Genomic DNA, 57,671 nt, shown 5'->3' with positions numbered 1-57,671 from the left:
AGATACACGAGAGCCTGACATATTTATATGTACAGGCTCTTACATTTACATATGCATACCCAAAAGAAAAAATAAGCATAGCAAACCGAGATTGGGGTACAGCATAAAGTTTGTTATAAAAGGAATATCAACAATTAGGTAGGACAACACCTCAGACTTCTTGGGAAAATTGGATAATGTAGCATGCGAGATAAAATAATCATTCGAAGTTTTGCGGGGGAAGAAATCATGTTATCAATAGAGAAATTATATCAAATTCTATATCAAAATATGGGCCCTCAATATTGGTGGCCAGCAGAAACACCAATAGAAATGATGCTTGGGGCAATTCTAGTCCAAAATACTAATTGGAATAATGCAGATATAGCGTTATCAAGATTAAAGGAAGAAACTTCTTTTAATGCACAGACAATATTGAAAATGCCTTTAGAATCGTTGCAGCAAGTGATACGTTCGAGTGGTTTCTATAAAAATAAAGCTAAGGCTATACAAGCATTGTTACTATGGTTAAATGAACATCACTTTGATTATAGTAGTATAGCTAAGTTATACAGTGATAACTTAAGAAAAGAGTTACTCACCATCCGTGGCATAGGTGAAGAGACCGCTGACGTCTTAATAGTATATATTTTTAAAGGTAAAGAATTTATACCTGATAGTTATACTAGACGTATTTTTAGAAAATTGGGATATCAACATACAGAAAGTTATCATCAATTGAAGCAGGAATTAACACTTCCTGAATCATTTTCAAATCAAGATGCAAATGAGTTTCACGCTTTATTAGATAATTTTGGAAAAAATTATTTTAATGGTAAAGGGAAACAACGCTATACCTTTTTAGATACCTATTTTAAAAAATAAGTATTGACCTTAACGTAACGTCATACCTCATACTTTAATTCAGGAGGTGAAATGATGAAAGAACGCTTCAGTCCCAAAATGCTTTCTGACATTACCGGAGTTAGTATACGTACGCTTCATTATTATCATGAAAAGGGGTTACTCGTACCACAACAAATGAGTGCTAATGGGTACCGATATTATAATGTTCAAGATATTTCAAAGTTACAATATATTCTCTTTTTAAAGGAATTAGATTTAACACTAAAACAAATACAGATATATTTTGAAGGTGATAGTGATTTTAGAACTAAAATATTACATGATAATTTTTATCACATTGTTAAAAAAAGAGATCGCTTAAATGATATTATCTGTACGTTAGAACATCATTTTCACCAAGATAATGAAGAGATTGAGGTAACTACAATGCAAAATTTCAATTTAAATGAACAGTATGAAAAAGAAGCAGCAAGTAAGTATGGAGATACCCATTATTATCAAGCATATAAAGATAAACAAAAAAGTAAGGATGAATCAGAACAGCAAAATCATTTTGAGGAAATTAATAAGCAATTAAATATGTTTTTTGACGATATGAATCAGCTATATTTAAACAAAGTTTCTATACTTGAAGCAAGTGGAAAAATTAAGAAATTACTATGTATTTTGAAAGAACAAGTTCCTAATTGTGACAATCAATTTTTAGAATATATAGCTCAGATTTATATTGAAGACGAGCGATTTGTAAAGTTTATTAACAAGCAACGTGAACGTGGTTTGAATTTATACATTTCTGATGCGATAAAAACGTTTATTAAATTATAAAATATGATGTGTCTGGGACATCGTTGATTGTCTCAGACATTTTTAGCATTTTACCGATTGATACTTACATTGTAAAACTGATACCAATACAGAGAAATTCAACGAGAAATTCTACAGACAAAGCAAGTTGGGGTTGGGGCCCCAACATAAGGAAATTCAACGAGAATTTCTACAGACAAAGCAAGTTGGGGTTAAATATATTAATTGATTTAATTCAAAGTTGTCTTTTTCTCATATTTTGTGAAAATCAAATAAAATTGTATCTACAAATATTGGTATATTTTGATATGATGAATAGGAACATTAAAAATAATTTGTGAAAGGGTGATGCTCCAAATGAAAAGTAAACTATGGATAGTTATATGCGCATTGATTGTAGTACTGGCTGCATGTAGTCAAGATGCCAACCACTCATCTAATAATAAAGACACTGAAAAAAGCGATAAAAAATATCATAGAATTGTTTCGCTCATTCCTAGTAACACAGAAATTTTATATCGCTTAGGAATCGGAGAAGATATAGTAGGTGTATCCACTGTGGATGATTATCCTAAAGATGTAAAAAAAGGTAAAAAACAATTCGATGCGATGAATTTAAATAAAGAAGAATTAATAAAAGCTAAACCGGATTTGATTTTAGCGCATGAGTCACAGAAAAATTCTGCAGGTAAAGTGCTAAAGTCACTTAAAGATAAGGGAGTAAAAGTCGTTTATGTGAAAGATGCACAATCGATTGATGAAACTTATGATACCTTTAAATCAATTGGAAAATTAACGGATCGTGAAAAACAAGCTAAAGAACTTGTTGATGAAACAAAACATAATGTAGATAAAATCATTAACTCCATTCCTAAACATCATAAGAAACAAGAAGTGTTTATGGAAGTATCATCTAAACCAGACATTTACACTGCCGGAAAAGATACATTCTTTAACGATATGTTAGAGAAACTAGATGCTAAAAATAGTTTTGATGATGTTAAAGGTTGGAAATCAGTAAGTAAAGAAAGCATTATTAAACGTAATCCTGATATTCTGATTTCCACAGAAGGTAAATCAAAATCAGACTACATAGAAATGATAAAAAAACGTGGTGGTTTTGATAAAATTAATGCTGTAAAAAATACACGTATTGAAACAGTAGATGGGGATGAAGTTTCTCGACCAGGTCCTCGTATTGATGAAGGGCTAAAGGATTTAAAAGACGAAATATATAAAAAATAATTATTTGAATACGATGTATTGTATTTTGCTTAGATAATTATTTTTCTTAATAAGCTGACAAAGATGTATTTCAAACGCCTGGGACAGTAGTTATTGTCTCAGGTATTTTTAATATTTATGATAAACGGGGATTGAATTAAACTGATGCAAATGCCCTTTGATTCAACCTCATTACTCGATGACTAAATCGTCCAACGAATGGAAGACAGTCGTTTTACACTTTTTATGTATTGTTTTGTTAATATAGTGATTAAGAAAGTATTGAAAGAGAGAGTTATGAATAAATATAGAAGTGTTATTATATGGTTATTTATTTTAATATTAAGCATGAGCTTAAGTTTATGCTGGGATGTAGGAAAACTTGATGATGTTTTTAATCAAACCATATTATTCCAGGTTCGTTTACCTAGATTGCTTGAAGCCATGCTCACTGGTGCAGTACTTACATTAGCTGGCCAAGTGTATCAAATCGTGTTAAATAATCCACTTGCAGATAGTTTTACATTGGGATTAGCTAGTGGTGCATCATTAGGATCTGGAATTGCTTTATTTTTGGGACTTAGTTTTTTATGGTTCCCTATATTCTCCATTATTTTTAGTTTAATCACACTGTTACTTGTTTTAAGTGTTTCAGCGATGCTAGCCAAAGGATATCCTGTTCAAATGCTTATATTAACGGGATTACTACTTGGTGCACTATTGAATGCATTATTGTATTTGCTTGTTTTGATTAATCCTAAGAAGATGAATCCAATTGCTAATTATCTGTTCGGTGGGTTTTCATCAGCTGAATATCAGGACGTTATGATTATTAGCATGATAGCATCTGTCGCAATCATAGTATTATTTTTAATGCAAAAAGGAATTAAATTATTGCAAGTTGGTGAATTGAAAAGTCAGTCTTTAGGATTAAATGTACAACAAGTAACGTATATTGTTCTTATAGTAGCTTCCATCATGACAGCAGTTGTGGTCGCATACGTTGGAGTTATTGGTTTTATAGGCATGATTATTCCACAACTGATTAGAAAATTTTATTGGCGTTATCAAATAGGATTACAAATGTTATTGAATATAATCATAGGTGCTGTAGTCATGATAATGGCAGATTTTATAGGAAGTACAATGATACAACCTATTCAAATTCCTGTAGGCATCGTGATGGCATTGCTCGGCGTACCAGTCCTATTTTATATTTTAGTTAAACAGACTAACATATGACGTTCACACTACTCTTTTGCTACAATAGTATTATTAAAAAGTTAAGAGGTCATTGAAAATGAATTTAAACTGTATTAAGGCTATCGTCTTTGATTTAGAAGGCACGCTATTAGATAGAGTTAAATCGCGTGAAAAGTTTATAGAAGAGCAATATGAACGGTTTCATGATTATTTTATTCATGTGCAACTAGCAGATTATAAGAATAAATTTATTGAATTAGACGATGATGAAGACAACGATAAACCTGATCTATATAAGGAAATCATTAAACAATTTCATATCGACCGTCTTAAATGGAGAGATTTATTTAATGACTTTGAAATGCATTTCTATCGTTACGTTTTCCCTTACTATGATACTTTGTATACATTAGAAAAGTTATCGAAACATCATTACATGATTGGTGTGATTGCAAATGGAAAATCCAAAATTAAACAATTTAGATTGCATTCATTGGGTATTATGCACGTTATTAATTATTTAACTACTTCTGAAACTGTAGGTTATCGTAAGCCGCATCCTAAAATCTTTGAAGATATGATTGATCAATTGGGGGTTAAACCATCTGAAATAATGTATGTCGGAGATGATGCATTAAACGATGTTGCTCCTGCACGTGCAATGGGGATGGTAAGTGTGTGGTATAAACAAGAAGATGCAGAATTGGAGCCATTAACAGAAGAAGTAGATTATACGATTACTACCATAGAGGAATTGCTTAAAATTTTACCAGATAATTTTGAAACAGAAGGAGAAGAACAACATGGCAATGGATTTAATTACTAAACAAGACGGTACAACATTACACTATAGTACTATGGGGCAAGGTTATCCTGTCGTACTCGTGCATACCGCTTTTGATAATTATGCTGTTTTTAATGATTTAGCTAAGGTATTAGCAAAGTCTTTTCAGGTTGTGCTCATCGATCTGAGAGGACATGGTTATTCTGATAAGCCTAGAAATATAGAGTTTTATGACTTTGCTGACGATATAAAATTTTTATTAGATGCTATATATATTGATGAAGCAGCATTTATTGGCCATGAGATGGGGGCACTTATTGCTGCTGATATGTCTGTTAGAAATCCAGGCTATGTATCCTCAATCATATTAGTTAATCCTACTTCAATAGAAGGTGAATTGCCTGAAGAACGCTTGTTCAGAAAATATGCACATAAAATACGTAACTGGGAAGATGATAAGCAAGAAAAATTTTTGGATAAACGTAGATATTATAAAGCACGTAAGATGAATAAATTTTTAAAGCATGTCGTTGATACAAATAGTATTTCTACTAAAGAAGAAATTCAAGCTGTTAAAGATGTTTTCAAATCCGAAGGTATTGCAGATGTTTTCAAGCATGTTCAAGTTCCTACGCTTATTGTTGCTGGAGAACACGGAGAACGTACAACTACACTAGAAGCTAAAGAAGTCGCAGATTTGATTCAACACAGTGAATTTAACGTCTATCAACATTCAAGTGTATATCCTTTTGTTGAAGAACAGGCTCAATTTACTCAAGAGTCAACAAACTTCATTCACCAATATGCACCTAAATAAAAGAGTTCATACTGAAATTTTGTAAGGTAATAATCAATGAATTAAGCAAGATATGTTTTACTATAAGCGCTGAAACAGTTGTTAAAAGAAAGTTATCTACACAATTTACGTAATCATTTTGTAATATTATTGTTATTTTAGTAATATTTATAGTACAATTAACATGAGCACAGAAGACATAAAGAATCAAAGGAGTGAGTGCTTATGAAAAAACTAATAACATCATTACTTGTTTTAGGATTAGTTTTAACAGGAGTAAGCGTTGGAAACAACGTTGAAGCGGCAACTGGTAATTCAATGAAAACAGTACAACAATTAAACAAAGGTGATAAATCATTAGAAAACGTTAAGATAGGCGAATCAATGAAGAGTGTATTAAAAAAGTATAGTCATCCTATCTATTCTTATAACCCAAATAGTAATGAAAAGTATTACGAATTTAGAACTGATAAAGGTGTTTTGTTAGTAACAGCTAACGGTAAAAAAGAAAGAGGAAATGTTACACGCGTATCAATGACGTATAATAATGCAAACGGCCCTTCATACAAAGCCGTAAAACAACAACTTGGTCATAAAGCTATAAGTCGTGTACATTATAATAATGTTACAGGTAACTTTGGCTATATTCAAAAAGGCCAAGCAAGTTATCAATTCAGTTCAAATTCACCAAAAGATAAAAATGTGAAGTTATATCGTATAGACTTAAATAAATAAGAAGAATTGGATATACGTTTTATAAGATAAAATAGTTTGAAATTTGAAGAGTTTAAAGATGAAATCATAATTTGTAAAATGGATTTCACTTTAGCTCTTCTTTTTATTTTAGTTGCTAATGATGATATGATTAATCATTATGTTCAAGTAAAATTGTAAGATGTATGATAAAATTTTAATTTGAAAATAATTAACTTATGAAATCTACAATTTACATCAAGATTTAAATGAAAAGGAGTAAATCATGCGTACGAATGATAAAGTATTACTCGAAAATATTAATGATTATTTTAGTCACAAAGGAATGTCACCACACTTAATTGATGATATAAAAGAAAAATATCGACAAGATATTAAAAAGTCTGAAGAAAAAGATCAAGATTACATTGAATATAGAGGTAAATCACCTGCGCAATTAATATTAACAATTCAGCGTAATTTGTTTGCATTACAACTCAATCCAATGATTTTCTTTATCATTAACTTTATTCTTATTTCATATTTGTACGATAAACAATATGTACCTTTTCAAGCAATTACCGGTATAAGCTTATTTTATTGCTTAGTCATATTTCCAATAACACTCATATTATATGTGCGTATTGCCAAAAAAAACTATTTATACAGTAATAAGTATGAAATGAGAACTGGAATAATCATTGGTATTATTGCTTTAATTCTAGTAATTATGCAAGGATTTCACTTTAATTGGGCTATTATTCCTATTTCTATCTACGGTCATCAGTTTGTATTTTTCGCTGGAATCATTCTAAGTCTTGTTGGTATATTCTTTAAACGTATAGAATTTGTTGGAGTTGGCTTACTATTTTGTCAAAAAACAATAGATGCAATGGTAACTAATCCGGAAATTGCACAGTTTTTCTCTTTAGCAATATGGATTATACTTGTTGTGCTAATCATTTTTTATACGATACGTTTATCTGCACGTACTAAATCATCATAATACAAAGATTTTAACTCAGAAAATATGCTAGACATATCTTTCTGAGTTTTTTAATTTATTAAAATATATCATTTGTTTACCATAAAGCTTGTTTTAGAAAATGAATCACCATTTTAATCTAAAAATAATTTAATTAAACTGAAAATAACCTGAAAGCGTAACACTATTTTAATATGGGTATATAAATGACTAAAGGGAGGTGCCAAGATGAATAAAATTCAAATTTGTAATCAGATTGAACTTAACTATATTGATGAAGGCGAAGGCATCCCCATCATTTTAATTCATGGATTAGATGGAAATTTGGCAGGATTTAAGGATTTAAAAAATGAACTCAAGAAGCAGTATAGAGTAATTACTTATGATGTCAGAGGTCATGGGAAATCTTCACGAACAGAATCATATGAATTAAAAGATCATGTTGAAGATTTAAATGATTTAATGAGAGCATTAAACATCGATTCTGCACATATTTTAGGACATGATATGGGGGGCATCATTGCAAGTGAATTTACTGAAAAATATCAATATAAAGTGATTACATTGACAATTGTTTCGGCTAAAAGTGAGGACATTGCAAATGGTTTCAACAAATTAATGGTTGATTACCAAGAAGAATTAGCAGGGTTTAATAAATCTGAGGCAATGATTATTTTATTTTCTAAATTATTTAAAGAGAAAGATAAAGCAATGAAATGGTATCAAAGCCAAAAATTATACAATAGACCAACTCCGGAAGAAAGTGCAATTGCAGTACGTGCATTGCTTAATATTAAAGATTTAACTCGTGTTCATCATAATGTGTCTATACCTACTTTAATTGTGAATGGTAAGTACGACCCACTCATACAAAATAAAAGTCATTATGATATGGATCAATATTATGATCAAGTTACAAAAATTGTATTTGATAATTCAGGACATGCACCACATATCGAGGAACCAGAAAAATTCCTGAAACTCTATTTAGATTTTGTTAGTTAAAAAATAAGAACATAAATAAAAACCCTTAAATGATTATTGTCGGAAAATCATTTGAGGGTTTTGTAGTAGCAGTAAAGTTTGGACTCAGATCACTATCGTATTAACTTAATAAAAGAGTAAAACAGTCTTATCTTTCATAAGTGAAAGAAATATCTGTTTTACTCCCTAGCCATTATACTTCATTTTCATTATTTGCTTCTTTGATACGGTTGTTTACTCGTTTAAGTAAATCATCGATTTTTTTACGCTGCTTAGAATCTACTAAGATTAAAACAGTTCTCTCATCGTGTTCATTACGTTTTTTATTAAAGTAATTTTCTTGAGATAAATTTTTAACAGCTTTAACAACTTGAGGTTGTTTATAATTTAAGTGATTGATAATATCTTTAAGATAATATTCATCTTCTTTATTCTCACTAATATAAGTTAATACTGCAAATTCTTCAAAGCTGATTGAGAATTCTTTTTTAATTATACCTTTTAATCTGTCAGCATAAGTGACCATAGCTAATAATTCAAAGCAGTCATTGATTTTTGAAATAGCCATTAATGAAACCTCCCTATTTATATCATATCCATAAATCTTAAAACCCATCCTTTTAAATTTAAAGATAGTTAATTATATTATTGAATTAAGATTACTTGGATACTATACCCTAATTTATTAATTTATATCTATTTTTCTTATGAAAATACGAAAGTGTCTGTCATAATATAGTATTAATTTAAATTTAAAGAATATATTTAATGCTATATTATTTAGTTAATTATAACTAAATAAAAATAAGAAGTAAACAAATAAGTGTTTATAAAACAAATTATCTTTTAAAGATTATACTTGAATTAGCAATGTAGCATTTGCTATATTCAAAAAAAATAAGATTGTTTCTAATTTCCCTTAATTTAATAAAAATTATACTAAAAAGAATACTTTTTGGAAAGAATTTTACTAACATTTTTATATATAAATGTTTATTAATTTAGAAGTAGGATTTTTAACAACTTTTTCATCTATCAATAAGCCTTTAGTTATATTGATATACCCACTTTTTAAACTCTTTTTGTATGTTACTTCTCTTTTTTTAATTTTCCCGTTTTTTAGAATTAAAACATAGCGTTTTTGAATAATAGCTGTCGTAGGTAACTCTATGTCATTTGAGGCTAATTTGATTTTAAAGTGTGTTCCAATTCGATAATTGGGTTGTGTAGAAAGTGAAATATCGTAATATGAGACGCCATTTTTTATTTTTGATGGTATATTCGAAATTTCTTTAATTTTACTTGTGAATTGAGTGTGGTCACTAGATGTTACAGAAATATTTTGATTAATTTTTAATAAATTTAGCTCAGATTCTGATATATTAGCACGAATAATACGTTCGTCGCTATTAATTTGCAGTATCTTTTCGTTTGGTTTTGAAGGGATAGAATTAATATATGAAATATTTCCGTTAATTGGTGAAAATAAAGTGGACTTAATTGAGGATTTAGTTTGAATCATTTGTAATTTAAGTTGATTATTGAATGAATAATAATGTAAATCATTTTTAGAATTGAAAGTTTTGTTGTTACGTTCATTACTAAGTGTATTTTGGAGTTGCTTATATAAATGATCTTTCTCATAATTGTAATATTCTAACACTGGAGCGTTTTTTGATACTTTGCTATGATTTTTTACTAAAAGCTTTTGGAGTTGTCCTAAAGTGGGAGTGTAGTAGAAAGTGTAGCTGTTAAGAGGGGTTTGTATACCAGTTGTTGAAAGGAGTATTTTGGGCTTTGCTTTTATAGTTTTTATATTTTTAATATCTTCTGTTTCAGAAGTCAATTTAGAGAAGGTAATGTAACCAAAACTACAAGTTGTGACAATAAAAATGAATAGTAATGAAGAAATAACGATGCGTTGCTTGGTCATGGATGTTCACCTCTTGATATTATTGTAATGCTATTATACACGATTGTTTTAAATAAAAATATATTAATTTTAAAATATGCATTAGTTTATGTTTATATATTGTTTTATTTCGAAAAATAAAGTGAATAAATTTAATAAAATGAAAAATAGAAGGCCATCTTTAATTTTAAAATATAAGGTTCTACATAAATGTTACTATAAGAAGAATCACTCATAAAAACTGCCAACAAAGACAAAACCTTTGCTGGCAGTTTGAAATAGAAATCTATTTGTGTGATGAATATACATTAATATAAGCGGAAAATTTTTATTCAGAATAAGAGGATTAAAATAATCGTAATAAAATAATACCTATAGCTATACATAATAATCCGCCTAACTTACGTGATGTTATTTTGTTTTTAGGTGAACCCAACAAACCGAAATGATCGATAATAATCCCCATAATCATTTGGCCCATCATAGCAATTATAGTAGTTAAAGCTGCTCCTAAGAAAGGCATTAAAATAATATTAGATGTTACAAATGCCATTCCTAGTATCCCTCCAATAAAATAAATAGGCTTAATCTTACCTAGTGTTTTATGAGTAGATGATATTTTCAGACTACGATTAAATACTAATGTTAATATAAATAACGCTATTGTACCCACGCTAAATGATATGAGCGAAGCAAATATGGATGAGTGTGTGTGTTGAGCTAGTGTGCTGTTAATTGTTGTTTGGATTGGTGGAGCGAAACCAAATACGAATCCAATAAGCAACCAGAATACTATTGGTGTATTCTTATGTCTATTAACAGGATGTCTACGAACATAATTCATAAATATAATTCCAGTAATTAAAAATATAATTCCAACACCTTTAAATATTGTAAAAGATTGTTGATGGGCGCCCAATAATCCAAATGTATCAATGATTACACCCATAATAATTTGCCCTGTAACCGTAATAACAACAGTAAGTGCTGCGCCTAATCTTGGTAATAATAATAAGTTTCCAGTTAAATAGATAACACCTAATAGTCCTCCTAGGACCCAAGTATAGTTAAGTGTTTGTTTAGAAAAGAATTCTGGTGTTAATACTTGTGGATGAACAATAAGATTAAGCACAAGTAAGCATATTGTTCCGACAGCAAAAGATATGGTTGAAGCATAAAAAGATGAACGGGTAAATTGGCTTAGCCTTGAGTTGATTGAAGTTTGAATAGGAAGTAACATACCAACAAAAATTCCTAAAAGATATAGAAAAAACAATGATAAAAACCAACTTTCTCAATTTAATATGATTATCATACCATTCATAATCATGTTTCTAAAATGATTGAGCCATAAGCAAAGTATAGAAATAAGTTGTGAATGTTCCAAGGTGTCATACAGCCGATACTATTTTGATGAATCATTATAATAAAATACACATTAAACAAGTTTTAGAACTAAAAAAGCGAGACATCATTTTGAATTTGATATCTCGCTTCATATTAATAAAAGAATATTGTAAATTAAGTTCTTTTTTTCTATATTTTTAGACTTGGACAATTTTAAAAAATTTGTTCTTTCATAAAGTCTTATTTATGATTTTAGTACTTTTAATAAAATGTCAAAAATAGTGTTTTATGAATTAATTTTTATCTTCAAATATAACAGTTGTACTTTTATCAATAAGTTGTGCAGCATAAATTTTGACAGGCTTTCCCAAACTAAATCTTAAAATGTCTAATTCTAAAAGTTGGTTCATACTTTCTTTAATTAATTGTTCTGTAGTAATAGCATTAAAATCGGGTAATAGTAGTTTGACGGGTTTATTAAGATTTGATTTGAATATGAGTTCCAAAGTTTTTGACATACTGATGTATCCTCCTTAAATTAAAGATTCTGTTTTAACGATCTCGACTTTGTCATACTCTTCGCCACTAATACGTTCAATGATGGAACGAAAAGATTTGATTTGATCATTAGAAACAAGCGGATTAATGTTAGAAAAACGACGCTTATGTTCGACTACTTTACCCTCAGAATTATGTTTGATTTGAGTAAAGATAATCGTCACTTGATTGACTTCATTCATAATAAAACCTCCTTTCACTATATATATCGAAATAGATTGAAAAAAAGGTCACTTTTTTTGAAAAATTTAGGCAAATGCCTTTGATGTGATACATGCGTCATTTATCATTAATTATGAAACCCGTTTTTGAAGGTATATGAGTTAAGTAGAATTGTTAAATAGTAAAAGAGAAAAGTGGAAATTGATATTTAAAATAACCAACTTAAAAGATTGATCAGTGTCTAAACTTGCTATTTATATAGTATTAAAATATTAAGAACTCTTAATATGAGAATGAATTAGTTCAAGTTTATAGATGAATGAAAAATGATAGCCTCATGGATTCTTTCTTATATAAATAAAAGTTTTATTACCTTTTGGATATAAATAAGAATAGGTTACCTTTTGTGATATGACCATATAGGGAGAACGCGTTAGTGCTTGAATCAATGTATGCTCAATAAACGCATTCAAATCAACTATCAATATCAAATCATAAATCATGTTGCACTATAATAAGGATTAAAACTTGCTGATTTAACTAATTTAATAAAAAATATTTGATTATCATTTCTTTCAATCGGGAATATCAATTTCTATCATTTAACTATATTTTGGATATCAGATAACTTTAGAAATATTGAGGTTTATTGAAATACGATGTGTTTCAAATCGTCACCCAATGATTACACTTAATATAAATGAAAAAAGAAAAGGAGGGGTTAAATGAGTTTAGTCTATCTTATGGCGACTAATTTATTAGTCATGTTCATAGTTTTATTCACTCTGAGTCATCGTCAACTTAGAAAGATTGCGGGCTATGTTGCATTAATAGCTCCTATTGTGACATCTACATATTTTATTATGAAAATACCAGATGTGATTCGAAATAAATTTATTGCTGTTCAATTACCATGGATGCCTTCAATTGATATTAATTTAGATTTAAGATTAGATGGTTTAAGTTTAATGTTCGGTTTAATTATTTCACTAATAGGTGTGGGTGTATTTTTCTATGCCACGCAATATTTATCTCACAGTACGGACAATCTTCCTAGATTTTTCATCTATTTACTATTATTTATGTTCAGTATGATTGGCATTGTAATAGCTAATAATACCATTTTAATGTATGTATTTTGGGAACTCACAAGTATTTCCTCATTCTTGCTTATATCCTATTGGTACAATAATGGTGAAAGTCAATTAGGCGCCATTCAATCATTCATGATTACAGTGTTTGGTGGGCTAGCGTTATTAACAGGATTTATCATTTTATATATCATTACGGGAACAAACACAATTACTGATATTCTTAATCAACGCAATGCAATTTCACGACATCCATTATTTATACCAATGATTTTGATGCTTTTATTAGGTGCTTTTACTAAATCTGCACAATTTCCGTTTCATATTTGGTTACCAAAGGCCATGGCAGCACCTACACCAGTAAGTGCTTATCTTCATTCAGCAACAATGGTAAAGGCTGGTATCTTTTTACTATTTAGATTTACACCTTTATTGGGACTTAGTAATGTTTATATTTATACAGTGACATTTATTGGTCTAATAACTATGTTATTTGGATCTTTAACTGCTTTACGTCAATACGACTTAAAAGGGATACTCGCTTATTCTACAATAAGTCAATTAGGTATGATTATGACAATGGTAGGTCTAGGTGGAGGTTATGCTCAGCACACATCAGATGAATTGTCTAAGTTTTATATTTTAGTGTTATTTGCTGGCTTATTCCATTTAATGAATCATGCGGTTTTTAAATGTGCATTATTTATGGGCGTTGGTATCATTGATCACGAGTCCGGAACACGTGATATTCGTTTGCTAAATGGTATGCGTAAAGTCTTCCCTAAAATGCATATTGTCATGTTGCTCGCTGCATTATCTATGGCAGGTGTGCCTTTTTTAAACGGATTCTTAAGTAAGGAAATGTTTTTAGATTCGTTAACTAAAGCAAATGAACTTGATCAATATGGCTTCGTATTAACATTTGTGATTGTTTCAATAGGTGTCATCGCGAGTATCTTGACCTTTACTTATGCACTTTACATGATAAAAGAAACATTCTGGGGAAAATACAATATAGAAAAGTTTAAACGTAAACAAATACATGAACCATGGCTATTTAGTTTACCAGCTGTGATTTTAATGTTACTTATTCCAGTTATCTTCTTTGTTCCAAACGTTTTTGGCAACTTTATTATTTTGCCCGCAACCAGATCTGTATCTGGGATAGGAGCGGAAGTTGATGCATTTGTACCACATATTTCTCAGTGGCATGGTGTGAATCTTCCATTAATTTTAAGTATAGTTGTTATTATTATTGGACTTATTTTAGCTCTAGTTGTGAATTGGAAAGAGGTTACGCATCAAATAATCAAAAGAGCTTCGATTACAGATGGCTATCGGAAAATTTATAGAGAATTTGAATTATACTCAGCTCGTGGTATACGTGCATTGATGAATAATAAATTGAATTATTACATCATGATTACATTATTTATTTTTGTAGCTATTGTAGTTTATGGATATTTGACTGTGGGTTTTCCACATGTACATCAGCTTCATGTTAGTTCTTTCGGACCGTTGGAAGTTATCCTATCAGTTGTAACATTGATTATCGGCATTTCATTAATCTTTATTCGTCAACGACTAACGATGGTGGTATTGAATGGAATGATTGGATTCGCAGTTACATTATATTTTATTACAATGAAAGCTCCGGATTTAGCTTTAACACAGTTAGTTGTTGAAACGATTACGACAATCTTATTTATTGTTAGTTTTTCGAGACTACCTAACATCCCTCGAGCTAAGGCAAATTTAAAAAAAGAGACCTTCAAAATCATTGTGTCACTTGTTATGGCATTGACGGTGGTATCACTTATTTTTGTTGCTCAACAAGCAGATGGTATGCCTTCAATTGCTAAATTTTATGAAGATGCATATGAACTTACAGGTGGAAAAAATATTGTCAATGCGATACTTGGTGACTTCAGAGCTTTAGATACTATGTTTGAAGGACTAGTGTTAATCATAGCTGGATTAGGTATTTATACGTTACTTAATTACAAAGATAGGAGGGGACAAGATGAAAGAGAATGATGTAGTACTTAAATCAGTTACAAAAATTGTAGTGTTTATTTTGTTAACATTTGGATTTTATGTATTTTTTGCTGGCCATAATAATCCAGGTGGTGGCTTTATTGGTGGCTTGATTTTTAGCTCGGCATTTATCTTAATGTTCCTTGCCTTTGATGTAAATGAAGTGTTGAAAAGCTTGCCAATTGATTTTAAAAAATTAATGATTATAGGTTCACTCATATCTGTTGCAACTGCATCAGTGCCTATGTTTTTTGGAAAGCCATTTTTATATCAGACTGAAGCAAATGTAGCGTTTCCATTACTAGGACATGTTCATGTAACTACTGTGACTTTATTTGAGCTTGGCATCTTATTAACAGTAGTGGGTGTGATTGTTACAGTTATGCTATCTATAAGTGGGGGTAGATCATGAATTTAATATTACTCCTTGTGATAGGATTTTTAGTATTTATTGGAACTTATATGATTTTATCTATTAATTTAATTCGTATTGTTATTGGTATTTCTATTTATACACACGCCGGTAATTTAATTATTATGAGTATGGGGAAATATGGACCTCATATGTCTGAACCGCTTATTCAAGGTCATGCTCAAAACTTTGTTGATCCTTTATTACAAGCCATCGTTTTAACAGCCATTGTGATTGGATTTGGCATGACTGCGTTTTTATTGGTGTTAATATATAGAACTTACAGAGTAACTAAAGAAGATGAAATAAGTGCATTGAAAGGTGATGAAGATGATGAGTAATTTAATAATATTGCCTATGTTGTTGCCTTTTGTATGTGCTTTAATTTTAGTCTTCACTAAAAATAAAAATCAAATTTCAAAAATCCTATCCATTACAACTATGATTGTTAATACAATTATTTCAATTGCTTTACTTATTTATGTTGTTAATCATAAACCGATAACACTTGATTTTGGGGGATGGAAAGCACCTTTCGGCATTCAATTTCTAGGTGATTCATTGAGTTTGCTTATGGTGTCAGTATCATCTTTTGTTGTTACGCTAATAATGGCATACGGCTTTGGTAGAGGAGAGAAGCGAGTCAATCGATTTCACCTTCCTACATTTATCCTTTTATTAACAGTGGGTGTTATTGGTTCGTTTTTAACTTCTGATTTATTTAACCTATACGTGATGTTTGAAATTATGCTTCTTGCTTCGTTTGTACTTGTTACATTAGGACAATCTGTTGAGCAATTACGTGCAGCGATAGTATATGTTGTTCTGAATATTTTAGGTTCGTGGTTGCTTTTATTAGGAATTGGCATGTTATATAAGACAGTCGGAACACTTAATTTCTCACATTTAGCGATGCGATTGAATCATATGGAAAATAATCAAACAATAACGATAATATCTTTAGTATTTTTAGTTGCTTTTAGTTCAAAGGCAGCACTAGTAATTTTCATGTGGTTACCTAAAGCATATGCAGTGCTTAATACGGAACTTGCGGCGTTATTTGCAGCATTGATGACAAAAGTTGGGGCTTATGCACTTATTCGTTTTTTTACCTTACTATTCGATCATCATCCAAGCGTTACGCATACATTGCTCGTGTTTATGGCTTGTATCACAATGATTATCGGTGCGTTTGGTGTCATCGCTTACAAAGATATTAAGAAAATTGCGGCTTATCAAGTTATTTTGTCTATCGGATTCATTATTTTAGGTTTAGGTTCTCATACTATACCAGGTGTAAATGGTGCTATCTTCTACTTAGCCAATGATATTATCGTTAAGACATTATTGTTTTTTGTAATTGGTAGTCTTGTTTATATGTCGGGCTATCGAAATTATCAGTATTTAAGTGGACTGGCAAAAAGAGAACCATTCTTTGGTGTTGCATTTGTCGTGGTAATTTTTGCTATAGGTGGCGTGCCTCCATTTAGTGGTTTTCCGGGTAAAGTCTTAATATTCCAAGGGGCTATTACAAATGGTAATTATATTGGTTTAGCACTTATGATTGTGACAAGTTTAATAGCTATGTATAGTCTTTTTAGAGTGATGTTTATAATGTATTTTGGTGATGCTGATGGAGAACAGGTACAATTTAGACCACTACCTATTTATCGTAAAGGTTTACTTAGTGTTTTAGTTGTTGTGATATTAGCGATGGGTATTGCAGCCCCTGTTGTTCTAAAAGTAACAGAGGATGCAACAAATCTTAATATGAAAGAAGATGTCTTTCAAAAGAATGTAAATACACATTTGAAGGAGGTTAATCGTAAGTGAAGCAAGTTGTTTTAAATATTGTTATCGCGTTCCTTTGGGTACTCTTTCAAGATGAAGATGAATTTAAATTTACAACCTTCTTTGCTGGATTTTTAATTGGTTTAATTGTGATTTATATTCTACATCGCTTTTTTGGTGAAGAATTTTATTTGAAAAAGATATGGGTGGCTATTAAATTTTTAGCTGTATACCTATACCAGCTTATTACTTCTAGTATAAGTACCATAAATTACATCTTATTTAAGACGAATGAAGTTAATCCAGGTTTGCTCACATATGAAACTTCATTAAAAAGTAATTGGGCTATTACTTTTTTAACGATTTTAATTATTATTACTCCAGGATCGACAGTTATTCGAATTTCTAAAAATACTAATAAATTTTTTATTCACAGTATTGATGTGTCAGAAAAGGATAAAGAACATCTTCTAAAAAGTATTAAGCAGTATGAGGATTTAATTTTGGAGGTGACACGATGATTGAAATGTTCACTCAAATATTTATTATAAGTGCATTGGTGATTTTTGGTATGGCACTACTTGTTTGTCTAGTCAGATTAATTAAAGGTCCCACTACTGCTGATAGAGTTGTATCATTTGATGCCTCAAGTGCTGTTGTTATGTCTATTGTTGGCGTGATGAGCGTTATTTTTAATTCGGTATCTTATTTAGACTCAATCATGTTAATTGCAATTATTTCGTTTGTCAGTTCGGTCTCAATTTCAAGATTCATCGGGGAAGGACGTGTCTTCAATGGAAATCATAAAAGACATCGTTAGTCTCATTGCTGCGATATTTATTTTCTTAGGAAGTATTATTGCATTAATTAGTGCAATAGGGATTGTAAAATTTCAAGATGTCTTTCTAAGAAGTCACGCCTCAACGAAAAGTTCTACATTGTCAGTATTACTAACTGTAGTTGGTGTACTAATCTATTTTATTGTGAATTCAGGTTTTTTCAGTGTCAGATTATTATTATCACTAGTCTTTATCAATCTTACCTCTCCGGTTGGAATGCATTTGATATGTAGAGCAGCCTACCGTAATGGTGCATATATGTACAGGAAAGACGATGCACCTAGACAATCAACTATCTTGTTAAGTCAAAAAGAGTTTAATACGCCAGAAGAATTAAAAAAACGTGCAAAACTACGAGAAGAAAGACGAGAAAAATTATACTATAAAGAAAAAGAATATATTAATAAAATAGACGATTGATTGTTTAAGCTTTTAAACTACTAGCATATAAAAGATATATCTTATATACTAGTAGTTTTTGTATATCTGAGGTGAAGATATTAATGATATAAAAGCTATTTATTTAAGAATCTGGTTAATAAATGATAAAATTATAATCAAGAATAATTGTGAATGACAGTTGTCACTAATTTTTCAATGAAATTACACATAAGCATTTTCTCGTTCGAAGAAGCGAGCTTTATAATTTAAATGTTCATGTTTGATTTCACTGATAAAGAAAATGATTGAGTTTTGAATAGTATGTTTGTGGCATGATTGAGTGTTAATAGTTATGTCCTTATAGGAATGACTTTATTGTTATTATTTCACTTCTTCAGTGTTGCAGTAGATAACCTCGCAACTTTTTATTGTTTTGATGACTAAGTTTGCAATTAAAAATTAATAAAGAGGTGAAAGTGTGGAGATATTTGAAACTCTACTCATATTTGTCGCACTAGTTATTGTGAGCTCCTTTGTACATACTTTCATACCTAAAGTACCTCTTGCATTTATCCAAATTTTTCTTGGGATGATTTTATACCTCACTCCCATTCCAGTTGAATTCAATTTTGATTCTGAATTATTTATGGTTACATTGATCGCACCATTACTATTCGTTGAGGGTGTTAATGTTTCAAGAGTACATTTAAGGAAGTATATCAAACCTGTTATGATGATGGCTCTAGGTCTTGTTATAACTACTGTTATAGGCGTAGGACTGTTTATTCATTGGATTTGGCCTGAATTACCTATAGGTGCTGCTTTCGCAATTGCAGCTATCCTTTGTCCTACAGACGCTGTTGCTGTACAAGCAATCACGAATGGTAAGGTTTTACCAAAAGGTTCAATGACCATTCTTGAAGGTGAATCTTTACTTAATGATGCTGCAGGTATCATTTCATTTAAAATTGCCGTTGGTGTATTGATTACTGGAACTTTTTCCATTTTTGATGCGATTCAACAATTTTTGATTGCCTCTATCGGAGGTGCTATTGTCGGCCTACTTATAGGTATGGCTTTAGTTAGATTTCGTTTAACATTAATGAGACGTGGCATTGAGAACATTAACATGTTTACATTTATACAATTGCTGACGCCGTTTGTCACTTATTTGATTGCTGAATTATTCCATGCATCAGGGATTATTGCAGCAGTAGTTGCGGGACTCGTGCATGGATTTGAACGTGACCGTATAGCTCAAACGAGAACACAACTACAGATGAGCTATAATCACACATGGAGTATTTTAGGCTACGTTTTAAATGGTTTTGTGTTTTCAATTTTAGGTTTTTTAGTACCAGAGGTAATAGTGAAAATTATTAAAACTGAACCGCATAATTTATTATTCTTAATCGTCATCACATTGCTAGTCGCTCTTGCGGTGTATCTCTTTAGATTTGTGTGGGTATATGTACTTTATCCTTATTTCTATTTATCTGTCAGTCCATTCCAAAAAATGATTTCTAAAAATGATGAAGATAAAGTTACTGAGAGTAAACCTAAGCGTAGCTTATATGCACTAATCATGACTCTATGTGGTGTGCATGGAACAATTTCACTCGCAATCGCCTTAACCTTGCCATATTTATTAGCAAATCATGAAACATTTGCTTATCGAAATGATTTATTATTTATTGCTTCCGGAATGGTAATATTAAGTTTAATTATTGCACAAGTCATTCTTCCTTTAGTAACGCCTGATAGCCCTAAAGTGAAGATAGGTAATATGTCATTTAAAGAGGCGAGAATCTACATTTTAGAACATGTTATCGATTATCTAAATCAAAAATCGACGTTTGAAACGAGTTACCGTTATGGAAACGTCATTAAAGATTACCACGATAAACTCACATTTTTAAAAACGGTTGAAAAGGAAGATGAAAACTCCAAAGAACTAGAACGACTTCAAAAGATTGCATTTAACGTAGAAACAAAAACGCTAGAGAAATTGGTTGATGATGGCGAAATTACTGAGAGTGTTCTTGAAAACTATATGCGTTATGCTGAACGAACAGAAGTGTATAAACAAGCTTCGTTATTAAGACGTATTATTGTTGGTTTAAGAGGAATGCTATTGAAACGTCGTGTAAAAACAAAAATTAATTCAGCATCATCTCTTAGTGTTACTGATAACTTATTAGAATTGGGTAAAATCAATAAGCTTGTTCATTATAACGTCGTAAGTCGTTTAGCCCAAGAAGCTACTACTGATAATAAACTAGAAGTAGGTATGATTTGCGATGGATATCTGATGAGAATAGATAACTTAACACCGAACAACTTCTTTAATTCCAGACATGAAGATACACTTACCAAAATTAAATTAAATGCTTTAAGAGAACAACGTCGTATTCTAAGAGAACTAATTGAAAATGATGAGATAACAGAAGGTACTGCATTAAAATTAAGAGAATCCATTAATTATGATGAAATGGTTATTGTAGATAGTATGACATAATGAATAAAAAATAATATATAAGCAAAGCTTCCAAATGACTTCTTAAACTAAAGTTGATTTGGAAGCTTTTATCATTTTAAATGATATGGTTGCTTAGAATATATTGTTCGGTTAAACATATTTGTATAGATCGCATTCATGTAGTTTGAAATTTTATTTAAAATGAAAAAGTTGCACTAATATCAATTGATTAGTGCAACTAACGTCTCCATGGGGAGGATAATGGATACCACGGAGATAACTGAGTGATTATTTGTGGCTTTAGTAACTATTCAAAAATTGAATAGAACTTATAAATATTAATTACAATTAATGACACAAGTAATTAGATATTCATTGTATATACATTATTCATACTTATCGCTCAAAAATATGAAGTAATGTATTGGTACATCATCATTATTTAAAGCACCATTTACGGAGAGGGTGGGGCTTCAGTTTATTTATGATAATGTACAGCTAACTAATACCACCATATCGTGTGTAAAAGATGTTGTTTATATTATAGGAGGGTAATATAAAACCACACGATATGGGACTACTAGTTATATAGTATGATGAGTATAAAGAAGTAATCCTCTGCTCAAAATGTTTAAATATAATGGCAGACGATGACTGAGTTGAAAGTTGGCTTGAAATAAGTTGTTTCAACTATAGTCTTCGTTGCCATTAGCGACTGAATTCAAAACGAATCCGGTCTTATTAACATATCATTTAGGGCTATTTTTACCATGTTATTTCATACTACCATGTATTGTATCAATATTAGATTTCATCATTTTATAGTATGAATCCCCTTTAGTACCTTTCTTACCTATAGAGTCGGTAAATACTTCACCATAAATATCTTTCTTAGTTTCTTCTGATAAACTTTGCATAGCTTTTTTATCTACGCTCGTTTCAACTAATAAATGTTTTAAATGATGATCTTTAACAAATTTAATAGCTTGTTTCATTTGACCAGGTGTACCTTGTTTTTCTGTGTTTATCTCCCAAATATAACCTGGTTTAACATCGAATTGTTGAGCAAAATATTTAAATGCACCTTCACTTGTCATCATGGCACGTTGATTTTGGGGTATGTCATCAAATTTATTTTTACTATCTTTATTAAGTTCTTCTAATTTTGATATATATGCATTCCCTTGCTTTTCATATGTAGACTTATCTTTTTTATCATGATGTTCTAGTGATTTTTGTATTGTTTTTACGTATTTAATTCCATTATCTAAACTTAACCATGCATGAGGATCTTGTTTGTTTTTGTTACCTTCCTCACCATTTAAGTATATTGGTTTAACATTATTTGATGCTGCTATCACACTTTTATCTTTTGTTGATTTTCCTGCTTGGTCAAGTGCTTTTTCAAACCAACCATTTCCAGTTTCTAGGTTTAAACCATTATAAAATACAACGTCAGCATCTGTTAATGCTTTAATATCTTTAGGCTTAACCTCATATTCATGTGGGTCTTGTCCTACTGGAACGATGCTATGAACATCGACCTTATTTCCACCGACACGTTTAACCATGTCATAGAGAATAGAGTTTGTAGTTACAACTTTTAATTTTCCTTCATGTGAGTGATGTTCATGGTTACTTTGATTCCCACACGCGGCAAGGATAATTAAAAATGCTATTACTAAAGCGAGAATTTTTTTCACGTTAAAGCGCTCCTTTTTTGTTTATTTTTAATTCTAGTGATTGATAGCGTTACAATATAAATCATAAAGGTACAGATTACAATAGTTGCTCCACTTGGAATATTATATATATAACTAAAATATAGACCGATAATCGAACTTATCACGCTGATTATGCTTGCAATTACCATCATGGTATAAAGTTGTTTACTGATTAAAAAAGCTGTAGATGCTGGAGTAATTAGTAAAGCAACTACAAGGATGATTCCAACTGTTTGTATGCTCGCAACAGTCACAAGTGCGAGTAATAACATGACAAAGTAGTGAATTATTGTTGTGTTCAGACCGCTCATACGACTAAAAGTTGAATCAAATGTTGAAATCATTAAAGGTCTATAAAAGATAATAATAAGTAAAATAACTAATACAGTAATGACAATTGTTGTCCAAAATGATTGATGCGTAATTGCTAATAAATTACCAAATAAAATGTGATATAAATCTGTTGTACTATTGATTAAACTAATAATTATGACGCCAGATGCTAGGAATGCAGTGAAACTAATTCCTATTGCAGCATCTGGTTTTGTTTTACTGTTTGAAGTAATAAAACCAATAAACAAACTTGCAAGCATTCCTGTTACAAGTGCCCCGATAAACATTGGAATATTAAATAAGAAAGATAAAGCAACACCTGGTAAAACAGCATGACTCATGGCATCACCCATTAAAGAAAGACCGCGTAAAACAATAATGCTACCCATCGTCCCACATACAATCCCAACTAAAATAGATGTGATTAATGCACGGTTTAAAAATTGATAACTAAGTAAATGGTTAAAGAAATCTAACATCTAATTCGTACTCCCTTGTGAGGATAGTGTTAAAAGCGAATCATCTTTGTAATTAATGAAAGTTGCATTTAATCGTTTAGATGATAGGGCTTCTTTTGTTGGCCCCAAAAATTGCAACGATTGATTTAATAATAAAATGCGATCAAAATATTGATCTGCTTTTGATAAATCATGATGAACAATTAAAATCAATTTACCCATATGTCTTAAATGTTTAATTTTCTTCATAATCAGTTGTTCGCTGTAAATGTCGATGCCAACAAAAGGTTCGTCTAAACAATAAATATCACTATTACTCATAAGTGCTCTTGCAACAAGAACACGTTGTAATTGTCCACCACTTAATTCTGCAATTTGCCGATGGCGTATATGGTCGAGTTCTAAATCATTCAGTAATTGGTTAAGTTTCGTTTTTTCAACTACACTTGCTTTTTTAAACCATCCAATGTCTTCATAACATCCTGATAGTATCACTTGATCCACTTTTATAGGAAAATCTAAATCAATATGTGCTTTTTGTGGGATATATGTAATATATCTAAGCTGTGTATGTATAGGGTGATCATATAATGTATGTTTACCAGTCGCTTTAAATTCTCCAATAAATGCTTTGAGAAGAGATGATTTACCGGCACCATTAGGTCCTACAATACCAATGATTTCACCATTTATAGGTAATGAGAATGTAATATCTTTAAGAATGTGCTTTTTTCCCAAAAATAAATTCAAATGATTCACTTCGAGCAATAATTAAAACCTCCTAATAAAAAGTTTAGGTTAACCTAATTTATTTTATAATATACCCTGAAGTTTTAACATGTCAAGTTAATTCATGGTACAATAAAGTGAATGTGTGAGGTGAAACGATGTTAACTGAAGAAAAAGAGGATTATTTGAAAGCAATTTTGACTAATGATGGCGACGTGTCCTTTGTATCAAATAAAAAACTATCGCAATTTTTAAATATCAAACCACCATCAGTAAGTGAAATGGTGGGTCGTTTAGAAAAGGAAGGCTATGTTGAAACAAAACACTATAAAGGTGCCCGTTTAACTGAAGAAGGATTAAAGCAAACGTTAGACATCATTAAGCGACATCGATTACTAGAATTATTTTTAATAGAAATTTTACAATATAATTGGGAAGAAGTTCATCAAGAAGCTGAAATACTTGAACATCGGATATCAGATTTATTTGTAGAACGTTTAGATAAGATTTTAAACTTTCCGAAAACATGCCCTCATGGAGGCGTCATTCCTAGAGGTGATCAATATAAAGAAATTTTTACTACGTCAATTCTCAATTTTGAACCTGGAGAATGTGTTACTGTACGACGAGTTCGTGATAAGACAGAGTTGTTAGTTTACTTATCAAGTAAGGATATTTATATTGGAAATACAGTTGAAGTTGTATCCAAAGATGATACCAATAAGGTTATTATTCTTAAGAGGAATGATATTGTAACAATTTTAAGCTATGAAAATGCGATGAATATTTTTGCAGAAAAATAAACGATAAAAAGAGCCTAGGATTAATTTCCTAGGCATTTTTAAGGTATTGGAATTTCGTGAAAAAATTTAAATGTGTTTGTAATAAGCGTTTTAAGTCATTGCCTCGTTGTTAGAATGTGATTACCAATTCAATGTATAGAATGATGAAATTTATGTATCGTATTTATAGTATTGTGTATTTGATTAATAAATACACAGTATAGAAATTGAATAATATCCATACCAAACTAAAGATAAAGGTGGGTACTCGAGTAATCTCCGTTAAAGCACTGCCATCCCAAGAAGGTTTAGGTCGTTGAAAGGTAAGACGAAAAATCGTCCATGATGATTGTAATATTTCACCTAAAAGTACGCCTAAAATAAAATGGTAACTTAATGTGACGATGTCATAAATGAACCATTGATGGTCTTGCCTAAATACTAAATAGAGTAAACTTGAGATGAGTATAATGACAATCAAAGGTGATAGTTTACGGGAAGTAATAAAGAAATAATATATAAAAATAAGTAAATATATAGTGATAAATATACTTGGATATTGATAGTGAATAGATACCAATCCAGTTAAAAACATCAATGGTGGCATAAGATAACCGCCTATAGTTGTAATGAACTGACCTAAGTATCCTTTAGATTGTGTAATGGCATAGCCTTGTTGTGAAGTGACGTTTCTTTCTCGAGGGCTTGTCACAATGACAAGATCTTTGGCCTTCCCACCAACGAGTTTGTTAAATAAGACGTGTCCAAATTCGTGTGTAAGTACCGGTATATAATTTAAATAAATATCTAAGAAAGCGTTAAAGCCTTTATATCTATAATAGTGTATGATTAAGTAAAGCAGTCCAATAACTAAAATAAGATAGATATTTAATTGGATAGTTGTAGTAATAAAATTTTGTATATGAATCATAAGTGGACCTCGTATTTTTAAAAGTTAAAATCATCTTTATTTAATTATATATGAAAAGACTATGGATATCCTTTAGACTTTAGATGTAAATGATTAGAAAATATTTTTTGTTTAAATTTTCATGTGTTAAAATATTCATGCATTTTAAACGTGTTGTAAAGTGGGGATTGGATATGTATCAAAACCAAAGAATAAAAAATAAAATTAACATATTAGGTGTAAATTTTGATAATACTACAATGTTGGAAATGGTAGAAAATATTAAACAGTTCATATCTAGTAATACAGATGATAATTTATTTATAGTGACTGCTAATCCTGAAATCGTGGATTATGCAACTGAACATGAGCAATATAGGAATTTAATTAATCAAGCTGATTATGTAGTTCCAGATGGTACAGGAATAGTAAAAGCTTCAAAGCGATTAAAACAGCCATTAAAACGGCGTGTGCCAGGAATAGAACTTCTTGAAGAATGTTTGAAAATAGCACATGTCAGCCATCAGCGTGTATATCTGCTTGGATCTAAAAATGAAATTATTGAGACAGCAGAGAAAAAGCTTCAATCTCAATATCCTAATATTCACTTTGCACATCATCATGGCTATATTCATCTAGAAGATGAAACAGTCATAAAGCGTATAACAAGTTTTAATCCTGATTACATTTTTGTAGGAATGGGATTTCCAAAGCAAGAACAATGGATTCAAAAGCATAAGGACAAATTTAAACACACTGTAATGATGGGCGTAGGTGGGTCGTTTGAAGTATTCAGTGGCTCAAAGAAAAGGGCACCTCAAATATTTAGAAAGTTAAATATTGAGTGGGTATACCGTGTACTTATCGATTGGAAACGCATTGGGAGAATGATAAGTATTCCTAAATTTATGTTAAAGGTAGCAATACAAAAATATAAAATGAAATCAAAATAAGTGTAAAAAAGGGAGGCAATCAATTCGGATGAATTTTATTGCACTCCCTTAATGTTTTAGTTTTACTTTCTTCAAATTTATTTTACGACAAAACGTGACTCATCTAATTTATTTCTAAATTCCTTTTGTTCTGCTTTAGATTTTTTCTTAAAAGTTTTAAGAAATGCCTCATAATCAGGTAATACTTCTTCAAGTTCGCCGAATTCTTTTAGTTTACCGCCCTCTATCCAAGCGATTTTTGTACAAAATTCGCGCACTTGTCTAATATTATGACTAACAAAAAATATTGTTTTTTTAGCCGCTTTAAATTCATAAATTTTATCTAAACATTTTTGAGTAAATGTTTGATCGCCTACTGATAATGCTTCGTCAATAACTAATATGTCAGGATTAACAGTAATATTAATTGAAAATCCAAGTTTTGCACGCATACCACTTGAATATTTTTTAACAGGTTGATAAATAAATTCGCCGAGTTCACTAAATTCTATAATTTCCGGCATTAATTTTTTAATTTCTTTCCTTTTAAAGCCCATGCAGAGCATTTTAAATTCAATATTTTCTACACCTGTCAATTGTCCGTTTAAACCTGCATTAATAGCGATGACACTCACATCACCATGTCTTGTTATTTCACCGGAACTTGGTGAAATTGAGCCACCAATCATATTACTTAAAGTAGACTTACCTGAACCGTTGATGCCGACTAAGCCTATCACATCTCCCTCATGCGCTGTTAAACTTACGTTATCCAGAGCGTAAAATGTTTTATTTTTGTTTTTAGGTATTAATGCATCTTTAATTCTATCTTTATTATTTCTATAGATACGGTATTCTTTTGTCAAATTTTCAATATTTACCGAAACGCTCATTTTGTACCATCCTTATAAACATTTATATAGATTATAATATACAACACATCAGTTGTTAAATTTATTAACCTAGTGTAAAGTGAATAGAAGATTTTATTGAAAATAAATTTAACACAGTGAGTTAAGAAAGTGGTTCATTTTCTAAAATTCAATCTTACACGAAATTTCTAACAATTTTTAACTGAATTGATTGTATAATATAATGAGCTTATGATAAACAGTTAAATGTTATTATTTAAGAATGGACTCAATGAATCAAATTAAAGAGAAACTATTAATGATTTACAATAGATAGATAATCTATTATAGGAGAAAGCGTGGTTAAGTTTAATGTTCGCAGTTGGAACGGTTTTAAAAGAACATATCAAAAACTTCTATTTAATTCAAAGACTAGCACAATTCCAAATTAAAATTACCAATCATAATAACTATCTGGGTATTGCATGGGAAGTATTGAACCCTGCTTTACAAATCATGGTGTACTGGCTTGTTTTTGGTTTAGGAATTAGAAGCAATGCACCAATACATGGCATTCCGTTTGTATTTTGGTTGTTAGTTGGTATAAGTATGTGGTTCTTTATTAATCAAGGTGTGTTAGAAGGGACTAAATCAATCTCTCAGAAATTCAATCAAGTGGCAAAGATGAATTTCCCACTTTCAATCATTCCTACTTATATTGTAACAAGTAGGTTCTATGGTCATTTAGGATTATTAGCAATTATTATAATAGCTTGTATGTGCAATGGAATTATCCCTTCAATTCACATTGTACAATTACTTATATATGTACCTTTTGCATATTTACTAACATCGTCGGTGGCACTTTTAACATCAACTTTGGGGATTTTAATTAGAGATACGCAGATGATTATGCAAGCATTAATGAGAATATTGTTTTATATGTCTCCGATTTTATGGGTGCCAAAAAATCATGGCGTAAGTGGTTTGATTCATCAAATTATGTTATTTAATCCAGTATATTTTATCGCAGAATCATACCGAGCAGCAATATTGTTCCATCAATGGTATTTCATAGATCATTGGAAGTTAATGCTATATAACGTTATTATCATTCTCTTATTCTTTATAGTAGGTTCTATTTTACATAGACGCTATAGAGATCACTTTGCGGACTTCTTGTAAAAGTGTCAATCAAGAGAGTTCTATTAACGGTTTACCATAAAATGAATTAATATTTAGCTTATTATTAAAGATTTAGTTTTTTATAAAAAGAAATTTTTAAATAACTGGTTGTTAGAAATAGTTCAAATTTAATATATGCCATATTGACATTATGAGGTAGGACAATGGATTCAAGATGAATTCGTAGTCCTACTTTTTTAATAATATCGAGACTTTTAGTAGAATTTTTGAGTAAATTAAAAATTATTTGCTTTTATTTTCTTTGAAAGTAAGTATCGTTTATAATTTGATATAATGATTGGAAATTTAAAGATGGTGAAAAAATGAGATTGATAATTAAAAAGATTTATATCTTAGCTATTGTGCTTTTAAATATGATTTTTAAACCGTTTAATGTTAATTCGAAGCACATTGTGATAATGATGACCTTTAAGCAAGATGTTTTGCCTATTATAGAGGCCTTATGTAGTGAAGGATACCATGTAACGGTTATTGGTAAAAAAATATACCAGAAAGATATTAATAACATTAATCATGCATATTTTATACCCGCCGGAAATAAATATATTATGAAACATATGAAAGTATTAAGTAAAGCAAAGGTTATTATTTTAGATACGTATTATTTAATGATGGGTGGCTATCAGAAGAAAAAAGGGCAAACTGTTATTCAAACATGGCATGCTGCCGGTGCTCTTAAAAATTTTGGTTTAACTGATCATCAAGTTGATTTAAAAAACAAGGCTATGGTAAGACAATACAAAAAAGTTTATGATGCTACCGATTATTATTTGATAGGTGGGGAGAAAATGGCTCAATGTTTTATACAATCGTTTGATGCATCACCATCGCAAATGTTAAAGTTTGGACTTCCAAGACTGACCCAATACTTTAGAAGTAATCTTAAGTTAGAACAACAACGATTAAAAAAGAAATATCATATTACAAATAAACTCGCAGTATATGTTCCGACCTATAGAGAAGGTCAAGTAGCACAACGTACTATTGATAAAGAAAACTTTGAACGGCACTTGCCGAATTATACGTTATTGAGTCATTTGCATCCTTCGACTGTTGATTGTCAAACTGCTCATTCAATCGATGTCACCTCATTGTTAATTATGGCGGATATTATTATAAGTGATTATAGCTCATTACCTATTGAAGCAAGTGCACTTAATAAACCGACACTTATTTATAATTATGATGAACAACAATATGAAAAAGTAAGAGGATTGAATGAATTTTATTATGCAATTCCTGAACGGTATAAAATGAGTAATGAAGAGTCAATTATACAAGCGCTACATGATAACGATGAGCAATTTCAATCTTTATTTAATGATTGGCATCAATATAATTCAAAAGATAGTCTTAACCAGTTAGTCCATTTTATTAATAAGTTGGTGAAATAATGAAATTAGCAATAATTATTCCAGTGTATAACGCTGAAGAAACGATTAAACGGGCCATACTCTCAGTTGATACTAGTGTGCCTTATGAGATTATTTGTATCAATGATGGTTCAACTGATCAAACACAACATGTACTAACAGAACTACAACAAAAACATCCTCACATCAAAGTCATTCATCAGAGTAATCAAGGAGCAGCTCGAAGTAGAAATGTTGGCTTAGAAGCTATGTCTGAAGATGTTGATGCATTTTTATTTTTAGACGCAGATGATGAGTTTTTACCTAGTAGGATTGATTTAATGGTGGATGCTTTTAAGAAAAACAAAGAAACCGATATTGTTATCGGTCAAATGGCCAGAGAAGTTAACGGCGAATGGCAAGTCATTTCGACCCATCAATCTATGGTGAAAGATGCGATTGTCACACTTGATCGTAAACCGGATATTTTACAATCGATAGGACCTGGAGCAAAATTATTTAGCACGAAGTATGCCGGATTACGTTTTGATGAAGATGTCGTTTTCTGTGAAGAACATACCTTTATTGTCAAAGCGTTCTCTAAAGCGCGAGATATTCAACTTATACCTAACATTGTATATGGCTATAATGAGAGAGAAGGATCAGTAACAGCGCAACGTGCTGATACATTTTTACCTTATATGAGTGATGCGTTAAAAGTTCGTCAACGCGTGATGGAATTACTATTATTATTAGACGAAAAAATCTACTATAGTTATCGAATGGATAACCTCATAGTAAGTTACTTAATACAAGCGCATTTAAAGAAAAATAACAAAATGACGCAATCTTTGCTTGAAAGTGTTATAGCTTATATGAAAGCTATGCAGCATACACATTACTCGGGAGAGGCTATGTTTCGAATTGTTAGAGCTGTTGAACAGAGTGCAACACATTGGACAAAGCCTTTTTACTTACAATGGAAAAAGGCACTTAGTGAGGTTGGAATTGGCAGACCAGGCTTAATTCGTTTTAAACTTCAAGTTATACCTAAAAAGATATCTTTTTCTGGTAAAGAATCACTAAAAAGAATTTTTAAAAAATAACTTTTCTTTGAAGTAAGTTTTAAATTTATTTATGTTTAGTATCTAATATAGTATTAATGGCATGCTCAAAATATTTATGATACATTAAGATTATAAATTTTTATTAAATTTTTAGTTAAGGAGAATTTCGTATCATGAAAAGAGTCATTACTTATGGTACATATGACTTGCTTCATTATGGTCATATTGAATTACTTAGAAGAGCTCGTGAGATGGGGGATTATCTTATCGTTGCGCTTTCTACTGATGAATTCAACCAAATCAAAAACAAAAAATCATATTACGATTATGAACAACGTAAGATGATGTTAGAGTCTATTAGATACGTAGACTTAGTTATCCCTGAAGAAGGATGGGGACAGAAAGAAAAAGATGTTGATCGTTTTGATGTTGATGTTTTTGTGATGGGTCATGATTGGGAAGGGGAATTTGATTTCCTTAAAGATAAGTGTGAAGTCATTTATCTTAACCGCACAGAAGGCATCTCAACTACCAAAATCAAGCAAGAATTATACGGAAAAGATACAAAATAACTAAGAGTATTTATGACACTATTGAACATTTAATCTCGAAAAGAGAGATAAGAAAGAATTGTTCTTTAAATTAATGTGAACTAGAGTTGAAAAAGGTTGATATAAACTTATTTTTATCTAGTCATCGATTGCTAATATGTAAATGAAACCTGAGATAATGATAGATGTCTCAGGTTTTATATTTAAAATCAAACATTCTGTAATTCGAGATGCTTATATATTATTTAATAAAGTTGAAGACATAAATCTATGAGAACAGTAGTAAGATATTATTTAATGAGAAAATATCTTGCTACTTTTTTCTATATTGATAATATATCAACCTCATCTTTCTCGAATGTGTGTGGATGTAAGTGCATTAGTTAATTTTGTATCAATAAAGTCATAAAACATATACATGATAGTGAGTTTGATAAATTGAATCCTCATATTGGTATCACGTATTATCATTTTTAAATATGTTAAATTTCATCACATTTATTTTAATATTTTTAGGTCTTATGTGTAGCTGATTCGGATAAAATCGATTATTCGTAGAAATATTGAACCATAGTAAATATTTCGTTAGTACTTTTCAACACAGAACGGTGACAGAAAATAAAAATAAGATGACGTGCAATTTTTTGTACTATTAAACAATCTTTTGCGTGTGTTCTGATAAAAAATGTTATAATATCAACTACGAAGAACATAGTTACGTACATGAGAAGTTGAATGTTAAAATTACATAGTTTGCAACATTTTGGGTATCATATAAATTTGCTTAAAAGACTGATAAATAAGCAATCGTTATATATTTTGTGAATTGGGATGAAGTGAAATTTTACAAGATTAAGCAAGATCAAATATGAATATAAAGACGAGGTATAACTATGAAAGAACAAAACCCTTTGTTTTTCTTATTTAAAAAACTCTCATGGCCATATGGGTTAATCATTGCAGCGGTTATCATTACTTCGTTGGGAAGTTTAAGTGGTTTATTAGTACCATTATTCACTGGACGTTTAGTTGATAAATTTTCCGTCAGTAGCATTAATTGGGGAATGATAGCTATATTTGGCTCGATTTTCTTAGTTAATGCATTACTTAGCGGTATAGGCCTATATTTGTTAAGTAAAATTGGTGAAAAGATTATTTATGCGATTCGTTCATTATTGTGGGAACATATTATTCAATTAAAAATGCCGTTCTTTGATAAAAATGAAAGTGGCCAATTAATGAGTCGTCTAACAGATGATACAAAAGTGATTAATGAATTTATTTCACAAAAGCTACCTAATTTATTGCCTTCTGTTTTAACTTTAATAGGTTCATTAGTCATGCTATTTATCATGGATTGGAAATTAACTTTATTAACATTTATTACTATTCCTGTATTTATTTTAATCATCGTTCCTCTCGGACGTGTGATGCAAAAAATATCTACCAATACGCAATCTGAAATTGCGAACTTCAGTGGATTATTAGGTAGAGTGCTTACCGAAATGCGTTTAGTTAAAGTATCTAATACTGAGCGTTTAGAGTTAGATAATGCGCATACAAATCTTAAAAAAATATATAGATTAGGATTAAAACAGGCTAAAATATCAGCAGTCGTGCAGCCCATTTCTGGTGTTGTTATGCTATTAACTATTGCGATTATTTTAGGTTTCGGTGCATTAGAAATAGGTACTGGAGCAATTACTCCCGGAACTCTTATTGCTATGATATTTTATGTAATCCAGTTATCTATGCCACTGATTAACTTATCGACACTAGTTACGGATTATAAAAAAGCTGTGGGTGCGAGCAGTCGTATATATGAAATTATGCAAGAGCCTATTGAACCTACTGAAGCTTTGTCAGAATCTAAAGACGTTACGATCATCGACGGCGAATTAGTATTTGAGCACGTGGATTTTAAATATGACGTTAAAAAGATTTTGGAAGATGTGTCATTTAGTATTCCACAAGGTGAAGTGAGCGCGTTTGTAGGACCTTCTGGTTCAGGTAAAAGTACGATTTTTAATTTAATTGAGCGCATGTATGATATTGAACGTGGAGATATTAAATACGGTAATCAAAGTATTTTTGATATTCCACTTTCAAAGTGGCGTACAAAAATTGGTTATGTTATGCAATCTAATTCGATGATGAGTGGAACGATAAGAGATAATATTTTATATGGTATTAATAGAAAAGTTGATGATGAAGAGTTAATAGAGTATGCTAAGCTTGCTAATTGTCATGATTTTATTATGCAGTTTGACGAAGGTTACGACACGATGGTTGGTGAGCGTGGACTCAAATTATCAGGTGGTCAACGACAAAGAATAGATATCGCTAGAAGTTTTGTTAAAAATCCTGATATTTTGTTATTAGACGAGGCGACAGCGAACCTAGATAGCGAAAGTGAATTAAAAATTCAAGAAGCACTTGAAACCCTTATGGAAGGCAGAACTACTGTAGTTATTGCTCATCGACTTTCGACTATAAAAAAAGCTGGTCAAATTGTATTTATTGATAAAGGTGAAGTTACCGGTAAAGGAACACATCATGAATTGATGGCAAGTCATGATAAATACAGACATTTTGTTACATCTCAAAAATTATCAGATTAATATTAATCACGCCCTAATAAATGAGTGGAAGGGCGTGTTTTTTTATGTAAGTTTTGTAAAAATGTCATTTTAACCCTATTTTTCACGTGGTATAATAACTTTTGTAAGATTAAAAGAACTTTTGGGGTTTGTATAGAAACATAGTACGTAAAACAAACGCTTTCATTTTTTTGTTGTTCATCATTGTTCACCATTAACAAAATACATAGAATGACATATTGATAGTCTTACAGGATTGCATAATCAATGCATGAAAGTATAAAAATACATATAGGTAGGTGCCAAATGTTTTTATTAGTTAATATCATTGGGTTATTTATTTTCCTAGGTATAGGAGTTATTTTCTCTAGAAATAGGAAGAATATACAATGGAAATCTATTTTTATTTTGGTTATTTTAAATTTGTTTTTAGCTTGGTTCTTTATATATTTTCCATGGGGAAGAACAGGGGTTAAAGGAGCAGCTAACGGTATAGCATGGGTTATAGAATCCGCACATGAGGGTACTGGATTTGCATTTAAAAGCTTCACGTCTAATAAAATGATGGACATGGCAGTAAGCGCGCTCTTCCCTATTTTATTAGTTGTACCATTATTTGACATTCTTATGTACTTTAATATACTTCCAAAAATCATTGGCGGTATTGGTTGGGTACTTGCTAAAGTTACACGCCAACCTAAGTTTGAATCATTTTTTGGTGTTGAAATGATGTTCTTAGGTAATACTGAGGCTCTTGCTGTTTCTAGTGAACAGCTTAAACGCATGAATGAGATGCGGGTACTAACTATTGCGATGATGTCTATGAGTTCAGTTTCAGGAGCAATTGTGGGCGCTTATGTGCAAATGATACCTGGAGAACTTGTATTGACGGCAATTCCACTTAATATTATTAACGCAATTATAGTTTCTTGTATTTTGAACCCTGTATCAGTTGAAGAACAAGAAGATGTCGTGTATAGCATAAGAGATCACCAAACTGAAAGACAACCATTTTTCTCATTTCTTGGAGATTCAGTTTTAGCAGCTGGAAAGCTTGTATTAATTATCATTGCATTTGTCATTAGTTTTGTAGCTTTGGCTGACTTAATTGATAGATTGATTCATTTAATCACACATCTTATTGCTAATGGTATTGGTGTCAAAGGTAGCTTTGGTCTTGATCAAATCTTAGGCGTTTTCATGTATCCATTTGCTTTACTATTAGGTTTACCGTTTAATGAAGCGTGGGAAGTAGCAAAACAAATGGCGAAGAAAATTGTAACAAACGAATTTATTGTGATGGGTGAAATTTCTAATCAAGTCAATGCAATGACGCCTCATCATAGAGCAGTTATATCAACATTTTTAGTTTCTTTTGCAAACTTTTCAACTATTGGAATGATTATAGGTACATTGAAAGGTATAGTTGATAAGAAAACGTCGGATTTTGTTTCCAAATATGTACCGATGATGTTGTTAGCAGGAATTTTAGTATCCTTACTTACTGCTGCATTTGTTGGATTATTTGCTTGGTAATTTACTTATTAGATTTTTAATATATATAGGCACGCTACTCATTCTATTTTGTAATTAGATGAGTCGTGTGCTTTTTAATTTTGTAGAAAGCTGACGAATTGATTTACGAATTTCTAAAATGATAAAAACCAAGCATAAAAGTGAGGAGACACTTTTTATACTTGGCTTTTATGGGAAATGAATATTAATGTACTTGTAACGGTAAGGACTAGGTACTGTCACAGTACTTCGAGCAAAATTTGTTTTGTTACTATAAACAACACAAAGGAGATAACTTCTCTTTCAAGAAGTTAAAATTATTATAGCAGACCTAGGCGTATAAGTAAATTAAAAATTCAGAATATTTAAATTTGTTCGAAATCGGATGTGTTGAATTTCTATTTTAGTACGTTTAAGATGACATATTTTTATAATTACGAATATTATGATATGTGAAGTAGTTTTTTTAAATCATATATTTATTTGAAATTTTATTGTAGTAAGTAGTTACCTTATGCTAACATTTTAATAATTAAACAAAGTTTTAGGGGTGATTGAGTGAATAAAACTATCAGAGATATCATTTTAGTTATTATAGGTTCATTTATTTTCTCTGCAGGTATCAATGCATTTGTTATTTCAGGGAATTTGGGTGAGGGTGGTGTCACTGGTATAGCCATCGTATTATATTATGCTTTTCATATTTCACCGGCAATAACCAATTTTGTTTTAAATGCTATTTTAATTATTGTGGGTTATAAATATTTGAGCAAACGTAGTACATATTTAACTATTTTTGCTACAGTACTCATTTCAATCTTTCTAAGTTTAACTGAAACATGGCATGTAGAAACTGGGAATGTTGTAATTAATGCTGTGTTTGGTGGGACTTGTGTTGGTTTAGGAATTGGTATTATCGTTCTAGCAGGGGGAACAACTGCTGGAACGGTTATTCTTGCGAGAATTGTTAATAAATATTTAGATATTAGTACGCCATACGCTTTGTTATTCTTTGACCTTATCGTTGTGCTTATTTCATTGACAGAAATTCCTTTGGCGAAGTGCTTAGTTACAGTTATGTCTTTATATATAGGTACAAAAGTGATGGAATTTGTTATAGAAGGATTAAATACTAAAAAAGCAATGACTATTATATCTAGTCGCCCGAATGAGGTAGCAAAAGCTATTGATCAGCAAGTTGGAAGAGGATTAACAATATTAAATGGACACGGTTATTACACTAGAGAAGAAAAAGATGTACTTTACGTCGTCATCTCTAAAACACAAGTTTCCCGTGCTAAACGAATTATCAAAAATATTGACGAAAATGCCTTTTTAGTTATTCATGACGTTCGTGATGTATATGGTAATGGTTTTTTGTTAGATGAGTAAAATTTCAATATGTTATAAAGTTAGAAAGTTGCTAAAATGTAAGACACTTTTTAAAGTGAAGCCTAAAATGGTTACTTAGTTAAAGCCATTTTGGGCTTTTTATTATTATACAGTTCCCTACTTATCTATTATGGCCAATACTACTCACTTAATTTACTGCTGCTCATTTACGAGTATGATATATAACCTAGTGAAAATAATTGTTAGTCATAATATAGAAGAGATGTTATAATAAAAACTATGATAATGATTATCAATTACCAGTTTGTGACTGATAATGAGTGAATAACTTAATCAATAACAATGTTTTTACTATATATAAAGCAAGATTTTAGAGAATGAAAGTAGGGGAATTATTATGAGTCGTTTAAGTGGTGAACAAGTGAAAATTGGCTATGGTGATTCTACGATTATTAATAATTTGGATGTCGCAATTCCTGATGGAAAGGTTACTTCTATTATTGGACCTAACGGGTGTGGGAAATCAACTTTATTGAAAGCGTTATCTAGACTGTTGTCAATTAAAGAAGGTAGAATTAATTTGGATGGTAAGAGTATTCATGCCACATCTACGAAAGAAATAGCTAAAAAAATAGCGATTTTACCACAATCACCAGAGGTCCCAGATGGACTTACTGTGGGAGAACTTGTTTCTTATGGACGTTTTCCACATCAAAAAGGATTTGGTCGTTTAACTGCAGAAGATAAAAAAGAAATTGACTGGGCACTGTCAGTTACAGGTACAAGTGAATTTCGTCATCGTACTATAAATGATTTAAGTGGTGGACAAAGACAACGCGTGTGGATTGCAATGGCACTAGCTCAACGTACTGATATTATTTTCTTAGATGAACCTACAACTTATTTAGATATTTGTCATCAATTAGAAATATTAAATTTAGTCAAAAAGCTCAACGAAGAAGAAGGTTGCACTATTGTGATGGTTTTACATGACATTAATCAAGCAATACGCTTCTCAGATCATCTCATTACGATGAAAGCTGGAGATATTGTTGCGACGGGTCAAACTGAGGAAGTGTTAACTAAGGACATTCTAGAAAAGGTATTTAATATTGATGGTGTTTTAGATATAGATCCGAGAACAGGGAAACCAATTTTAGTTACTTACGATTTATTCTGTCAGACCTATTCATGATTAAATGAATACAGTCTTATTGATAAAATATGATTATATTAAAAAATGCTCAAAATGATAATTGTTTTGAGCATTTTTTATATTAATAAGCCTATAGAGTATTTTAGTATCATAACCATAGTTTGAAAAAAATTTAACACGTGAACCACAATGATTTTTAAAGTTCACCATTTATACATTTATTATTGCTATTATAAGACGTATACATATAAAGAAAAAGTGTTTGAAAATATATTGTAATTTTACGGTCCAAAACGTTGAGAATCATTTTTTAAATGAAATTTAAAGGTAATTATGGTATTATAATAATAATTGTTATATAAAATCTGGACAATAGGAGGACATTGCCATGCAACATCTTATAAAAAAACATGTATTGAATGGCGAGTTTGAACTAGTTAGACAGTTAATGTCCGAAACAGATTTTATGGAATTTGAAGAAGCATACATCTCTAGTGCTCATGAAGTAGAGAGTATGATGTTTTATACATGTATTCTAGATATGATTAAGGTAGAAGAATCATCAGAATTACATGATTTAGCATTCCTTTTACTTGTTTATCCTTTAAGTGAATATGAGGGCGCACTAGATTCAGCATATTATCATGCAGATTCTTCCATAAAACTTACTGACGGAAATGAAGTAAAGAGTTTATTACAAATGTTATTACTTCATGCTATTCCTGAGCCAGTTATTTCGGATAAAAAGGCGTTTGATGTCGCTAAGCGTATTCTAAAACTCGATCCAAGTAATAATGTTGCACGAAATGTACTTAAAGATACAGCAAAACGTATGGATAATGTAGTTGTAGACATTAATGAATTGAATAATCAAAGAGATGCACGCTAAAAAATGAGTTATAGTCGCTCAAGTTTATTGAAACTTTTGCGACTATTTTTTTATACATGATTACGATTGATTATGCATTTTTGTTTATATTGAAGTCCGAAAAATCGTTTTCTAAAATGATTAAAAATACAGAATAGCAAAATTTATACATTTTTTTAGGGTTGCAATAAAAAGTCAGTACGTTATAATGCTCACTGTGCAACTCTAAGGAGGTAAATATTCACATGGGGCTGAATAAAGAAGCTATAAAAATTGGTTTTGCCTATGTCGGCATTGTTGTCGGCGCAGGATTTTCAACAGGACAAGAAGTGATGCAATTTTTCACACCATTTGGTTTATGGTCATATATTGGAGTGATTATCTCAGGATTTATACTTGGGTTCATAGGAAGACAAGTAGCTAAGATAGGTACTGCATTTGAAGCGAAAAATCACGAGTCCACATTGCAATATGTTTTTGGAAAAAAATTTAGTAAAGTTTTTGATTATATTCTTGTCTTTTTCTTATTTGGTATAGCTGTCACTATGATAGCCGGATCAGGTTCTACTTTTGAGCAAAGTTTTGGAATTCCTACTTGGTTAGGCGCATTAATCATGACAGTTTTGATTTACTTAACATTATTATTAGATTTTAATAAAATTGTAAGAGCTTTAGGAATAGTTACACCATTTTTAATCATAATGGTTATTCTTATTGCTGTGTTCTACCTATTTACAGGTAGTATTTCATTAGGGGAAGTAAACAGTGCTATGCCTGAAACGAGTGCTTGGAAAGGTATCTTTTGGGGATTAGTATACGGCGGATTAGCATTTGCTGTAGGATTTAGTACGATAGTAGCTATCGGCGGTGATGCTTCTAAGCGAAGAGTTTCAGGTGCAGGAGCAATGTTTGGTGGTGTGCTATACGCTATCTTACTTGCTTTAATTAACTTCTCACTTCAAACAGAATATTCAAAAATTAAAGATGTAGCAATACCTACGCTTAACCTAGCGAAAGGTATACATCCTTGGTTAGGTCTTGTACTCACAGTCATTATGTTAGCTGTGATGTACAACACAATTTTAGGTCTTTGTTATTCTTTTGCAGCGCGTTTCACAGAACCTTATAGTAAAAAATACCATATATTCATTGTTATCATGATGGTGATGGCATTTATTTTAAGTTTCGTAGGATTCGCTGATTTAATCAATGTTTTATACAAATTTATGGGTATTGTCGGATTATTTATTGTAGTAGCAGTGTTGATTAAATATTATAAACGTAAAAAAGATGATGAAGAGCATATCGCGTAGTCATTGCTTCACACTTTTATGATTAAAAAGTTTATTTTAATCGTGAAAAGGTTAAGGTTAAAAAAATACATGCACAAGTAAATATGTTTATCCGAGTTGACTAAGTTAAAGATGCACGCTTATATAAAATATTTCTAAATTGAGTCAGCTTTGTGGGGTGGGACTTCGAATTCATCAAAATGGATTCTGTCCTACCCCTTTGTTTAATTATATCGATATTTGTTTTATTATATTAATAGCAAGACAAGTAGAGTAATTATTTGAAAGGGTTAGCCATGATGAAAAAAAAGCTAAAATGGATATGGATAACAACGCTAATCATACTTGTTGTCTCACTTATATTGGCTTTTAATTTGAAGAGTCATTATAACCATGTTCATGATAAACAGAAGAGCAAGACAAATGTTCAAATTAATAACAAAAATGTAAAATTATATAGAGATATCTCATATGGTAAAGGTATGCCCAACAGCAAATTAGACATTATTACCCCAGCAGATATGAGCAATGATACGAAATTACCGGTAATTTTTTGGATGCATGGTGGAGGATTTATCGCTGGAGACAAACAATATAAAAATCAATTATTGTCAAGAATTGCAGAACAAGGATACATCATTGTCAACGTAAATTATGCGCTAGCTCCACAATATAAATATCCCACGCCGCTAGTACAACTCAATCAAGCTGTAAAGTTTGTAAAAGAGAATAAGCATGAGTTACCTATTGATTTTGATCAAGTTGTTATTGGGGGAGACTCTGCTGGTGCTCAGTTAACCAGTCAATATGTAGCTATGCAAACCAATGAAGACTTAAGAGATGAAATGCATTTTGAACAGCAGTTCAAGCCTTCACAAATAAAGGCTGCCGTATTTTTTGGTGGTTTTTATAATATGAAAACGGTTAGAGCAACCGAGTTTCCAAGAATACAATTATTTATGAAAAGTTATACTGGAACAAGTCATTGGGAAACAGATTTTAAAAACTTATCTCAAATGTCAACGCTCAATCAAGTGACTCATGAATACCCGCCGACATTTCTTTCGGTTGGTGATGCTGATCCATTTTACAGTCAAAATAAAGAATTTGCGCAAGGTTTGAAAGCAGAAAATATACCAGTAGATACATTATTCTATGATGGTTCGCACCACTTACATCATCAATATCAATTTCATCTAGATAAACCGGAATCAAAAGAAAATATCAAAAAAGTGCTGTTATTTTTAAGTCGAAACACATCATCTTCTGGAGTGGAGAGTAACGAGTCATCACAAAATCAGCCAACTCAAAATACTAATGAAGTATCCTTATACCCTTTTGATTCTTAAGTTTATTAATGCTTTGTGCATTAAAGTACGTCATTGCGAGAAGTACTGTATATGTTGGAAGAATACGATTGCATAATTAAATATCATAACTACATTAAAGAGGTATCATTCATATTTAATGTACAATCACTATCAGCATCAAACAATCCTAAAGTCGTTATCTTTGTAATTTCTGTAAGAAATTCTACTCTGAATTATTGATAAAGTAAGCTTGATAAAATTTTTTAATTCAGTCATCGACGCATAACATATTGAAATTCTCAAGACAATAATGTGCACCCCAAAAGCAAGACTAAATTTAGCTTTTGGGGTGCGTTTTTATGACTAAACAGTATAGATTTGATTTTAAAATTAAAGTAGTTTAAGAATAATTTAAAGATATACGAAACGATGATGGAGTAGATTCATAATAAATAAAGAATAAATAATCTTAAACTTATAAGTAGTAAAGATAATTAAAATACGCCTCAATATGTAAGACGTATGATGATATTATTTAATATTTTAAATATGTGGTAAAATTTATAGTGACATACTTAGTTAATTTAATATTTTAGCCATTACATATTCGTTATAATATTTTTGGTTTATAAAAAGCTTATCTTTAAGTTCACCTTCGATTTGAAAGCCCATGCCTTTAAACAATTCTATTGCGTTAATGTTTTCTGTAACAACCGTAGCTTCAATACGTCGAATATGATGATTTAAAGCCCATGCTTCAATTCTATTGATAAGTGCTTGTCCAATACCTTGATGTTGGTAATATTCTCTAACTCCAAGGTACACGACAGCTTCGTGCTGTGTACGTTCATAGGTTTCAGTATTAACAAATACGTATCCAACAAGTTGCTCATCACTTTCAGCGACATATATCGCTTTGGTAGGTGAGGTGATGTATTTTTCTAAGTGTTGACTTGCGGAAGATATCGTTGGTGAATATTCACCTGGATTGTAGAATGTAAATTCTGATTCATCATATATTTGGCTTAATAGACTGATAAAGTTTTCAACGTCTTTAATACTAATTTCACGAATGAGATGTGTCATATCAACACTCCTGTTTTGTTAAATCAATTGTCTTCCTTATTATAATACACTTTACTTAATTACGCTTGATATAAAATTATCTAAAAGAAAGTTTAGGAGCTGATATTTATGAAGCCTAAAGTATTGTTAGCAGGTGGCACCGGCTATATTGGTAGATATTTAAGTCGAGTCATTGAACATGATGCTCAATTATATGCTTTATCTAAATATCCCAAACCTGATAAAGGATCTACGAACAAAATCACATGGTTAAAACGTGATATATATAATTACAAAGATGTAGTTGAAGCTATGGAAGGTATAGACATTGCGGTATATTATTTAGATCCAACTAAACATTCTGCTAAATTAACACATGCAACAGCACGAGATTTAAACTTTATAGCGGCAGATAATTTTGGTAGAGCTGCATCAATAAATAAGCTGAAAAAGATTGTGTATATTCCGGGGAGCCGTCATGATAATGAAGCCATTGAACGTTTAGGCGCTTATGGAGTACCAGTTGATTGTACAGATGTTGAAGTGAAACGTCCTCATATTAACGTAGAATTACAAACAGCTAAATATGATGATGTTCGAACAGCGATGAAGATGATTTTACCGAAGAAATGGACGCTCAATCAACTTGTAGATTATTTTAGTAGATGGTTAGATGAGACAAAAGGAACTTTTGTACATACTCAAAAACAAGGTCATCACTACATCATTTACAATAAGAACATTAAAAGCCCTTTAGCTATTTTCAAAATGATTAATACAACAGAAGATATAATTACATTACATCTTATTGGTGGTAAATTGATGAAACCAAAATTAAAGAAGCAAGCAAAATTAGAATTTAGACTTCTTAAAGGAACACGTTTAATTATGGTTCATTTATACGATTATATCCCTAGATTATTTTGGCCAATTTACTATTTCGTACAAGCACCGATTCAAGGACTTCTTATGAGAGGCTTTGAAATTGATTGTAGAATTAAGCATTATCAAGGGCGCATTCAATCAGGTGAGAAGATTAAATATACTAAATAATATATTAGGTGATTCGTTATGCAAATATTATTAGTCGAAGACGATAATACGCTTTTTCAAGAATTAAAAAAGGAATTAGAACAATGGGATTTTAATGTCGCTGGTGTCGAGGATTTTAGTCATGTGATGGAGACATTTGAGACATTTAATCCAGAAATTGTTATTTTAGATGTTCAATTACCGAAATACGATGGGTTTTATTGGTGTCGAAAAATGAGACAACAGTCGAACGTTCCTATTTTGTTTTTATCATCAAGAGATAATCCAATGGATCAAGTGATGAGTATGGAACTTGGGGCAGACGATTATATGCAAAAACCATTTTATACAAACGTCTTAATTGCTAAGTTACAAGCTATATATAGACGTGTTTATGAATTTGGAGTTGAAGAAAAGCGAACATTAAGTTGGCAAGACGCTACTGTGGATTTATCAAAAGATAGTATTCAAAAAGATGATAAAACTATCTTTTTGTCTAAAACAGAGATGATTATTTTAGAGATGTTAATCAATAAACGTAATCAAATCGTGACACGAGACACTCTCATTACTGCTTTGTGGGATGATGAGGCTTTTGTTAGTGATAATACTTTAACAGTTAATGTTAATAGATTAAGAAAAAAATTATCAGAAATTGACATGGATAGCGCAATAGAAACCAAAGTTGGTAAAGGATACTTAGCTCATGAATAATTTTCGATGGTTTTGGTTTTTTATAAAATCTCGTAGTAACTGGATCTTGTGGATATTATTTCTCAACATTATTTTATTAGGTGTTGCCTACATAGATTATGAGATTTCAGTCGAAAGTGTTTTTTATATAGTGATATTAAACATAGGCTCGAGTATACTTTTCTTATTATTTACGTTTGTTAAAGAAGTCCGTCTATCTAAACATTTTTATGAAGATAAAGAAATTGAAGAAATTAAGCATAAAGATTTGGCAGAAACCCCATTCCAACAACAAGTCATAGATTATCTATATCGTCATATAACCGCTCAAAAAGAGAAAGTAGTCGAACAACAATTACAAATTAAAAATCATGAACAAACAATTACAGAGTTTGTTCATGATATAAAAACACCTGTTACGGCTATGAAATTATTGATAGATCAAGAAAGTGATGATCAGCGTAAGCGAGCGTTATTATTTGAATGGTCTCGTATTAATGAAATGTTAGATAAGCAATTATATTTAACAAGGCTTGAATCACAGCATCGTGATATGTATTTTGATTATATTTCATTAAAAAGAATGGTTATAGATGAAATACAAGTTACTCGACATATCAGTCAGGCAAAAGGGATAGGTTTTGAATTAGACTTTAAAGAAGAACAAAAGGTTTATACAGATGTTAAATGGTGCCGTATGATGATTAGACAAGTTCTGTCTAACTCTTTAAAATATAGTGATAATTCTACAATAAATTTGAGCGGTTATACCATAGAAGGACATGTCGTTTTAAAAATTAAAGACTACGGTCGTGGAATTAGTCAGAGAGATTTACCACGTATATTTGATAGAGGATTTACTTCTACAACAGACCGCAACGACACAGCGTCTTCTGGTATGGGATTATACCTTGTACAAAGCGTGAAAGAACAACTTGGGATTGAAGTTAAAGTTGATTCAATAGTGGGGAAAGGAACAACGTTTTATTTCATTTTCCCACAACAAAATGAAATCATTGAGCGCATGTCTAAGGTGACAAGATTGTCATTTTAAACGTGCGTTTTGTTACTTACTATTATCACAAGTGTAATTAATAATCGATATAATAAATGATGTAAATTAAAGAAGATATGATAGTCTACATTAAGTTTGTCTTCGTAAAAGATAATTTGATTGAAGTATGACAGGAGTGATTATTTGTCGATATTAGAGGTAAGGCAGTTGTCAAAAGTTTATGGTGATAAGCAAGCTTTCCAAGAAGTTTTGAAAGAAATTAATTTAGATGTTGATGAAGGTGAGTTTATATCAATCATGGGACCTTCTGGTTCAGGAAAGACAACTTTATTAAATGTACTCAGTTCGATTGATTATATGACTAAAGGATCTATTACAATCAATGGGAAACAACTTGAGAAGTTATCTAATAAGCAATTATCTGATATTAGAAAAAAAGATATTGGATTTATTTTTCAAGATTATAATCTTTTAAACACTTTAACCGTTAAAGAAAATATTATGCTTCCACTATCAGTTCAAAAGTTAGATAAACAAATCATGCATGAACGTTATCAACGTATAGTAGAGGCTTTGAATATTAGTGATATTAGTGATAAATATCCATCAGAGTTATCAGGTGGACAGCGTCAACGTACCTCAGCAGCAAGAGCATTTATTAATTTACCTTCAATTATATTTGCAGATGAGCCTACAGGTGCTTTAGATTCTAAAAGTACACAAGATTTACTTAAGCGTCTTAAATATATGAATGAGGAATTTAACACAACTATACTTATGGTGACACATGATCCAGTAGCTGCTAGTTTTTCAAACCGTGTTGTGATGTTAAAGGATGGACAAATCTTTACTGAGTTGTATCAAGGTGATGATGATAAACAAACGTTTTATAAAGAAATTATAAGAACGCAAAGTGTACTTGGTGGCATCAATTATGAGCTTTAATGAAATTATCTTCAAAAACTTTAAACAAAATGTGACGCACTATGCTATTTATTTATTATCTCTTGTTATCAGCGTTGTATTATATTTTAGTTTTGTAACTTTAAAATATGCACACCATTTACACGGTAATCAATCGTTTCCTGTCATCAAAGAAGGCTCACAAGTAGGAAGTTATTTTTTATTTATCATTATTGTGGTCTTTTTGCTTTATGCTAATTTTTTATTTTTGAAAAGACGAGGGCGTGAACTATCGTTATTACAAATCATTGGTCTAACAAAAAAAGATATCATGAAGATGATTATGTTGGAGCAATTGATGACATTTATGATGACAACTATTGTAGGTATCATATTGGGAATCTTTGGTTCGAAAATTTTACTCATGATTGTATTGCGATTATTAGGAATCAACGTGAGTGTTTCTATTATCTTTAATTATCATGCCATTTTAGAAACATTATTATTAATAGCTGTGTCATACGTACTTATAGTCTTTCAAAGCTATGTATATTTGCTTAAACGTTCTATTAAAGAGTTAGCATCTGATGTAAACAAAAAAGAGTTCAGTCATACGCGCACAACACTTGGTGAAGTTGTATTAGGTGTGCTAGGGATTATTATGATAGTTAGTGGTTATATAATGTCGACTAAATTAGTAGATAACGTAGAAACAATTATTCAACCGTTTGCTATTTTATTTTTAACTGTTATAGGATCATATTTTTTCTTTAGAAGTACAGTTTCATTGATATTTAAAGCGATACAGCGGTTGAGAAATGGAACGGTAAGTGTCACAGATGTTATGTTCACATCACCTATTATATATCGTGTAAAGAAGAATGCATTTTCTTTAACTATAATGACTGTTGTGTCAGCAATAACCGTTTCTGTATTATGTTTTGCGGCGTTAAGTCGTAGTACGTTAACAAATGAAGTGTTACTGAGTTCACCACATGATGTTACGTTAAAGAATCAGAAACAAGCAAATGAACTTGCTTTTAAATTAAATAATCGTAATATTGAACATTACTATAATTATAAAGAGGTCGTATATGCAAAAGTTTATAAAGATCATCTTTTTAGCGAAGGCGTATATAGACCGAAAGAAATCACAGTAACGAGTGATAAATATATTCCAAATGTAAGTACGAAAAAAGGGCAGACAGATATTATTATACCTAGAGGATCTCTCAAAGATGTTGTTAAAACAGACAAAAAAGGGACGGCTTATGTAGGAAGTAAGAAGTTTCGTTTAAAAGTAAGTTTGAGAAAAGGGATAAATAAAGTCTATTTTATGTCTGATGTCGATCGTGGTAGACCGACACTTATTTTAAATGATGAAGATTATCAAAAAATTAGAGAACATATAAAAGAAAAGAATATTGTTTCCCAATATGGTTTTGATCTTAAAAATAAAAATGATTTACCAGAATTAGAAAAATTAGTTAGTAGTATCAATGAAGATATAGAAACAAGAAGTGAAGCGGCAAGTGAAATTTCTAGTTTAACTGGTATTTTATTATTCGTGACATCGTTTTTAGGAATTACATTTTTAATCGCAGCAGGATGTATAATTTACATTAAACAGATTGATGAAACGGAAGACGAACTTGAGAATTACACGATTCTTCGTAAGCTAGGATTTACGCATCAAGATATGTCTAAAGGTTTGAAACTTAAGGTAATATTTAATTTTGGTTTACCTTTAATTATTGCATTACTGCATGCATATTTTGCTTCACTTGCTTATATGCATTTAATGAATGTGACAAATCAAATACCTATTTTTATAGTTATGGCGGTTTATACAGCAACTTATGCAGTATTTGCTATTATAGCTTATAATCATTCTAAAAGAACAATTAAACATTCGATATAAATTTATACTTATTGAATTTGTGTTATTTAATTTATAGACTTTAATATATTTTCAAAACTCCAACGAACAATACGAAGCGACACTTTAATCATTGAAAATAACAAGTGATTAAAGTGTCGCTTTATTAAATTGAATAAAAATTACAATTAATATTTGAAATTGATTTAATAAATCGTTATTTTAAAGTTGTAGTGGATAAAAGTGTTTCCATAATTTTATCGCCCATCATTTTTTAATAAGCCATGAGACGCTTATGTAAAAATTTAATATCTAGTTTGTTAAGAATTTGTAAATAGAATTGTGGTTATGTAAATTTTGTGATATTTTCAAGTAGGGACAAAACTGGATGTTGGCGAACATCAATAAATGATAACTATATATTAAATTTACACAATTTTTACAATATGAGAATTGCTAGTTACTTTTTATAATAATTGTAAATCAGTTCCTCAACCACTTGTCTTACGCAAATAAAATTTAATAATGTGATTGATGACAATCGCTCAAAATGGAGGATTTTTAATGTTTAGTAAGAAAAAGGATAAGTTCATGGTTCAATTAGAAGAAATGGTATTCAATCTAGACCGTGCAGCTATTGAATTCGGCAAAATGGATTTCAATACACACTTAGATTTGAAAGCTTATTCTGATAATATTAAAACGTATGAGTCACATGGTGACGAACTTATGCATCAAGTTATTTCTGATCTCAACCAAACATTCATTACACCAATTGAACGTGAAGATATCTTATCTTTATGCAATGCAATAGATGATGTTTTAGATGCTATGGAAGAGACATCAGCAATGTTTGAAATGTATTCAATTGAATATACGGATGAGTACATGGCTGAATTTGTAGAAAACATACAAAAAGCAGTTGCCGAAATGAAGCTAGCTGTAGGATTACTTGTAGACAAAAAGTTATCTCACATGCGCATTCATTCTATTAATATTAAAGAATTTGAGACAAATTGCGACGGTATCTTAAGACAGTCGATGAAACACATCTTCAACAGTGAAACAGATCCAATCACATTAATTAAAATAAAAGATATTTATCAAAGCATGGAAGAAATAGCAGATAAGTGTCAAGCTGTTGCTAATAATTTTGAAACTATAATCATGAAAAATAGCTAAGGGAGTCTTTATTTATGTCATATATTTTAATTGTCACGATAGCTATAGTTATATTTTCATTAATATTTGACTTTATCAATGGTTTCCATGATACAGCTAATGCTGTAGCTACTGCGGTTTCTACTCGAGCATTAACACCAAGAAGAGCTATTTTATTAGCAGCAGTCATGAACTTTATTGGGGCATTGACCTTCACAGGTGTTGCTGGAACTATTACAAAAGATATCGTTGATCCATTCAAATTACAACATGGTTTAGTTGTTGTGTTAGCAGCTATTATTGCTGCCATTATTTGGAATTTAATCACTTGGTTGTATGGAATACCAAGTTCATCTTCTCACGCACTAATCGGATCTATAGCAGGTGCAGCCATTGCATCGCAAGGTTCATTTGCAGTATTACATTATCAAGGTTTTACAAAGATTATTATCGTATTAATCATTTCACCAATTATAGCTTTTTGTGTAGGTTATATAATGTATACGATTGTTAAAATCGTTTTTAAAAATTCAAATTTAACACGTACTAATCGTAATTTTAGGTTTTTCCAAATCTTTACTGCAGCATTACAATCATTCTCACATGGTACAAATGATGCTCAGAAATCTATGGGGATTATTACATTAGCTTTAATTGTAGGTAATTTACAAGATGGTAATAATGTTGAACCTCAAGTATGGGTTAAAGTTGCATGTGCAACAGCTATGGGATTAGGTACAGCGGTAGGTGGTTGGAAAATCATCAAAACTGTCGGCGGAAATATTATGAAAATTAGACCTGCTAACGGAGCAGCCGCTGATATTTCTTCAGCATTAACGATTTTCGTAGCGTCATCATTACATTTCCCATTATCTACTACACACGTTGTGTCTTCATCTATTCTAGGTGTAGGTGCTTCAAATCGTGCGAAAGGTGTTAAATGGAGCACTGCTCAACGTATGGTTGTAACATGGGTGATTACTTTACCTATCTCAGCTATTTTAGCAGCAATTATTTATTTTGTTATTCATCTGTTCTTAAAATAAAAAAGACTTGTATAATAGGTAAGTACATATAGCTAAAGGCCACACAAAGACTGACATTTTTAGTCAACTTTGTGTGGCCTTTTTATTTGAATTGCCTAAAATATAAAATAAAAAAACTACAAGGTATGCTCCTTTACCTTGTAGTAAAATCATTAATCATCAATGATTAGTGGATAAATGCATATGAAGATACTTCTGAAGCTGGGATAGTACGATAGTTCATATTGTATGGACCATTTGTATAATTCATTTCTGAAATTAAAATACTACCATCACCATTAATACGTTCCACGTATGCTACATGGCCATATGGTCCAGGTGTACTTTGCATAATTGCACCAACAGATGGTGTGTTATCAACTTGATAACCATCATTCGCTGCATTTGATGCCCAATATTTTGCATCAGACCAGTAAGTACTGATAGGTTTACCAGCTTGAGAACGTTTATCGAACACATACCATGTGCATTGACCTTCAGTGTATAAGTTTTGATGATTGAATGAAGGTGAAGTATAATTACCGCTAGTTTGAGTTGCTGTACCACCTGATCCTGAACCAGAACCACCATTAGGGATAGTTAATGTTTGGTTAGGCATAATTAAATAACCATTTAGATGATTTGCTTGCATTAATGCATCAACTGAAACACCATATTTATTAGCTATGATATTTAATGACTCACCTGCTACTACAGTATGTGAAGATGCTGAACTTGAAGAAGTGTTTGAACTAGTACTTTGTGAAGCACTTCCACCTACATTAATAACTTGTCCTGGGAATACCATATTGTTGCTAAGATTATTATTCTGCTTAATGCTTTCTACTGAAGTATTGTATTGTTGAGCAATAGTCCATAAAGATTCTCCAGATTGAACCTTATGTTGTGTAGAAGCTTCAGCATCATGATGTGATAGAACTGCTGCTGCGCCTGAAGCGGCTGTAATTGCAAAGGCTAACTTTTTCAAAGTAACTCCTCCTTAAATATAACAAAGATTTAATTGATTTAAGTTTAATGATTTAGATAATTGTCCCGACAAGTCTCCGTACATTAACTTTTTGTTTTTTTATTACGTACCCCATACTAACAAAAATATTTGACTTTGTGGGCTTTGTTATTATCTTGTAACATTGTTAAAATAATGTATTGTTCTGAACATTTATTAAAGAAAGTTGATATATCGCTATTTATAAGACATATTTCTTTACTTTTCTTAATATTTATTAGATAAATTGTAATAAAGTAAAGTTCATTGTAATGAGTTTTCTAAAACTTCTATATATTTAGAATTTATGAACTTAAATACTTTTGTAATTCTTTATAGTATTGTAAAATTTTTATTACCCAATTATTTAATATAGAAAAGGAGTTATTATAATGTCACAATCGACACACCAATCAACTGATCATAAAAGACAATCTCAAGATAAGAACCAAACACATGCCTATGCAAAAGTATGGTTATATTTTATGTATTATTGGATAATTTTTGGGATTGGTTGTTATTTTGGACAATATCTTCCCATGTCATGGAGAAAACCATTGTCTCTAGGATTGTTAATTCTGATATTAGCAACGTTATTTATTAAACGTGCGCGAAAATATGGTTTAGTGATCTCCCATATATACGCCATTATTGTAGGGTTGCTTTCGTATGCTCTTTTTACGACTTACTTACAAAATTTAGGAGCAGAAGTATTCTATAAAAATATTATTCTTGCTATTGGTGCATTTATAGCTTTTGGTATTGTGGGTTACTTTTTAATAAAAGACGCTTCGAGTATGGGAAAATATCTGTTTGTGACATTAATTGCGCTAATTATAGCTGGGATTATAGGGATATTTATTAATAATCCAATTTTTCATACTGTTATTACAATAGTGAGCTTATTATTGTTTCTCCTTTATACTTTATACGATTTTAATAGAATGAAAAGAGGTCAATTCTCACCAAGAGAAATGGGATTTAATTTGTTTATCAACTTATTAAATATCATCGAAGATATACTTAGTTTAGCAAATCGCTTTAAAAACTAAAGAGATCATGAAGGAATTAAAAGATGTGATCGTGTTTCTCTATCAGAGAGTTTCTGAGTTTTTCATTTAATGTTGAACTCTCAACACGACACATCTTTTTTGTATCTAATTAGAAAAGGTAAAGAACAAAAATAAAAAAATGATTAAATACATCATTTTTCTTTTTGATTTATTTTTTATGTTGTGTTAGATTGTTTTCTGATACTTGTGAAAATTTACATGAATTGGTATGGGCATAAAAGACTGAGGGAAAGAGGTAAAGATATGGCAAATTCTTGTTTGCATATACTTTCAAAAAAAGAATATACGGCAACACGATGTCAAGACGGCATTTTATTATTTTGGCCTATCGAAGGGAGTATGTACTTTCAACAATTTATGAAAGAAAGGATACTCACAGATGAGTTATATATTGTGAATAATATGGATGTGTTTAGTATCAGTGACAATGGCATCACACTAGAAGTATATATTTCTAGTGATTGGTTTACAGAGTTAGGCTATTCTTTTTTCAATTACCATTATACTTCGGATTTAATACAATCTAAGAACGAAATTAAAGAACTAGTTGCTCAACTTACGTTGAATTTTTTAGATGGTGATGTGGATAAAGAACAAGATATTATCAATAAAATTGTTCATATTCTTGCTAATGAAGCTATTATTGACAAAAAAATTGCTGAAGACCAATATATGTATGATTATTATGGTGAGTTAAAGGATGAATTGAATTATATATATAATCACATCGAAGAAAGACTTACCCTAAAAGATATTTCTAATAAGTTGTATGTTTCTAAGTCCAATCTTTCTACGCAGTTTCATTTGTTATTAGGTATGGGATTTAAAAAATATATAGATACACTTAAAATTAGTAAATCTATAGAGATGCTACTTACGACAACTAAAACGATAAGCCAAATTAGTGAAACGTTAGGATTTAGTAATGCATCTACATATTCCAGACAATTCAAAAATTATTTAAGTGTAACACCCAATGCATATCGTGCAATGAAAAAATATGATAAGTATAATGGATGTTCTGATGATGATGTTTCAGAACACTTAAAATCACGTGTCCAATCATTAATATGTTCTAAAATGCCAACGAATGAGTTAGATAATTATGATGAAATTGTTATTGACCAATATCCAACTTCTAATGTTTCAACGTTTTATTCTGTCGTTCAAATTAATTCAATTGACGAAATTAAAATGTTGTTTTTGCAAGGTATTCATAAAAAAATAGGGTATGAAGGTTCAAAAATTATTTTTTGTATTATGCCTAACTTATGCCAATATAAAAATACGTTCTCTCAAGAAGAGATGAATGATATCATTAAAATTATTATTGAATATCACTTGCACGTTGCATTTAGCATCGATAAAATCGAGCAAATATATGAACTCAATCAACTTTTTACATATCAATATGACAACTTAAAAAATATGAATAAACGTTTTGTTTCAGATTACAATGTGCAATTTATATTTAATTTGGACGAAAAAAGTATTCGAGAAATTTATCGTAATATATTGAAGATACAAAACATCAAATTGGAATATAAAATAGGTTTAGATATTAGTTGTATGTTTAATGACACTGCACAATTTAAATCATTAGCTTCACAAATAAAGCGTTTAAAATTTGACTATCTTTATATTGATAATGCTAGATTAAAGTCACCCTATTTACTTGATAATGAGGAAGGTTTATTACTCAAAAATATCCTGCAACTTAAGCATTTAATAGATGATTTAAAGCAGTTTGACTTTAGTAGTGAAAATTTAATTTTTCTAAATTTATACAATCATCAATTACTGAATAATAATGAAATTGATTTAAGTAATAGTGCACCATTACTATTTCAAGCAATTTCAAAACTAAAAAAACATTTTAAAGGCTACGGATTAAATGTATTTTCAAATCCTAAAGTCTTTAACGCTGTACATTTATTTGATGAGAATGGGTTTAAAACAACTTTTGGCCTGATTTTTAATCATTTGAGTTGGATGGTTAATCAAAATCAAATTCAACAACGATTCTATAATATTATTGAAAATACTGATCAATATTATCTCTACTTATATGATTGGCGTGTGATTGAAAGTGAATCGAATGAGAGCGACTTTAAAGATGTTGATATATGGATTAATTTTGAAGATGAAGCGTTAATAGATGAATATATTTGTGTGATTGCTAAAGTTGATGATGAAGGTGGCAATATTAATCATATGATTTCTCAAAATTTACGTCATAAATATGTTTGGTCTACACCGTTCTTGATGAGAGTTGAGGAGAACTTTAGACCATACATGAACATTATGGAACATGACTTCAAAAAGGGCCCGTTGAAAATCAGAATGAAATATAATGCAGTATATTTAGTTGAAATATATAAAAAAGGTAAAATAAATAAAAGGCGTAGCACAACTTAAATTGTGTTTATTCGTAATTTTGACAATTGTTTAAAAACAAATGTCAAAGATAATTATCCAAATATTTAAGATAATGATATATGCATTGTCACTTATATTTGGAGGTGCAGATTTTGAATGAGCAGAAATTAATTAAATTACTAGAATTTTACAAACAATATAAAGCATTATCTGGATATATAGATAAAAAATATAAGTTGACGTTAAACGATCTTGCTGTACTATATTTAGCTAAAAAATATTGCTTAGATGAGCGAATTCTTATGCAAACTTTTCTAAAACTGGCTACTGGAGAGTTAGATATTAGTAGAACTAAGATTTTGATGTCTATTAGAAGATTGATAGACAAAGAAAAGTTAAATAAAGTAAGATCGAATAGAGATGAAAGAAAAATTTTTCTATATATGGATGAAAATAATATGAGTGAATTTGATGCTTTATTTGAAGATGTTGAAAAATTCTTAAGTTGTTAACGACATTTTAATCACTATACAAAATGTATAGAGATGTGTCGAAATGAATCAAGCTACATAAAATGAGTTTGCTGTCGTCAAAAGTTTTATTTTGATGACAGTTTTTTTATTAAGAATGTTTATTGTATTATGCTGAACAATAGGTATCTATAATGATTGATTTAACAATGTTTGTAACATATTCACAGATTTTACAAAGGCGGTAGCTAAATATATAATATGGTACATAGATGATGAAAGTGAGATGACATTATGGGACGTAAATGGAACAACATTAAAGAGAAAAAAGCCCAAAAAGATAAAAATACTAGTAGAATATATGCCAAATTTGGTAAAGAAATATATGTAGCTGCAAAATCAGGTGAGCCTAATCCAGAGTCAAATCAAACTTTAAGATTAGTATTAGAACGTGCAAAAACATATTCAGTACCTAATCATATTATTGATAGAGCTATTGATAAGGCTAAAGGCGCTGGTGATGAAAACTACGATCACTTAAGATACGAAGGTTTTGGTCCGAATGGCTCAATGCTTATTGTTGACGCATTAACAAACAATGTAAATCGTACAGCATCAGATGTACGTGCTGCGTTCGGTAAAAATGGAGGAAATATGGGGGTATCTGGTTCTGTAGCTTATATGTTTGACCATACTGCAACCTTTGGTGTAGAAGGCAAATCTGTAGATGAAGTCTTAGAAACACTAATGGAGCAAGATATTGATGTCAGAGATGTAATTGATGACAATGGCTTGACTATTGTTTACGCAGAACCAGATCAGTTTGCACAAGTTCAGGATGCATTACGTGAAGCTGGCGTTGAGGAATTCAAAGTAGCAGAGTTTGAAATGTTACCTCAAACTGATATTGAGTTGTCTGAAGAGGATCAAGCTACTTTTGAAAAATTAATCGATGCACTTGAAGACTTGGAAGATGTTCAAAATGTTTTCCATAATGTAGATTTAAAATAATGATGACTGCTAATGATTGGATAAATCGGTTGGGATTAATTTCGCATCCAGAAGGCGGATATTTTAAAGAGACAATGAGAGGCGACAGTAATGGAAGAGCGTCTTTTAGCAGTATTTATTTTCTATTAACACAGCACGATATATCACATTTTCATAGAATAGATGCAGATGAAGTATGGTATTATCATGCTGGCCAGACGTTGAAGATTCATATGATAACCCCAAAAGGTGAATATCAAACTGTTAAATTAGGTAGAGATATAGATTGTGGTGAGTGTTTACAATACTGTGTGCCTAAAGGGACAATTTTTGCCTCTACATTAGATAACGCAGAAGGATATAGTTTAGTTGGATGTATGTGTCAACCTGGATTTGAATACGAGCATTTTGAACTTTTAACACAAGAATCTTTGATTCCTCAATATCCGCAATATGAAAACATAATAAAAAGATTAGCTATATCTCAAGATGATTAATAGAATATGTATTAAGTAGAAGAACCTGAGACATCGGTAATAGTCTCAGGTTTTTTAATATATTGACAGTCGATAACTAAATTAAAATATGACAATTTCAATTTTTTTAGAACCCAACATAGAGAATTTCACCGGGAAATTCAACAAGCAAAGCAAGTTGGGGTTC

The 57,671-nt window shown here is 30.6% G+C and carries 54 protein-coding genes; 42 read left to right on the top strand and 12 right to left on the bottom strand.

Going from position 1 to position 57,671, the window contains the following annotated elements; genetic code table 11:
- The first annotated feature begins 228 nt into the window (after positions 1-228).
- The 9 genes from HMPREF2897_RS04485 to HMPREF2897_RS04445 all read left to right on the top strand — a co-directional run bounded on the left by HMPREF2897_RS04485 (position 229) and on the right by HMPREF2897_RS04445 (position 8,340).
- Entirely contained in the window at positions 229-864 is a 636-nt protein-coding gene (locus tag HMPREF2897_RS04485; RefSeq protein ID WP_002470119.1) for an endonuclease III domain-containing protein, read from the top strand.
- Positions 865-918: 54 nt separating this feature from the next.
- Positions 919-1,671 (top strand): MerR family transcriptional regulator, encoded by a 753-nt coding sequence (locus HMPREF2897_RS04480; protein ID WP_002445809.1) that lies wholly within the window; start codon positions 919-921, stop codon positions 1,669-1,671.
- A gap of 336 nt (positions 1,672-2,007) precedes the next feature.
- Positions 2,008-2,895: an ABC transporter substrate-binding protein gene (locus HMPREF2897_RS04475; protein WP_002469601.1), complete on the top strand. Its 888-nt coding sequence runs from the start codon at positions 2,008-2,010 to the stop codon at positions 2,893-2,895.
- 276 nt (positions 2,896-3,171) lie between these two features.
- Positions 3,172-4,116, top strand: a complete 945-nt coding sequence (locus tag HMPREF2897_RS04470) for a FecCD family ABC transporter permease (RefSeq protein WP_070592741.1) — start codon at positions 3,172-3,174, stop codon at positions 4,114-4,116.
- A gap of 58 nt (positions 4,117-4,174) precedes the next feature.
- Positions 4,175-4,903, top strand: a complete 729-nt coding sequence (locus tag HMPREF2897_RS04465; protein ID WP_002445812.1) for an HAD family hydrolase — start codon at positions 4,175-4,177, stop codon at positions 4,901-4,903.
- Positions 4,881-5,678, top strand: a complete 798-nt coding sequence (locus HMPREF2897_RS04460; protein WP_002445813.1) for an alpha/beta fold hydrolase — start codon at positions 4,881-4,883, stop codon at positions 5,676-5,678. Before HMPREF2897_RS04465 ends, HMPREF2897_RS04460 begins: the two co-directional genes overlap by 23 nt.
- A 204-nt stretch (positions 5,679-5,882) precedes the next feature.
- On the top strand, positions 5,883-6,392 hold the full coding sequence (locus HMPREF2897_RS04455; protein ID WP_002445814.1) for an SA0570 family protein: 510 nt from the start codon (positions 5,883-5,885) through the stop codon (positions 6,390-6,392).
- 244 nt (positions 6,393-6,636) lie between these two features.
- Positions 6,637-7,356, top strand: coding sequence for a hypothetical protein (locus HMPREF2897_RS04450; RefSeq protein WP_002445816.1), 720 nt, complete (start codon positions 6,637-6,639; stop codon positions 7,354-7,356).
- A gap of 207 nt (positions 7,357-7,563) precedes the next feature.
- Complete coding sequence (locus HMPREF2897_RS04445; RefSeq protein ID WP_002445817.1) at positions 7,564-8,340, top strand: alpha/beta fold hydrolase; 777 nt, start codon at positions 7,564-7,566, stop codon at positions 8,338-8,340.
- A 172-nt stretch (positions 8,341-8,512) separates the two neighbouring features.
- On the opposite strand, the gene sarA is transcribed toward HMPREF2897_RS04445, so the two are convergent.
- From sarA to HMPREF2897_RS04420, 5 genes are all read right to left on the bottom strand, one after another.
- Entirely contained in the window at positions 8,513-8,887 is a 375-nt protein-coding gene (sarA, locus tag HMPREF2897_RS04440; RefSeq protein WP_002475867.1) for a global transcriptional regulator SarA, read from the bottom strand.
- A 411-nt stretch (positions 8,888-9,298) separates the two neighbouring features.
- The gene (locus HMPREF2897_RS04435) at positions 9,299-10,252 is read right to left on the bottom strand and encodes an efflux RND transporter periplasmic adaptor subunit (RefSeq protein ID WP_002445819.1); all 954 of its coding nucleotides are present in this window, start codon (positions 10,250-10,252) and stop codon (positions 9,299-9,301) included.
- A 325-nt stretch (positions 10,253-10,577) separates the two neighbouring features.
- Positions 10,578-11,507 (bottom strand): DMT family transporter, encoded by a 930-nt coding sequence (locus HMPREF2897_RS04430; protein WP_002487600.1) that lies wholly within the window; start codon positions 11,505-11,507, stop codon positions 10,578-10,580.
- A 364-nt stretch (positions 11,508-11,871) separates the two neighbouring features.
- A complete protein-coding gene (locus HMPREF2897_RS04425) occupies positions 11,872-12,096 on the bottom strand; it encodes a DUF2922 domain-containing protein (protein WP_001832040.1) in 225 nt (74 codons plus the stop codon).
- A 15-nt stretch (positions 12,097-12,111) separates the two neighbouring features.
- Entirely contained in the window at positions 12,112-12,318 is a 207-nt protein-coding gene (locus HMPREF2897_RS04420) for a sigS mRNA-stabilizing protein SroA (RefSeq protein WP_001832147.1), read from the bottom strand.
- A 705-nt stretch (positions 12,319-13,023) separates the two neighbouring features.
- Here HMPREF2897_RS04420 and HMPREF2897_RS04415 point away from each other — a divergent pair.
- The 8 genes from HMPREF2897_RS04415 to HMPREF2897_RS04380 all read left to right on the top strand — a co-directional run bounded on the left by HMPREF2897_RS04415 (position 13,024) and on the right by HMPREF2897_RS04380 (position 21,367).
- The gene (locus HMPREF2897_RS04415; protein WP_002445822.1) at positions 13,024-15,426 is read left to right on the top strand and encodes a DUF4040 family protein; all 2,403 of its coding nucleotides are present in this window, start codon (positions 13,024-13,026) and stop codon (positions 15,424-15,426) included.
- A complete protein-coding gene (mnhB2, locus tag HMPREF2897_RS04410) occupies positions 15,413-15,838 on the top strand; it encodes a Na+/H+ antiporter Mnh2 subunit B (protein ID WP_002474372.1) in 426 nt (141 codons plus the stop codon). Before HMPREF2897_RS04415 ends, mnhB2 begins: the two co-directional genes overlap by 14 nt.
- Complete coding sequence (mnhC2, locus tag HMPREF2897_RS04405) at positions 15,835-16,179, top strand: Na+/H+ antiporter Mnh2 subunit C (protein ID WP_001832057.1); 345 nt, start codon at positions 15,835-15,837, stop codon at positions 16,177-16,179. Before mnhB2 ends, mnhC2 begins: the two co-directional genes overlap by 4 nt.
- Positions 16,169-17,671 (top strand): Na+/H+ antiporter Mnh2 subunit D, encoded by a 1,503-nt coding sequence (mnhD2, locus tag HMPREF2897_RS04400; RefSeq protein ID WP_083310223.1) that lies wholly within the window; start codon positions 16,169-16,171, stop codon positions 17,669-17,671. Before mnhC2 ends, mnhD2 begins: the two co-directional genes overlap by 11 nt.
- A complete protein-coding gene (gene mnhE2 / locus HMPREF2897_RS04395; protein WP_002445825.1) occupies positions 17,668-18,150 on the top strand; it encodes a Na+/H+ antiporter Mnh2 subunit E in 483 nt (160 codons plus the stop codon). Before mnhD2 ends, mnhE2 begins: the two co-directional genes overlap by 4 nt.
- Positions 18,147-18,449, top strand: a complete 303-nt coding sequence (gene mnhF2 / locus HMPREF2897_RS04390; RefSeq protein WP_001832031.1) for a Na+/H+ antiporter Mnh2 subunit F — start codon at positions 18,147-18,149, stop codon at positions 18,447-18,449. The genes mnhE2 and mnhF2 overlap by 4 nt, the downstream gene beginning before the upstream one ends.
- Positions 18,424-18,888 (top strand): Na+/H+ antiporter Mnh2 subunit G, encoded by a 465-nt coding sequence (mnhG2, locus tag HMPREF2897_RS04385; protein WP_070592737.1) that lies wholly within the window; start codon positions 18,424-18,426, stop codon positions 18,886-18,888. The genes mnhF2 and mnhG2 overlap by 26 nt, the downstream gene beginning before the upstream one ends.
- A gap of 439 nt (positions 18,889-19,327) precedes the next feature.
- On the top strand, positions 19,328-21,367 hold the full coding sequence (locus HMPREF2897_RS04380; RefSeq protein WP_002475343.1) for a cation:proton antiporter: 2,040 nt from the start codon (positions 19,328-19,330) through the stop codon (positions 21,365-21,367).
- A 734-nt stretch (positions 21,368-22,101) separates the two neighbouring features.
- Here HMPREF2897_RS04380 and mntC read toward each other — a convergent pair.
- From mntC to HMPREF2897_RS04365, 3 genes are read right to left on the bottom strand one after another with little or no spacing between them, the layout of a single operon-like run.
- Entirely contained in the window at positions 22,102-23,031 is a 930-nt protein-coding gene (gene mntC / locus HMPREF2897_RS04375) for a manganese ABC transporter substrate-binding lipoprotein MntC (RefSeq protein WP_002445828.1), read from the bottom strand.
- The gene (locus HMPREF2897_RS04370) at positions 23,028-23,864 is read right to left on the bottom strand and encodes a metal ABC transporter permease (RefSeq protein WP_002445829.1); all 837 of its coding nucleotides are present in this window, start codon (positions 23,862-23,864) and stop codon (positions 23,028-23,030) included. The genes mntC and HMPREF2897_RS04370 overlap by 4 nt, the downstream gene beginning before the upstream one ends.
- Positions 23,865-24,611, bottom strand: coding sequence for a metal ABC transporter ATP-binding protein (locus HMPREF2897_RS04365; RefSeq protein WP_002445830.1), 747 nt, complete (start codon positions 24,609-24,611; stop codon positions 23,865-23,867). It abuts the gene before it with no gap.
- A 119-nt stretch (positions 24,612-24,730) separates the two neighbouring features.
- Here HMPREF2897_RS04365 and HMPREF2897_RS04360 point away from each other — a divergent pair, with 119 nt between their 5' ends.
- Complete coding sequence (locus HMPREF2897_RS04360; RefSeq protein WP_002445831.1) at positions 24,731-25,375, top strand: metal-dependent transcriptional regulator; 645 nt, start codon at positions 24,731-24,733, stop codon at positions 25,373-25,375.
- A 163-nt stretch (positions 25,376-25,538) separates the two neighbouring features.
- Here the strand turns inward: HMPREF2897_RS04360 and HMPREF2897_RS04355 are convergent, their stop codons facing one another.
- Entirely contained in the window at positions 25,539-26,285 is a 747-nt protein-coding gene (locus HMPREF2897_RS04355) for a M50 family metallopeptidase (RefSeq protein WP_002445832.1), read from the bottom strand.
- A gap of 173 nt (positions 26,286-26,458) precedes the next feature.
- On the opposite strand from HMPREF2897_RS04355, the gene tarA reads away from it, so the two are divergent.
- On the top strand, positions 26,459-27,217 hold the full coding sequence (gene tarA, locus HMPREF2897_RS04350; RefSeq protein ID WP_002496387.1) for an N-acetylglucosaminyldiphosphoundecaprenol N-acetyl-beta-D-mannosaminyltransferase TarA: 759 nt from the start codon (positions 26,459-26,461) through the stop codon (positions 27,215-27,217).
- Between the two features lie 77 nt (positions 27,218-27,294).
- Here the strand turns inward: tarA and tagH are convergent, their stop codons facing one another.
- Complete coding sequence (tagH, locus tag HMPREF2897_RS04345; RefSeq protein ID WP_001832071.1) at positions 27,295-28,089, bottom strand: teichoic acids export ABC transporter ATP-binding subunit TagH; 795 nt, start codon at positions 28,087-28,089, stop codon at positions 27,295-27,297.
- A gap of 330 nt (positions 28,090-28,419) precedes the next feature.
- Here tagH and HMPREF2897_RS04340 point away from each other — a divergent pair, with 330 nt between their 5' ends.
- From HMPREF2897_RS04340 to HMPREF2897_RS04290, 11 genes are all read left to right on the top strand, one after another.
- The gene (locus HMPREF2897_RS04340) at positions 28,420-29,232 is read left to right on the top strand and encodes an ABC transporter permease (RefSeq protein ID WP_002445834.1); all 813 of its coding nucleotides are present in this window, start codon (positions 28,420-28,422) and stop codon (positions 29,230-29,232) included.
- A gap of 323 nt (positions 29,233-29,555) precedes the next feature.
- Positions 29,556-30,647: a teichoic acid glycerol-phosphate primase TarB gene (tarB, locus tag HMPREF2897_RS04335; protein ID WP_070592736.1), complete on the top strand. Its 1,092-nt coding sequence runs from the start codon at positions 29,556-29,558 to the stop codon at positions 30,645-30,647.
- Positions 30,647-31,711 carry a glycosyltransferase family 2 protein gene (locus tag HMPREF2897_RS04330; protein WP_070592735.1) on the top strand — a complete coding sequence of 355 codons (1,065 nt, stop codon included), beginning with the start codon at positions 30,647-30,649 and terminating at the stop codon, positions 31,709-31,711. The genes tarB and HMPREF2897_RS04330 overlap by 1 nt, the downstream gene beginning before the upstream one ends.
- Before the next feature lie 134 nt (positions 31,712-31,845).
- A complete protein-coding gene (gene tagD, locus HMPREF2897_RS04325; RefSeq protein ID WP_001833002.1) occupies positions 31,846-32,244 on the top strand; it encodes a glycerol-3-phosphate cytidylyltransferase in 399 nt (132 codons plus the stop codon).
- An 872-nt stretch (positions 32,245-33,116) separates the two neighbouring features.
- Entirely contained in the window at positions 33,117-34,844 is a 1,728-nt protein-coding gene (locus HMPREF2897_RS04320; RefSeq protein WP_002445837.1) for an ABC transporter ATP-binding protein, read from the top strand.
- Positions 34,845-35,129: 285 nt separating this feature from the next.
- Entirely contained in the window at positions 35,130-36,359 is a 1,230-nt protein-coding gene (locus tag HMPREF2897_RS04315; RefSeq protein ID WP_070592733.1) for a NupC/NupG family nucleoside CNT transporter, read from the top strand.
- A 537-nt stretch (positions 36,360-36,896) separates the two neighbouring features.
- On the top strand, positions 36,897-37,730 hold the full coding sequence (locus tag HMPREF2897_RS04310) for a YitT family protein (RefSeq protein ID WP_002457541.1): 834 nt from the start codon (positions 36,897-36,899) through the stop codon (positions 37,728-37,730).
- A gap of 358 nt (positions 37,731-38,088) precedes the next feature.
- Positions 38,089-38,886: an ABC transporter ATP-binding protein gene (locus HMPREF2897_RS04305; protein ID WP_002445840.1), complete on the top strand. Its 798-nt coding sequence runs from the start codon at positions 38,089-38,091 to the stop codon at positions 38,884-38,886.
- Between the two features lie 349 nt (positions 38,887-39,235).
- A complete protein-coding gene (locus HMPREF2897_RS04300) occupies positions 39,236-39,736 on the top strand; it encodes a hypothetical protein (RefSeq protein ID WP_001832127.1) in 501 nt (166 codons plus the stop codon).
- Positions 39,737-39,960: 224 nt separating this feature from the next.
- Positions 39,961-41,028 (top strand): YkvI family membrane protein, encoded by a 1,068-nt coding sequence (locus HMPREF2897_RS04295; protein WP_002474354.1) that lies wholly within the window; start codon positions 39,961-39,963, stop codon positions 41,026-41,028.
- Between the two features lie 278 nt (positions 41,029-41,306).
- Positions 41,307-42,356 carry an alpha/beta hydrolase gene (locus HMPREF2897_RS04290; protein ID WP_002499293.1) on the top strand — a complete coding sequence of 350 codons (1,050 nt, stop codon included), beginning with the start codon at positions 41,307-41,309 and terminating at the stop codon, positions 42,354-42,356.
- Positions 42,357-42,896: 540 nt separating this feature from the next.
- On the opposite strand, the gene HMPREF2897_RS04285 is transcribed toward HMPREF2897_RS04290, so the two are convergent.
- A complete protein-coding gene (locus HMPREF2897_RS04285) occupies positions 42,897-43,403 on the bottom strand; it encodes a GNAT family N-acetyltransferase (protein ID WP_001832115.1) in 507 nt (168 codons plus the stop codon).
- Between the two features lie 108 nt (positions 43,404-43,511).
- On the opposite strand from HMPREF2897_RS04285, the gene graX reads away from it, so the two are divergent.
- From graX to HMPREF2897_RS04250, 7 genes are all read left to right on the top strand, one after another.
- Positions 43,512-44,435, top strand: coding sequence for an auxiliary protein GraX/ApsX (graX, locus tag HMPREF2897_RS04280; protein ID WP_002445844.1), 924 nt, complete (start codon positions 43,512-43,514; stop codon positions 44,433-44,435).
- An 18-nt stretch (positions 44,436-44,453) separates the two neighbouring features.
- Positions 44,454-45,128 carry a response regulator transcription factor GraR/ApsR gene (gene graR, locus HMPREF2897_RS04275; protein WP_002445845.1) on the top strand — a complete coding sequence of 225 codons (675 nt, stop codon included), beginning with the start codon at positions 44,454-44,456 and terminating at the stop codon, positions 45,126-45,128.
- The gene (gene graS / locus HMPREF2897_RS04270) at positions 45,121-46,161 is read left to right on the top strand and encodes a histidine kinase GraS/ApsS (protein ID WP_002500002.1); all 1,041 of its coding nucleotides are present in this window, start codon (positions 45,121-45,123) and stop codon (positions 46,159-46,161) included. Before graR ends, graS begins: the two co-directional genes overlap by 8 nt.
- Positions 46,162-46,305: 144 nt before the next feature.
- Positions 46,306-47,067, top strand: a complete 762-nt coding sequence (vraF, locus tag HMPREF2897_RS04265; protein WP_002491452.1) for an ABC transporter ATP-binding protein VraF — start codon at positions 46,306-46,308, stop codon at positions 47,065-47,067.
- Positions 47,057-48,946, top strand: a complete 1,890-nt coding sequence (gene vraG / locus HMPREF2897_RS04260) for an ABC transporter permease VraG (RefSeq protein WP_002500004.1) — start codon at positions 47,057-47,059, stop codon at positions 48,944-48,946. The genes vraF and vraG overlap by 11 nt, the downstream gene beginning before the upstream one ends.
- 522 nt (positions 48,947-49,468) lie before the next feature.
- Positions 49,469-50,086 carry a DUF47 domain-containing protein gene (locus tag HMPREF2897_RS04255; RefSeq protein WP_002457534.1) on the top strand — a complete coding sequence of 206 codons (618 nt, stop codon included), beginning with the start codon at positions 49,469-49,471 and terminating at the stop codon, positions 50,084-50,086.
- Between the two features lie 14 nt (positions 50,087-50,100).
- Positions 50,101-51,111 carry an inorganic phosphate transporter gene (locus HMPREF2897_RS04250; RefSeq protein ID WP_070592731.1) on the top strand — a complete coding sequence of 337 codons (1,011 nt, stop codon included), beginning with the start codon at positions 50,101-50,103 and terminating at the stop codon, positions 51,109-51,111.
- 166 nt (positions 51,112-51,277) lie between these two features.
- Here HMPREF2897_RS04250 and HMPREF2897_RS04245 read toward each other — a convergent pair whose 3' ends face one another.
- Positions 51,278-52,078 carry a LysM peptidoglycan-binding domain-containing protein gene (locus tag HMPREF2897_RS04245; protein WP_002475913.1) on the bottom strand — a complete coding sequence of 267 codons (801 nt, stop codon included), beginning with the start codon at positions 52,076-52,078 and terminating at the stop codon, positions 51,278-51,280.
- Between the two features lie 410 nt (positions 52,079-52,488).
- On the opposite strand from HMPREF2897_RS04245, the gene HMPREF2897_RS04240 reads away from it, so the two are divergent.
- The 5 genes from HMPREF2897_RS04240 (at position 52,489) to HMPREF2897_RS04220 (ending at position 57,505) form a co-directional block, all read left to right on the top strand.
- Complete coding sequence (locus HMPREF2897_RS04240) at positions 52,489-53,148, top strand: Bax inhibitor-1/YccA family protein (protein WP_002457532.1); 660 nt, start codon at positions 52,489-52,491, stop codon at positions 53,146-53,148.
- A 264-nt stretch (positions 53,149-53,412) separates the two neighbouring features.
- Positions 53,413-55,587: a helix-turn-helix transcriptional regulator gene (locus HMPREF2897_RS04235; protein WP_070592730.1), complete on the top strand. Its 2,175-nt coding sequence runs from the start codon at positions 53,413-53,415 to the stop codon at positions 55,585-55,587.
- Between the two features lie 113 nt (positions 55,588-55,700).
- On the top strand, positions 55,701-56,060 hold the full coding sequence (locus HMPREF2897_RS04230) for a transcriptional regulator, SarA/Rot family (RefSeq protein WP_002457530.1): 360 nt from the start codon (positions 55,701-55,703) through the stop codon (positions 56,058-56,060).
- 252 nt (positions 56,061-56,312) lie between these two features.
- On the top strand, positions 56,313-57,029 hold the full coding sequence (locus HMPREF2897_RS04225; RefSeq protein WP_002445853.1) for a YebC/PmpR family DNA-binding transcriptional regulator: 717 nt from the start codon (positions 56,313-56,315) through the stop codon (positions 57,027-57,029).
- Positions 57,029-57,505 carry a cupin domain-containing protein gene (locus HMPREF2897_RS04220; protein WP_002445854.1) on the top strand — a complete coding sequence of 159 codons (477 nt, stop codon included), beginning with the start codon at positions 57,029-57,031 and terminating at the stop codon, positions 57,503-57,505. Before HMPREF2897_RS04225 ends, HMPREF2897_RS04220 begins: the two co-directional genes overlap by 1 nt.
- Positions 57,506-57,671 lie beyond the last annotated feature (166 nt).

The organism is Staphylococcus sp. HMSC065D05 (assembly GCF_001813195.1).
GTDB classification, from domain to species: domain Bacteria; phylum Bacillota; class Bacilli; order Staphylococcales; family Staphylococcaceae; genus Staphylococcus; species Staphylococcus epidermidis.
This window is presented reverse-complemented; position numbering and strand designations above follow the sequence as displayed.

What these genes read in the sequence shown, in the direction of transcription:
- HMPREF2897_RS04485 (WP_002470119.1), top strand. Translation starts at nt 229, where the DNA reads ATGTTATCAATAGAGAAATTATATCAAATTCTATATCAAAATATGGGC.
- HMPREF2897_RS04480 (WP_002445809.1), top strand. Translation starts at nt 919, where the DNA reads ATGAAAGAACGCTTCAGTCCCAAAATGCTTTCTGACATTACCGGAGTT.
- HMPREF2897_RS04475 (WP_002469601.1), top strand. Translation starts at nt 2,008, where the DNA reads ATGAAAAGTAAACTATGGATAGTTATATGCGCATTGATTGTAGTACTG.
- HMPREF2897_RS04470 (WP_070592741.1), top strand. Translation starts at nt 3,172, where the DNA reads ATGAATAAATATAGAAGTGTTATTATATGGTTATTTATTTTAATATTA.
- HMPREF2897_RS04465 (WP_002445812.1), top strand. Translation starts at nt 4,175, where the DNA reads ATGAATTTAAACTGTATTAAGGCTATCGTCTTTGATTTAGAAGGCACG.
- HMPREF2897_RS04460 (WP_002445813.1), top strand. Translation starts at nt 4,881, where the DNA reads ATGGCAATGGATTTAATTACTAAACAAGACGGTACAACATTACACTAT.
- HMPREF2897_RS04455 (WP_002445814.1), top strand. Translation starts at nt 5,883, where the DNA reads ATGAAAAAACTAATAACATCATTACTTGTTTTAGGATTAGTTTTAACA.
- HMPREF2897_RS04450 (WP_002445816.1), top strand. Translation starts at nt 6,637, where the DNA reads ATGCGTACGAATGATAAAGTATTACTCGAAAATATTAATGATTATTTT.
- HMPREF2897_RS04445 (WP_002445817.1), top strand. Translation starts at nt 7,564, where the DNA reads ATGAATAAAATTCAAATTTGTAATCAGATTGAACTTAACTATATTGAT.
- sarA (WP_002475867.1), bottom strand. Translation starts at nt 8,887, where the DNA reads ATGGCTATTTCAAAAATCAATGACTGCTTTGAATTATTAGCTATGGTC.
- HMPREF2897_RS04435 (WP_002445819.1), bottom strand. Translation starts at nt 10,252, where the DNA reads ATGACCAAGCAACGCATCGTTATTTCTTCATTACTATTCATTTTTATT.
- HMPREF2897_RS04425 (WP_001832040.1), bottom strand. Translation starts at nt 12,096, where the DNA reads ATGTCAAAAACTTTGGAACTCATATTCAAATCAAATCTTAATAAACCC.
- HMPREF2897_RS04420 (WP_001832147.1), bottom strand. Translation starts at nt 12,318, where the DNA reads ATGAATGAAGTCAATCAAGTGACGATTATCTTTACTCAAATCAAACAT.
- HMPREF2897_RS04415 (WP_002445822.1), top strand. Translation starts at nt 13,024, where the DNA reads ATGAGTTTAGTCTATCTTATGGCGACTAATTTATTAGTCATGTTCATA.
- mnhB2 (WP_002474372.1), top strand. Translation starts at nt 15,413, where the DNA reads ATGAAAGAGAATGATGTAGTACTTAAATCAGTTACAAAAATTGTAGTG.
- mnhC2 (WP_001832057.1), top strand. Translation starts at nt 15,835, where the DNA reads ATGAATTTAATATTACTCCTTGTGATAGGATTTTTAGTATTTATTGGA.
- mnhD2 (WP_083310223.1), top strand. Translation starts at nt 16,169, where the DNA reads ATGATGAGTAATTTAATAATATTGCCTATGTTGTTGCCTTTTGTATGT.
- mnhF2 (WP_001832031.1), top strand. Translation starts at nt 18,147, where the DNA reads ATGATTGAAATGTTCACTCAAATATTTATTATAAGTGCATTGGTGATT.
- mnhG2 (WP_070592737.1), top strand. Translation starts at nt 18,424, where the DNA reads ATGGAAATCATAAAAGACATCGTTAGTCTCATTGCTGCGATATTTATT.
- HMPREF2897_RS04370 (WP_002445829.1), bottom strand. Translation starts at nt 23,864, where the DNA reads ATGTTAGATTTCTTTAACCATTTACTTAGTTATCAATTTTTAAACCGT.
- HMPREF2897_RS04360 (WP_002445831.1), top strand. Translation starts at nt 24,731, where the DNA reads ATGTTAACTGAAGAAAAAGAGGATTATTTGAAAGCAATTTTGACTAAT.
- HMPREF2897_RS04355 (WP_002445832.1), bottom strand. Translation starts at nt 26,285, where the DNA reads ATGATTCATATACAAAATTTTATTACTACAACTATCCAATTAAATATC.
- tarA (WP_002496387.1), top strand. Translation starts at nt 26,459, where the DNA reads ATGTATCAAAACCAAAGAATAAAAAATAAAATTAACATATTAGGTGTA.
- tagH (WP_001832071.1), bottom strand. Translation starts at nt 28,089, where the DNA reads ATGAGCGTTTCGGTAAATATTGAAAATTTGACAAAAGAATACCGTATC.
- HMPREF2897_RS04340 (WP_002445834.1), top strand. Translation starts at nt 28,420, where the DNA reads ATGTTCGCAGTTGGAACGGTTTTAAAAGAACATATCAAAAACTTCTAT.
- tarB (WP_070592736.1), top strand. Translation starts at nt 29,556, where the DNA reads ATGAGATTGATAATTAAAAAGATTTATATCTTAGCTATTGTGCTTTTA.
- HMPREF2897_RS04330 (WP_070592735.1), top strand. Translation starts at nt 30,647, where the DNA reads ATGAAATTAGCAATAATTATTCCAGTGTATAACGCTGAAGAAACGATT.
- tagD (WP_001833002.1), top strand. Translation starts at nt 31,846, where the DNA reads ATGAAAAGAGTCATTACTTATGGTACATATGACTTGCTTCATTATGGT.
- HMPREF2897_RS04320 (WP_002445837.1), top strand. Translation starts at nt 33,117, where the DNA reads ATGAAAGAACAAAACCCTTTGTTTTTCTTATTTAAAAAACTCTCATGG.
- HMPREF2897_RS04315 (WP_070592733.1), top strand. Translation starts at nt 35,130, where the DNA reads ATGTTTTTATTAGTTAATATCATTGGGTTATTTATTTTCCTAGGTATA.
- HMPREF2897_RS04305 (WP_002445840.1), top strand. Translation starts at nt 38,089, where the DNA reads ATGAGTCGTTTAAGTGGTGAACAAGTGAAAATTGGCTATGGTGATTCT.
- HMPREF2897_RS04300 (WP_001832127.1), top strand. Translation starts at nt 39,236, where the DNA reads ATGCAACATCTTATAAAAAAACATGTATTGAATGGCGAGTTTGAACTA.
- HMPREF2897_RS04295 (WP_002474354.1), top strand. Translation starts at nt 39,961, where the DNA reads ATGGGGCTGAATAAAGAAGCTATAAAAATTGGTTTTGCCTATGTCGGC.
- HMPREF2897_RS04290 (WP_002499293.1), top strand. Translation starts at nt 41,307, where the DNA reads ATGAAAAAAAAGCTAAAATGGATATGGATAACAACGCTAATCATACTT.
- HMPREF2897_RS04285 (WP_001832115.1), bottom strand. Translation starts at nt 43,403, where the DNA reads ATGACACATCTCATTCGTGAAATTAGTATTAAAGACGTTGAAAACTTT.
- graX (WP_002445844.1), top strand. Translation starts at nt 43,512, where the DNA reads ATGAAGCCTAAAGTATTGTTAGCAGGTGGCACCGGCTATATTGGTAGA.
- graR (WP_002445845.1), top strand. Translation starts at nt 44,454, where the DNA reads ATGCAAATATTATTAGTCGAAGACGATAATACGCTTTTTCAAGAATTA.
- graS (WP_002500002.1), top strand. Translation starts at nt 45,121, where the DNA reads ATGAATAATTTTCGATGGTTTTGGTTTTTTATAAAATCTCGTAGTAAC.
- vraG (WP_002500004.1), top strand. Translation starts at nt 47,057, where the DNA reads ATGAGCTTTAATGAAATTATCTTCAAAAACTTTAAACAAAATGTGACG.
- HMPREF2897_RS04255 (WP_002457534.1), top strand. Translation starts at nt 49,469, where the DNA reads ATGTTTAGTAAGAAAAAGGATAAGTTCATGGTTCAATTAGAAGAAATG.
- HMPREF2897_RS04250 (WP_070592731.1), top strand. Translation starts at nt 50,101, where the DNA reads ATGTCATATATTTTAATTGTCACGATAGCTATAGTTATATTTTCATTA.
- HMPREF2897_RS04240 (WP_002457532.1), top strand. Translation starts at nt 52,489, where the DNA reads ATGTCACAATCGACACACCAATCAACTGATCATAAAAGACAATCTCAA.
- HMPREF2897_RS04235 (WP_070592730.1), top strand. Translation starts at nt 53,413, where the DNA reads ATGGCAAATTCTTGTTTGCATATACTTTCAAAAAAAGAATATACGGCA.
- HMPREF2897_RS04225 (WP_002445853.1), top strand. Translation starts at nt 56,313, where the DNA reads ATGGGACGTAAATGGAACAACATTAAAGAGAAAAAAGCCCAAAAAGAT.
- HMPREF2897_RS04220 (WP_002445854.1), top strand. Translation starts at nt 57,029, where the DNA reads ATGATGACTGCTAATGATTGGATAAATCGGTTGGGATTAATTTCGCAT.